This is a genomic window from Pectobacterium carotovorum, from assembly GCF_900129615.1.
Lineage (GTDB): Bacteria > Pseudomonadota > Gammaproteobacteria > Enterobacterales > Enterobacteriaceae > Pectobacterium > Pectobacterium carotovorum.
This window is the reverse complement of the sequence record NZ_FQWI01000007.1, coordinates 230,687-288,357: the sequence shown is the minus strand read 5'-3', so window position 1 is coordinate 288,357 and position 57,671 is coordinate 230,687. Positions and strand designations below refer to the sequence as shown.

The 57,671-nt window shown below is 51.6% G+C and carries 54 protein-coding genes (1 of these 54 cut by a window edge); 36 read left to right on the top strand and 18 right to left on the bottom strand.

Annotated elements, in window-relative coordinates; all coding sequences use genetic code 11:
* Positions 1-212: 212 nt before the first annotated feature.
* The 7 genes from rbsR to BUB06_RS15660 all read right to left on the bottom strand — a co-directional run bounded on the left by rbsR (position 213) and on the right by BUB06_RS15660 (position 6,631).
* Positions 213-1,208 (bottom strand): ribose operon transcriptional repressor RbsR, encoded by a 996-nt coding sequence (gene rbsR / locus BUB06_RS15690; RefSeq protein WP_039475180.1) that lies wholly within the window; start codon positions 1,206-1,208, stop codon positions 213-215.
* Between the two features lie 3 nt (positions 1,209-1,211).
* Entirely contained in the window at positions 1,212-2,138 is a 927-nt protein-coding gene (rbsK, locus tag BUB06_RS15685) for a ribokinase (protein ID WP_010300124.1), read from the bottom strand.
* A 71-nt stretch (positions 2,139-2,209) separates the two neighbouring features.
* On the bottom strand, positions 2,210-3,097 hold the full coding sequence (rbsB, locus tag BUB06_RS15680; protein ID WP_005976509.1) for a ribose ABC transporter substrate-binding protein RbsB: 888 nt from the start codon (positions 3,095-3,097) through the stop codon (positions 2,210-2,212).
* A gap of 25 nt (positions 3,098-3,122) precedes the next feature.
* Complete coding sequence (gene rbsC / locus BUB06_RS15675; RefSeq protein WP_010300121.1) at positions 3,123-4,091, bottom strand: ribose ABC transporter permease; 969 nt, start codon at positions 4,089-4,091, stop codon at positions 3,123-3,125.
* Positions 4,092-4,098: 7 nt separating this feature from the next.
* Entirely contained in the window at positions 4,099-5,604 is a 1,506-nt protein-coding gene (rbsA, locus tag BUB06_RS15670) for a ribose ABC transporter ATP-binding protein RbsA (protein WP_039475182.1), read from the bottom strand.
* Positions 5,605-5,611: 7 nt separating this feature from the next.
* The gene (gene rbsD, locus BUB06_RS15665) at positions 5,612-6,031 is read right to left on the bottom strand and encodes a D-ribose pyranase (protein ID WP_010300118.1); all 420 of its coding nucleotides are present in this window, start codon (positions 6,029-6,031) and stop codon (positions 5,612-5,614) included.
* A gap of 204 nt (positions 6,032-6,235) precedes the next feature.
* Positions 6,236-6,631 (bottom strand): YgiW/YdeI family stress tolerance OB fold protein, encoded by a 396-nt coding sequence (locus BUB06_RS15660; protein WP_039475183.1) that lies wholly within the window; start codon positions 6,629-6,631, stop codon positions 6,236-6,238.
* Positions 6,632-6,889: 258 nt separating this feature from the next.
* Between BUB06_RS15660 and qseB the strand changes: the two genes are divergently transcribed.
* Positions 6,890-7,552, top strand: coding sequence for a quorum sensing response regulator transcription factor QseB (gene qseB, locus BUB06_RS15655; RefSeq protein ID WP_039475185.1), 663 nt, complete (start codon positions 6,890-6,892; stop codon positions 7,550-7,552).
* On the top strand, positions 7,549-8,898 hold the full coding sequence (gene qseC, locus BUB06_RS15650; RefSeq protein ID WP_039475187.1) for a quorum sensing histidine kinase QseC: 1,350 nt from the start codon (positions 7,549-7,551) through the stop codon (positions 8,896-8,898). Before qseB ends, qseC begins: the two co-directional genes overlap by 4 nt.
* A gap of 151 nt (positions 8,899-9,049) precedes the next feature.
* Here qseC and kup read toward each other — a convergent pair whose 3' ends face one another.
* Entirely contained in the window at positions 9,050-10,918 is a 1,869-nt protein-coding gene (gene kup / locus BUB06_RS15645) for a low affinity potassium transporter Kup (RefSeq protein WP_039475189.1), read from the bottom strand.
* A gap of 463 nt (positions 10,919-11,381) precedes the next feature.
* On the opposite strand from kup, the gene ravA reads away from it, so the two are divergent.
* Positions 11,382-12,881, top strand: coding sequence for an ATPase RavA (gene ravA / locus BUB06_RS15640; protein ID WP_039475191.1), 1,500 nt, complete (start codon positions 11,382-11,384; stop codon positions 12,879-12,881).
* 5 nt (positions 12,882-12,886) lie between these two features.
* Positions 12,887-14,365, top strand: coding sequence for an ATPase RavA stimulator ViaA (gene viaA, locus BUB06_RS15635; RefSeq protein WP_010300107.1), 1,479 nt, complete (start codon positions 12,887-12,889; stop codon positions 14,363-14,365).
* Here the strand turns inward: viaA and asnA are convergent.
* Positions 14,362-15,354, bottom strand: a complete 993-nt coding sequence (gene asnA / locus BUB06_RS15630; RefSeq protein ID WP_010300105.1) for an aspartate--ammonia ligase — start codon at positions 15,352-15,354, stop codon at positions 14,362-14,364. The two genes, viaA and asnA, sit on opposite strands and share 4 nt — an antisense overlap.
* A 152-nt stretch (positions 15,355-15,506) precedes the next feature.
* Between asnA and asnC the strand changes: the two genes are divergently transcribed.
* The 13 genes from asnC (at position 15,507) to BUB06_RS15565 (ending at position 27,024) form a co-directional block, all read left to right on the top strand.
* On the top strand, positions 15,507-15,968 hold the full coding sequence (gene asnC / locus BUB06_RS15625) for a transcriptional regulator AsnC (RefSeq protein ID WP_010300103.1): 462 nt from the start codon (positions 15,507-15,509) through the stop codon (positions 15,966-15,968).
* 89 nt (positions 15,969-16,057) lie between these two features.
* A complete protein-coding gene (gene mioC, locus BUB06_RS15620; RefSeq protein ID WP_039475192.1) occupies positions 16,058-16,501 on the top strand; it encodes an FMN-binding protein MioC in 444 nt (147 codons plus the stop codon).
* A gap of 390 nt (positions 16,502-16,891) precedes the next feature.
* Positions 16,892-18,781 (top strand): tRNA uridine-5-carboxymethylaminomethyl(34) synthesis enzyme MnmG, encoded by a 1,890-nt coding sequence (gene mnmG, locus BUB06_RS15615; protein WP_010300098.1) that lies wholly within the window; start codon positions 16,892-16,894, stop codon positions 18,779-18,781.
* Positions 18,782-18,863: 82 nt separating this feature from the next.
* Entirely contained in the window at positions 18,864-19,484 is a 621-nt protein-coding gene (gene rsmG / locus BUB06_RS15610; protein WP_039475194.1) for a 16S rRNA (guanine(527)-N(7))-methyltransferase RsmG, read from the top strand.
* 623 nt (positions 19,485-20,107) lie between these two features.
* Positions 20,108-20,491: a F0F1 ATP synthase subunit I gene (gene atpI, locus BUB06_RS15605; protein ID WP_010300094.1), complete on the top strand. Its 384-nt coding sequence runs from the start codon at positions 20,108-20,110 to the stop codon at positions 20,489-20,491.
* 22 nt (positions 20,492-20,513) lie between these two features.
* On the top strand, positions 20,514-21,314 hold the full coding sequence (gene atpB / locus BUB06_RS15600; RefSeq protein ID WP_010300092.1) for a F0F1 ATP synthase subunit A: 801 nt from the start codon (positions 20,514-20,516) through the stop codon (positions 21,312-21,314).
* A gap of 49 nt (positions 21,315-21,363) precedes the next feature.
* Complete coding sequence (atpE, locus tag BUB06_RS15595) at positions 21,364-21,603, top strand: F0F1 ATP synthase subunit C (RefSeq protein ID WP_005976545.1); 240 nt, start codon at positions 21,364-21,366, stop codon at positions 21,601-21,603.
* 63 nt (positions 21,604-21,666) lie between these two features.
* Positions 21,667-22,137 (top strand): F0F1 ATP synthase subunit B, encoded by a 471-nt coding sequence (atpF, locus tag BUB06_RS15590; RefSeq protein ID WP_010681466.1) that lies wholly within the window; start codon positions 21,667-21,669, stop codon positions 22,135-22,137.
* Positions 22,138-22,151: 14 nt separating this feature from the next.
* The gene (atpH, locus tag BUB06_RS15585; RefSeq protein ID WP_039281270.1) at positions 22,152-22,685 is read left to right on the top strand and encodes a F0F1 ATP synthase subunit delta; all 534 of its coding nucleotides are present in this window, start codon (positions 22,152-22,154) and stop codon (positions 22,683-22,685) included.
* Positions 22,686-22,697: 12 nt separating this feature from the next.
* A complete protein-coding gene (gene atpA, locus BUB06_RS15580; RefSeq protein ID WP_005976551.1) occupies positions 22,698-24,239 on the top strand; it encodes a F0F1 ATP synthase subunit alpha in 1,542 nt (513 codons plus the stop codon).
* Between the two features lie 52 nt (positions 24,240-24,291).
* Complete coding sequence (gene atpG / locus BUB06_RS15575; RefSeq protein WP_005976554.1) at positions 24,292-25,155, top strand: F0F1 ATP synthase subunit gamma; 864 nt, start codon at positions 24,292-24,294, stop codon at positions 25,153-25,155.
* A gap of 47 nt (positions 25,156-25,202) precedes the next feature.
* Positions 25,203-26,585: a F0F1 ATP synthase subunit beta gene (atpD, locus tag BUB06_RS15570; protein WP_010300079.1), complete on the top strand. Its 1,383-nt coding sequence runs from the start codon at positions 25,203-25,205 to the stop codon at positions 26,583-26,585.
* Between the two features lie 19 nt (positions 26,586-26,604).
* A complete protein-coding gene (locus BUB06_RS15565) occupies positions 26,605-27,024 on the top strand; it encodes a F0F1 ATP synthase subunit epsilon (protein ID WP_010300077.1) in 420 nt (139 codons plus the stop codon).
* Between the two features lie 199 nt (positions 27,025-27,223).
* Here BUB06_RS15565 and pelX read toward each other — a convergent pair whose 3' ends face one another.
* Positions 27,224-29,458 (bottom strand): pectate disaccharide-lyase PelX, encoded by a 2,235-nt coding sequence (gene pelX, locus BUB06_RS15560; protein WP_039475196.1) that lies wholly within the window; start codon positions 29,456-29,458, stop codon positions 27,224-27,226.
* 324 nt (positions 29,459-29,782) lie between these two features.
* Here pelX and glmU point away from each other — a divergent pair, with 324 nt between their 5' ends.
* The 8 genes from glmU (at position 29,783) to phoU (ending at position 39,627) form a co-directional block, all read left to right on the top strand.
* Positions 29,783-31,153, top strand: coding sequence for a bifunctional UDP-N-acetylglucosamine diphosphorylase/glucosamine-1-phosphate N-acetyltransferase GlmU (glmU, locus tag BUB06_RS15555; RefSeq protein WP_039475197.1), 1,371 nt, complete (start codon positions 29,783-29,785; stop codon positions 31,151-31,153).
* A 184-nt stretch (positions 31,154-31,337) separates the two neighbouring features.
* The gene (gene glmS / locus BUB06_RS15550) at positions 31,338-33,170 is read left to right on the top strand and encodes a glutamine--fructose-6-phosphate transaminase (isomerizing) (protein ID WP_039475198.1); all 1,833 of its coding nucleotides are present in this window, start codon (positions 31,338-31,340) and stop codon (positions 33,168-33,170) included.
* A gap of 164 nt (positions 33,171-33,334) precedes the next feature.
* The gene (locus BUB06_RS15545; RefSeq protein WP_039475200.1) at positions 33,335-34,762 is read left to right on the top strand and encodes a DUF4026 domain-containing protein; all 1,428 of its coding nucleotides are present in this window, start codon (positions 33,335-33,337) and stop codon (positions 34,760-34,762) included.
* A gap of 212 nt (positions 34,763-34,974) precedes the next feature.
* Positions 34,975-36,015, top strand: a complete 1,041-nt coding sequence (gene pstS, locus BUB06_RS15540) for a phosphate ABC transporter substrate-binding protein PstS (protein ID WP_039475202.1) — start codon at positions 34,975-34,977, stop codon at positions 36,013-36,015.
* A gap of 163 nt (positions 36,016-36,178) precedes the next feature.
* The gene (gene pstC, locus BUB06_RS15535; RefSeq protein WP_010300064.1) at positions 36,179-37,138 is read left to right on the top strand and encodes a phosphate ABC transporter permease PstC; all 960 of its coding nucleotides are present in this window, start codon (positions 36,179-36,181) and stop codon (positions 37,136-37,138) included.
* On the top strand, positions 37,138-38,025 hold the full coding sequence (gene pstA / locus BUB06_RS15530; protein ID WP_039475203.1) for a phosphate ABC transporter permease PstA: 888 nt from the start codon (positions 37,138-37,140) through the stop codon (positions 38,023-38,025). The genes pstC and pstA overlap by 1 nt, the downstream gene beginning before the upstream one ends.
* Positions 38,026-38,111: 86 nt before the next feature.
* A complete protein-coding gene (pstB, locus tag BUB06_RS15525; protein ID WP_010681437.1) occupies positions 38,112-38,885 on the top strand; it encodes a phosphate ABC transporter ATP-binding protein PstB in 774 nt (257 codons plus the stop codon).
* A 13-nt stretch (positions 38,886-38,898) separates the two neighbouring features.
* The gene (phoU, locus tag BUB06_RS15520; protein WP_010681436.1) at positions 38,899-39,627 is read left to right on the top strand and encodes a phosphate signaling complex protein PhoU; all 729 of its coding nucleotides are present in this window, start codon (positions 38,899-38,901) and stop codon (positions 39,625-39,627) included.
* Between the two features lie 79 nt (positions 39,628-39,706).
* Here the strand turns inward: phoU and BUB06_RS15515 are convergent, their stop codons facing one another.
* Positions 39,707-40,273, bottom strand: a complete 567-nt coding sequence (locus BUB06_RS15515; RefSeq protein WP_039475205.1) for a helix-turn-helix domain-containing protein — start codon at positions 40,271-40,273, stop codon at positions 39,707-39,709.
* 91 nt (positions 40,274-40,364) lie between these two features.
* Here BUB06_RS15515 and BUB06_RS15510 point away from each other — a divergent pair, with 91 nt between their 5' ends.
* The 5 genes from BUB06_RS15510 (at position 40,365) to BUB06_RS15490 (ending at position 45,308) form a co-directional block, all read left to right on the top strand.
* The gene (locus tag BUB06_RS15510; protein WP_039475206.1) at positions 40,365-41,549 is read left to right on the top strand and encodes a benzoate/H(+) symporter BenE family transporter; all 1,185 of its coding nucleotides are present in this window, start codon (positions 40,365-40,367) and stop codon (positions 41,547-41,549) included.
* A gap of 234 nt (positions 41,550-41,783) precedes the next feature.
* Entirely contained in the window at positions 41,784-42,779 is a 996-nt protein-coding gene (locus tag BUB06_RS15505; RefSeq protein WP_039475335.1) for a VirK/YbjX family protein, read from the top strand.
* A 124-nt stretch (positions 42,780-42,903) separates the two neighbouring features.
* A complete protein-coding gene (locus BUB06_RS15500; protein ID WP_039475208.1) occupies positions 42,904-43,740 on the top strand; it encodes an ABC transporter substrate-binding protein in 837 nt (278 codons plus the stop codon).
* Positions 43,741-43,834: 94 nt separating this feature from the next.
* Positions 43,835-44,578 carry an amino acid ABC transporter permease gene (locus BUB06_RS15495; protein WP_039475209.1) on the top strand — a complete coding sequence of 248 codons (744 nt, stop codon included), beginning with the start codon at positions 43,835-43,837 and terminating at the stop codon, positions 44,576-44,578.
* Between the two features lies 1 nt (position 44,579).
* A complete protein-coding gene (locus tag BUB06_RS15490) occupies positions 44,580-45,308 on the top strand; it encodes an amino acid ABC transporter permease (RefSeq protein ID WP_039475211.1) in 729 nt (242 codons plus the stop codon).
* 181 nt (positions 45,309-45,489) lie between these two features.
* Here BUB06_RS15490 and yieH read toward each other — a convergent pair whose 3' ends face one another.
* The gene (gene yieH, locus BUB06_RS15485) at positions 45,490-46,158 is read right to left on the bottom strand and encodes a 6-phosphogluconate phosphatase (RefSeq protein ID WP_039475212.1); all 669 of its coding nucleotides are present in this window, start codon (positions 46,156-46,158) and stop codon (positions 45,490-45,492) included.
* A gap of 256 nt (positions 46,159-46,414) precedes the next feature.
* Here yieH and BUB06_RS15480 point away from each other — a divergent pair, with 256 nt between their 5' ends.
* On the top strand, positions 46,415-47,752 hold the full coding sequence (locus BUB06_RS15480; RefSeq protein ID WP_010302438.1) for an NCS2 family permease: 1,338 nt from the start codon (positions 46,415-46,417) through the stop codon (positions 47,750-47,752).
* Positions 47,753-47,807: 55 nt separating this feature from the next.
* On the opposite strand, the gene BUB06_RS15475 is transcribed toward BUB06_RS15480, so the two are convergent.
* The 3 genes from BUB06_RS15475 to aegA form a co-directional block, all read right to left on the bottom strand.
* Entirely contained in the window at positions 47,808-48,551 is a 744-nt protein-coding gene (locus BUB06_RS15475; protein ID WP_039475214.1) for a 4'-phosphopantetheinyl transferase family protein, read from the bottom strand.
* 189 nt (positions 48,552-48,740) lie between these two features.
* Positions 48,741-49,262, bottom strand: a complete 522-nt coding sequence (locus BUB06_RS15470; protein ID WP_010681425.1) for a 4Fe-4S dicluster domain-containing protein — start codon at positions 49,260-49,262, stop codon at positions 48,741-48,743.
* Positions 49,259-51,283: a formate-dependent uric acid utilization protein AegA gene (aegA, locus tag BUB06_RS15465; protein WP_039475215.1), complete on the bottom strand. Its 2,025-nt coding sequence runs from the start codon at positions 51,281-51,283 to the stop codon at positions 49,259-49,261. Before aegA ends, BUB06_RS15470 begins: the two co-directional genes overlap by 4 nt.
* A gap of 431 nt (positions 51,284-51,714) precedes the next feature.
* On the opposite strand from aegA, the gene BUB06_RS15460 reads away from it, so the two are divergent.
* Genes BUB06_RS15460 through BUB06_RS15450 form a run of 3 tightly spaced genes read left to right on the top strand, consistent with a single transcriptional unit; the run spans position 51,715 to position 53,420 of the window.
* Positions 51,715-52,386 (top strand): CsgG/HfaB family protein, encoded by a 672-nt coding sequence (locus BUB06_RS15460; RefSeq protein ID WP_010302426.1) that lies wholly within the window; start codon positions 51,715-51,717, stop codon positions 52,384-52,386.
* Between the two features lie 18 nt (positions 52,387-52,404).
* Positions 52,405-52,764: a DUF4810 domain-containing protein gene (locus tag BUB06_RS15455; RefSeq protein ID WP_010302423.1), complete on the top strand. Its 360-nt coding sequence runs from the start codon at positions 52,405-52,407 to the stop codon at positions 52,762-52,764.
* Positions 52,761-53,420, top strand: a complete 660-nt coding sequence (locus BUB06_RS15450) for a DUF799 domain-containing protein (RefSeq protein ID WP_039475217.1) — start codon at positions 52,761-52,763, stop codon at positions 53,418-53,420. Before BUB06_RS15455 ends, BUB06_RS15450 begins: the two co-directional genes overlap by 4 nt.
* Before the next feature lie 94 nt (positions 53,421-53,514).
* Here BUB06_RS15450 and BUB06_RS15445 read toward each other — a convergent pair whose 3' ends face one another.
* Positions 53,515-55,017: an MFS transporter gene (locus BUB06_RS15445; protein WP_039475218.1), complete on the bottom strand. Its 1,503-nt coding sequence runs from the start codon at positions 55,015-55,017 to the stop codon at positions 53,515-53,517.
* Between the two features lie 103 nt (positions 55,018-55,120).
* On the opposite strand from BUB06_RS15445, the gene BUB06_RS15440 reads away from it, so the two are divergent.
* A complete protein-coding gene (locus tag BUB06_RS15440) occupies positions 55,121-55,675 on the top strand; it encodes a TetR/AcrR family transcriptional regulator (RefSeq protein WP_039475220.1) in 555 nt (184 codons plus the stop codon).
* A gap of 49 nt (positions 55,676-55,724) precedes the next feature.
* Here the strand turns inward: BUB06_RS15440 and BUB06_RS15435 are convergent, their stop codons facing one another.
* Positions 55,725-56,135, bottom strand: coding sequence for a winged helix-turn-helix transcriptional regulator (locus BUB06_RS15435; RefSeq protein WP_117625006.1), 411 nt, complete (start codon positions 56,133-56,135; stop codon positions 55,725-55,727).
* A gap of 113 nt (positions 56,136-56,248) precedes the next feature.
* Here BUB06_RS15435 and BUB06_RS15430 point away from each other — a divergent pair, with 113 nt between their 5' ends.
* Positions 56,249-57,100 carry an SDR family oxidoreductase gene (locus BUB06_RS15430; RefSeq protein WP_039475225.1) on the top strand — a complete coding sequence of 284 codons (852 nt, stop codon included), beginning with the start codon at positions 56,249-56,251 and terminating at the stop codon, positions 57,098-57,100.
* Between the two features lie 56 nt (positions 57,101-57,156).
* Here BUB06_RS15430 and BUB06_RS15425 read toward each other — a convergent pair whose 3' ends face one another.
* Positions 57,157-57,671, bottom strand: the 3' portion of a protein-coding gene (locus tag BUB06_RS15425; RefSeq protein WP_051982118.1) for a DUF6933 domain-containing protein. It continues 49 nt past the right edge of the window; only the last 515 of its 564 coding nucleotides appear in the window; its start codon lies beyond the right edge, outside the window; the stop codon is at positions 57,157-57,159.

Here is a 57,671-nt window from a genome sequence, read left to right as displayed (position 1 = left end):
TCAAGTCATTACTGACCGCCTTCGTTGAATCTTTTTTCCTGTCACCACAACCGCGTGTCGCTGTTGCCGTGTCAGTGGAGGCGCATTATAGGGACTTCTCGGCCACTGACAAGCGCTAAATGCAAAAAAATTACCGAGTGGGGATTTTTTCAGCAAAGCGCATTAAAAGACGCCGTTATGCCGGATTTTTCGCCGCTAATTGAGAGAAAACCTCATCGGACAGACTGGCGTACCATTAATTCCGGCGTCAACACCAGCGCATTAGGTTCAGTATTGGGATGTTCCAGACGATACAAAAGTGTATCCACCGCTAATTCGCCGAGTTCATCTTTAGGTTGGTGAACCGTAGTTAGAGGTGGAGACATGTAGCGGGCCAGTTCAATGTCATCGTAACCAATAACAGCCATGTCTTGCGGAATAGAAAGCCCAGCCTGATAAAGCGCATGGTAAACGCCAACGGCCATCGCATCGTTACTGGTGAACACCGCTTCAGGTTTATCTTCCAGCGCTAACAACTGCTGCATAGCGCGATAGCCCGCTTCAAACTCAAAATCGCCGAAAATTTCATAGTCAGCAGGAATGAATAGCCCAGCGAGCTGCATCGCCTGTCGATAACCTTCTAATCGGTTATAGGCGGTCGTCTTATCTTTCGGACCCGCAATGCAGGCTATCTTTTTATAGCCACGAGAAATGAGATAATTGGTCGCGATCTCCCCACCGAGCAGAGAGTTATCTTTAATAACGTCCATGACGCCTTCAAAAGGTGCCCAATCCATCATAACCATAGGTATAGAAGGATAGCGGCTCATCATTTCAGGCAAAGGGCGATGGTTTTCAGTGCACATCAATAGTACGCCGTCGACCCGCTTTTGCAGCAGCGTTTCGAGACTATGGCTCATTCTGTCGCGATCGCCTTCGGTGTTGCACAGAATCAGGCTATAGCCTCGCTCATAACAGCAGCGCTCTACGCCACGAACCACTTCGGCATAAAACGGGTTATTACTGGCAGTGAGCAACATACCTATGGTGCGGGTCTGGTTTATTTTCAGACTTCTGGCCAGCGCAGACGGCGCATAGTTGAGATCCTCAACGGCCTTCATCACTTTTTCGCGAATGGTATCGCTGACAAAGCGATTGTTATTAATGACGTGAGATACGGTAGAAGTAGAAACGCCCGCAAGACGGGCGACATCTTTCATGGTGGCCAAAGATCACCCCTGGGTTTGCAAAAATGCGTCGATCTCTTCACGCCACGGGACAGAGGGCTGAGCACCTCGGCGAGTAACGGCTATCGCAGCTGCCGCATGGGCAAATTTTACTGCGGAGGACATGGGTTTATTTTCCAGCAATGCAGTCACTAACGCACCATTAAAGGTATCTCCAGCGGCGATAGTATCCACGGCTTTTACACGATATCCCGGAATTCGCTGCCCCTGACCGTTTTCACTTAACCATACGCCACGGCTACCCAATGTGATGAGAACCGTTTCAATGCCTTTATCGTGTAGAACCTGTGCTGCACGAGCCGCATCGTCTTCCGTCTCAACGGTAATTCCCGTCAGGAACTGTGCTTCGGTTTCATTCGGCGTGATCATATTGACCAGCGATAACAGTTCATCGGGCAGTTCACGAGCAGGGGCGGGGTTCAGAATCACTTTTGTTTGGTGTTCATGCGCGAGTTTAGCGGCCGCAATAACCGTTTCCAACGGCGACTCAAGCTGCATAAGCAACGCAGAAGCATCAATAATGTGTTGCTGATGACGATCAAGGTAATCAGGCGACACAGCAGCATTTGCGCCTGCGTTAATCGCAATCATGTTCTCAGCGTCGGCGTTAACAAAAATCAGCGCAACGCCGGTTGTTTCCCCGGAGATAGCCTCAACGGCGGAAACATCAATATTATCCTTGGATAGCTGCTGGCAAATGCGGGTACCGATATCGTCTTCTCCGACGCAGGCAATAAAAGCGATGTCTGCACCACTTCGACCAGCGGCAACGGCCTGATTGGCACCTTTCCCACCGAAAGCAACGCTATATTGCTCACCGATCACCGTTTCGCCCGGGCGGGGAAATTGCTCAAGATTGAGAATATGGTCAGCATTAATACTGCCCAGCACCACCAGCTTACCCGTTTTCATTATGTCGAATCCCGCTACGTTAATAATGCGCCACCACAAACGGGTGGCGCGAGCCCTGCTTTATTCTTTAATTATTTTGCTACCAGCTTAAGGTCAACCGGAATGATGGCCTGCGTTTTTTCACCTTTCAGTACTTTCGCAGCCGTTTCGATACCGATCACACCGATCTGATCAGGACGCTGAGCAACAGTTGCAGCCAGCTTGCCTGACTCAACGGCCTTCACGCCATCCTGAGTGCCGTCAAAGCCGACAACCAGCACATCTGTTTTGCCTGCGGTTTGCAGTGCACGCAGTGCACCCAACGCCATTTCATCGTTCTGAGCAAATACGGCCTGAACGTCAGGGTGCGCGGTCAGCAGGTTCTGCATCACGTTCAGCCCTTTAGTACGGTCGAAGTCAGCCGGTTGGCTGGCCAGCATAGCGAATTTATTTTTCTCAGCAGATTTCATGAAGCCTGCCCCACGCTCGCGCGCGGCAGACGTTCCAGCGATGCCTTCCAACTGAATCACTTTAGCGCCTTCACCCAATTTCTTGGCAATGAAGTCACCGGCAACTTTACCGCCGAAGGCGTTATCAGAAGCAACGTGGCTCACCACTTCACCACTGCTGGCAACGCGGTCCAGCGTAATAACAGGGATCTTGGCCTGATTGGCCATTTTAATCGCATTACCTACCGCATCAGAATCGGTCGGGTTGATCAGCAGAACTTTGGTTCCACGCACCGTCAAATCCTGAACGTTAGCCAGTTCTTTTGCTGGGTTATTCTGGGAGTCCAGTACAATCAGCTCGTAACCCAGCTTGTCGGCTTCTTTCTGTGCACCCTCTTTCATTGAAACAAAGAACGGGTTATTCAGCGTAGAAACCACCAGAGCAACCGTATCTTTGGCCAAAGCATTAGCACTGACAGTCGCGCTCAGCGCAACAGCGGAAACCAGAGTAGCCAGCTTTTTCATATTCATAACTCAATTCCTGTGTGAATGAAGGTTATTTACTGCTTTTGTTATCTACCAGAACCGCCAGCAAAATGACGACTGCTTTAACGATCATTTGGTAGTAAGAAGAAACACCTAATAAATTCAGTCCGTTGTTGAGGAAACCAAGGATAAGTGCGCCGATCAACGTACCAACGATACGCCCTTTTCCTCCAGCCAGACTGGTGCCGCCCAATACTACAGCCGCGATAGCATCCAGCTCATACCCTGTACCCGCCGTCGGCTGTGCAGAGGACAAACGTGCGACTTCGATAATTCCCGCCAGTGCAGACAACAGCCCACACAGGGAATAGACAATAATCTTGACTCTATCAACGCTGATGCCGGACAAACGGGTGGCAGACTCGTTGCCGCCCAGCGCATAGATATAGCGCCCCAGACGCGTATGGTGCAACATGTACCAGGCTGCCGCGAACACGATAGCCATGATCCAGATTGGCGTCGGAATCCCCAGTGGACGACCGATACCAAACCAACCAAATGCATCTGCCACGTCGGAAAAGCCGGTATTCACCGGGCTACCATTGGTATAGACCATCGTCACACCGCGAAGTAACAGCATCATGACCAACGTGGCAATAAACGCCTGCACTTTGCCTTTAGATACAATGACCCCTGTACCCGCACCAATCAGCGCACCCAGCGCCAGCGCGCCAAACACCGCCACCAGCGCATTGACTTCAAGCCCGACGATGGAAGCCGCTACGGCACCGGTCAATGCCAGCAGTGAACCCACCGACAAATCGATGCCCGAGGTCAGAATCACCAGCGTCATGCCAACTGCCATGATGGCGTTCACCGACGTCTGCTGAAGAATATTGAACAGGTTGTTCAGGGTAAAAAAGTTAGGGCTCATGGCGGACACAACCGCAATCAGGATCAGGAGCGCGATCAGCGATTTCTGCTCCAGTAACCACTCTTTGCTGAACCAGCGTTTTGCCGCGATAGATTGAGAACTCATGTCTGACTTACTCCTGCTTTGCGCCGTATTGCTTACCAACGGCCGCGGCCATCAGTGCTTCCTGGGTTGCTTGCTCAATAGGGAAATCACCGCTCAAGCGCCCTTCATGCATCACAATGATGCGATCGCTCATTCCCAAGACTTCGGGCATTTCGGATGACACCAATATGATGCTCAGCCCTTCTTCTTTGAATTGATTGATTAACTGGTAAATCTCTTTCTTCGCCCCGACATCGACGCCACGCGTCGGTTCATCGAGGATCAGGACATTTGGGCGCGTCATCAGGCCACGGGCAATCGCCACTTTCTGCTGATTACCGCCGGAAAGCAGGCCGATAGGCTGCTCCATCGAAGGCGTTTTCACGTTGAACAGCCGAATAAAATCGGCAACCGTCAGTTGCTCTTCGGCGTGTTTCAGGCGACCGCCCGCATGGCTGAAATAGCGCAGTGCGGTTAAGGACATGTTTTCTTTTACCGACATGCCCAGCACCAGACCATCGCGCTTGCGGTCTTCGGAAATGTAAACTATGCCGTTCGCCAAGCCATCCTGCGGTTTACGGGTCACTACGTCACGGCCATCCAGCGTCACATTGCCGCCAGTTCGCGGCAGCGCGCCGTAGAGAATCTTCATCAGTTCGGTACGGCCCGCGCCCATCAGCCCTGCAACGCCCAGAATTTCGCCTTTCCGAACCGTAAAGCTGACGTTGTCGACGCCCGGCCCTGACAGGTTCTGCACCTTAAGGCGAACCTCTCCCGGCACTTTATTCGAACGCGGGTACTGATCTTCCAGCTTACGGCCCACCATCATTTCAATCAGCGTATCTTCCTCTAAGTCACTGACCGGACGCTCGCCGATAAACTGACCATCGCGGAACACGGTAATGTCATCGCAGATTTCAAAGATTTCTTTCAGACGGTGGGAAATATAGACAATGCCGCATCCCTGAGATTGCAGCTCTTTGATCACGCTGAATAGCGAAGCGGTTTCGGTATCCGTCAGGGCATCGGTCGGTTCATCCATGATGATGACTTTCGATTCAAAGCTCAGCACCTTGGCAATTTCTACCATTTGCTGATCGCCAATCGATAAATCACCGACCATACGACGGCTGTCATAGCGCAGATTAAGGCGCTTCAGCAGCTTATCGGCTTCCGCATACATCTTGTTCCAGTCGATACGACCGAAGCGGTTGGTAAATTCACGACCAAGGAAGATATTCTCGGCAATCGTGAGTTGGGGAATCAGGTTAAGTTCCTGATGGATAATACCGATACCTGCTTCCTGGGACGCTTTCGGCCCGCTGAAATCTACCTCTTGCCCCAGAAAATGAATGCTGCCAGCATCTTTACGATAGATCCCGGTCAGGACTTTCATCATGGTGGACTTGCCCGCACCGTTTTCGCCCACCAGCGCCATCACTTTTCCCGGATAGACATTGAGTGCCGCACCGGAAAGCGCTTTAACGCCGGGAAAAGATTTCGTGATGCCTTGCAGTTGCAGTAAAGGTTGCATTGATGCCTCAGAACGTTACGCCAGCACAAAGGATGACATTGGCATACGGAGAACACTCTCCGCTGCGAATGATCGCCCGGCTTTTGCCGCTTTGGGTTTTAAATTCTTCATGGCTAACATAGTGCAATGCAATTGAGTTTCCCTGGTGTTGTTCAAGTTGCTTCAATTGATCGAGTAATGCGTCATGGACTGCGGGGTTCTTTTCAATAATCTCTTCCGCCAGAATAGCGGCCTCGACCTGCATTTCGCTGGTGACAACGCTAACGACCTGCAAGAACGTCGGCACGTTATGCGTCAACGCCAGATCGATACGGGTCGTCGTTTCAGGAATCGGTAAACCGGCATCACCAATAACAAGGCTATCGGTATGCCCCAGTCGAGAAATCACGGAAGAAATATCTGAATTCAATAATGCTGCTTTTTTCATCTTATCACCCCACCAGCGAAACGTTTCGCTAATAACATTCTAGAAAAAGAAGCAAGAAAGGCAATGAAGAGATAAAAAAAATGTGATCGCTATCGAAACGTTTCGCCAACAAAAAAATAAAGAGAACAAGAGGCCGTTATAGAAGGTTGATAAATAGAGAAATGGCGGGCAACGGCCCGCCACGAGGGAATTGAGGATAACGATTTAGAGTTTGCGAATCTGCTTCACATCCAGCTCGACGGAATTGAAGTCTTTATCCAGTTCACCCTGAATTTCCACTTTGTCGGTGGGCGAAACCATCTGACCATTCCAGCGTTTGTGATCAATTTCGACTTCCATCGTGCCTGTCGCGTCGCGGAACAGGTAGTTTTCATCACCGATCCGTTTTTCAATATTACCGCTCAGCGTCACCCAACTGTCATCACGCAAATCTTTAGCTTTATCTACCGTGGTGAGGGAACTCTGTTGATCAATGAATCCCCCTTTATGTGTGCCAACCGCAGGCGTTTCTGGGTTGACGAAACCGCCGCCGCTTTGTGCGGCAAATACGGGCGCAGAAACCAGAGCGGTAATGGCAAGTAACGCAGCTGCTTTTTTCATGTTTACCTTCCTTATTTTTTCTGTTGCTTCACAGTCAACGGTTTCGCAGTCAGCCTGCGGGAGTAATCGGTCTTCGGGAAGGATTAAAGCAAACCGTTCTTAACAGAATCTTAAGGAGTCAGCGTTTACTTTCTTATTTTTTTATATTGCCGAAATCGCCCGATTTCAGCGATTTGTCCTGTACACACCGCCTCTCTATTTCGTATAAAACCGGAAAAGACATAAGCGCAACAGCAGCGCATTCCCTGCGAGGCCCCCATGAGAATATTGTTAATCGAAGACGATCGCTTGATTGGTGACGGCCTGAAAGCTGGGTTAAACAAACTGGGCTTTAATATTGACTGGTTTATGGAAGGTAAAGCGGGTGCCGCTGCATTGAAGGCTGCCCCCTATGATGCGGTGGTGCTCGATCTCAGCCTGCCGGGCATGGACGGGATGGATATTCTGCGTCAGTGGCGTCAGGCGGGACATGACGAACCGGTGCTAATTTTGACAGCCCGCGATGCGTTGGAACAGCGCGTAGAAGGGCTACAGCAAGGTGCTGATGATTATTTATGTAAGCCCTTTGCGCTGACAGAAGTGGCCGCTCGCCTTCAGGCGCTGATTCGCCGTCGTCACGGCCAACTTCAACCGACATTAACGCACGGTGCGGTTTCCCTTGAGCCGGGATCGCGAAGCGTCACACTTAACAATGAACCGCTGATACTAAAGTCTCGCGAACTGGCATTACTGGAACTATTTTTGCTCAATCCAAACCGCGTACTCACACGCGCGCAGTTGGAAGAAAAGCTCTATGGGTGGGACGATGATGTCTCCAGCAATGCGGTAGAAGTGCATATCCACCACCTGCGCAAAAAGCTGGGTGGTGGGTTTATCCGTACCGTGCATGGCGTTGGCTACATTCTGGGAGATGCACCATGAACCGACTCAGCCTGCGTTTACGCCTGATTGCGGGTTTTACGCTGCTGACGCTGATTTGCTGGGGCGTTGCCAGTCTGCTTTCGTGGTATCAAACGCGTCATAACATCAATGAGCTATTTGATACCCAGCAAATGCTGTTTGCCAAACGTCTTGCCACCATGAACCCCGATGAATTGCGAATTCAGTCGACTTCTCTGCCCAAAACCAAAAGTCTGGTACATAAGGATCGAGGCAAGCAAGACGACGATGCTCTAGCCTTCGCCATTTTTACTCGCGACGGGAAGATGTTGTTGAATGATGGTGAGAACGGCAAAGATTTTATTTTTGACTACCAGCGAAACGGCTTTACCGACGGCAGGTTACGCGATGACAGTGACGCATGGCGCATCGTCTGGTTAACGACAGCAGATAATCGTTACGTGATCGCTGTCGGGCAAGAGTGGGAATACCGTCAGGACATGACGCTGGATATTGTAAAAACCAACCTGATGCCCTGGCTGTTCGCCCTGCCGATCATGCTGGCGCTGCTGTTCTGGCTGGTAACGCGTGAGCTCTCGCCGCTAAAACGCATTACCGCCGAGCTTCAACAGCGTTCACCGGACGAAAGTACACCGCTGGCGACGCAGCATATCCCGCAGGAAGTTCGCCCGTTGGTCAACGCGCTGAACCATCTGTTTTCCCGCATCAGCGACATGCTGGTTCGTGAACGCCGTTTTACCTCCGATGCCGCTCACGAATTGCGTAGCCCGCTGGCAGCGTTGAAAGTCCAAACCGAAGTCGCACAGCTGGCGCATGATGATGAAGCCATGCGCCACCATGCGCTGGTCAATCTGGATAAAGGCATCGATCGGGCTACACGGCTGGTGGATCAGCTCCTGACGCTGTCGCGGTTGGATGCCGAATCGTCCCCCGAAGGGATGCAGCCCGTCCAGTTCAATGAACTACTGCAACAGGCGGTGATCGCGCACTACCACACGGCGCAAACCGCAGGTATCGAACTGACGCTGGATTTACCGGACACCCCGGTTATCCGGCAGGGCCACCCGCTGCTGCTGACTCTGCTGGTACGCAATCTGCTGGATAACGCTATCCGCTACAGCTATGAAGGGGGAACGGTAAGCCTGACGCTGACAGAGCGCGGCTTTCAGGTTGCCGATAACGGACCGGGCATTAGCGAGGAGGCGCTGGCAAGAATTGGCGAACGCTTTTATCGCCCGCCGGGGCAAGAGAAATCCGGCAGCGGTCTTGGGATTTCCATCGTCAACAACATCGCTAAATTGCACCACATGCGGGTCACGTTCACCAATCAGCCCGGAGGCGGGCTGATTGTATCGGTGAATTGGTAAAGGTTGTTAGACGTTACGTTGGGGTAAGATCGAGATACACGGTCGACCACGGGGCGAGGTATCCCTGCGGGAACCTCATCCCCGTGTTTCCCTAATAACAAACAACGAGTCGCTGTCAGTGTGTTAACGATAGATAATTTAGTGGGAACGCTTAAATCTCGACCTGTATCCCCAGCTCAATCAGCCTGTTCGGCGGTATTTCAAACTGATCCGCCGCCCGCAGCGCATTGCGGCTGAGCATCATGAATAGCTTACCGCGCAAGCGCAGATACCACGGGCGCTCACCGATAATCAGCGACTCATTAGACATAAAGAAAGATGTTTCCATCATTTGGCAGGTTAACCCATCCTGCCAGCAGCGCTGAAAGACCTCTTCCACATCCGGTGTCTCACGCCAGCCATAGTTGGCAATCACGCGCCAAAACGTCGGCGAAAGCTGTTCAACCGTCACTCGACGCGCGTTCAGCACATAGGGCGCATCCTCCGTTCTCATGGTCAACAGCACCACGCGCTCATGCAGGATCTTGTTATGTTTGAGGTTATGTAACAGCGCGAACGGGATCACGCGCGTCGCACGCGAGAAATACACGGCGGTCCCTGGCACACGCGTCGGCGGCGTTTTCTCCAGTGACGCAATCATGGCATCCAGCGAGTTACCATGCTCATGCAACCGGCGCAGCAGCCTGAAACGCTCGCTTTTCCATGTGGTCATGATGATAAACATCACCATACCCAGCGCCAGCGGCAGCCAGCCGCCAGAGAGGATCTTGACTACGTTTGCCAAAAACATAGGCACGTCAATAATCAGCAGGCCCGCCAGCAAAACCCACGCCAGATAGCGATTCCAGAGCCAGTTCTTCACTGCCACCGTACAGAACAGAATGCTGGTAATTACCATCGTGCCCGTTACTGCAATCCCGTAAGCCGCCGCCAGATTGCTCGAATGCTCAAAGCTGACAATCACGATGACAACGGCGATATACAGCATCCAGTTAATGGCAGGGATATAAATCTGACCGGACTCCATATCTGACGTGTGGACGATACGCATCGGCGGTAAATAGCCTAGCCGCACCGCCTGACGGGTCAGGGAGAAAACACCGGAAATGACTGCCTGCGAGGCAATGATTGTCGCCAATGTGGCCAATATCATCAGTGGAATCAGCGCCCAATCTGGCGCCAGCAGGAAGAACGGGTTTTTGATGGCTTCCGGGTCTTTTAACAGCAACGCACCCTGCCCGAAGTAATTTAACACCAGCGACGGCAACACCACCGTAAACCAGGCCAGACGAATCGGGAATTTACCGAAGTGCCCCATATCGGCATACAGCGCCTCGACCCCGGTAATCGCCAGCACCACCGCCCCCAGTGCGAAGAACGACACCGCTTTATACTCGACAAAGAAGCGCACGGCGTACATCGGGTTCAACGCCTGCAAGACTTCGGGGTTAGCGATAATGCTGCGCGCACCCAGCACGCCAAGCGTTAAAAACCAAATCAGCATCACGGGTGCAAACAGCTTGCCGACGCTACCCGTACCGTGTTTTTGAATGATAAACAGTAACGTCAGGACGACAATCGAGAGCGGAACGATATAGCTGTCCATCGACGGCGCGGCGATTTCCAGCCCTTCCATCGCCGACATCACCGAGATAGCAGGCGTGATGACGACTTCCCCATAAAAGAAGCTGCCACCGATCAACCCCATGATAACCAGCACGGACGTCATGCGATCGGAGGTATTGCGCCCGGCTAGCGACATTAATGTCAGAATCCCACCTTCGCCTGCGTTATCGGCACGCATCACATAGGTCAGATATTTCAGCGAAACAACAAGAACCAACAGCCAAAAGATCAGTGAAAGAAAACCAAAGACCGAGTCAGGTTCGACCCCAAAACCAAACTGCCCTGATAAACATTCCCTTAACGTATAAAGAGGGCTGGTTCCTATATCTCCATAAACCACCCCGATGGCCGCCAGCGTGACAGCCGGAAGCGAACGTTTATGTTCTGAGCTCATAACCCTATCTTCTGTTGTTAATCAGTCCGCGAAGCGCGTCATTCACAGCAACTAGTCCAAAAGCGCACAGTATGCACAAATCAGGGTAAAAACCCATTTTTATTGTGCGGGCCATCTTCTTACACCTTAAATAATTCGGGTTGCAGGAAGGCGGCAAGCGAGGGAAGCCCGATGAGCTTACTCAAGTAAGTGATTCGGGTGAGTAAGCGCAGCCAACACACCTGCAGCTTGAAGTATGACAGGTGTATACGAAACATCCTGTAAAGGGTGGTTTATTGCTTACTTACCCCGTTAGGGTGAATAATCCGTAAAAGTATTCTAATAAAAATCTGTGATCTGCCGTTTATTATTACTATTGTCTTTCTGAAAGTAGGGTTTTTCTGAGACACCGCTTTCAGTAGAGCAACCAGATAAAAAAATAAACGATTTCGGTGCATCACATCATGGGACTAACGGATTAATTATGCGTCAAACCGCGGCATTGGCTGAAAGAATTTCTCGTCTCAGTCATGCGCTAGAACATGGGCTCTACGAAAGACAGCACGCCATTCGTCTCTGCCTGCTCGCAGCGCTAAGTGGGGAAAGTGTTTTCCTGCTGGGGCCGCCAGGTATAGCCAAAAGTATGATCGCCCGGCGTCTTAAATTCGCTTTTCGTCATGCGAACGCGTTCGAGTACCTGATGACTCGCTTTTCCACCCCGGAAGAGGTATTCGGCCCCCTTTCCATTCAGGCGTTAAAAGACGAAGGGCGCTATCAGCGCCTCACCGCCGGTTATCTGCCGGAAGCCGAAATCGTATTTTTGGATGAAATCTGGAAAGCGGGTCCCGCCATTTTGAACACCCTGCTGACGGCCATTAACGAGCGGCGTTTCCGTAATGGCAACAGCGAAGACACCATCCCCATGCGCCTGCTGGTCGCGGCCTCGAATGAACTGCCGGAGGCGGATGGCGGTCTGGAAGCGCTCTACGACCGAATGCTCATCCGTCTGTGGCTCGATCGCGTGCAGGAAAAACAGAATTTCCGTGCGCTGCTTGTGAATAACAGCAGCGAACGCGATAACCCCGTTCCGCCCGCCCTTAGCGTCAGTGATGAAGAGTACCAACAGTGGCAGAAGGATATTGAGCATATCGCATTGCCGGAGTTCGGTTTTGAGCTGATTTACACGCTGCGTCAGCAGCTCGATGCGCTGGACCAAGCACCATATATTTCCGATCGACGCTGGAAAAAAGCCCTGCGCCTGCTTCAGGCCAGCGCGTTTTTCTGCGGACGGGACGCCATTACGCCAGTTGATATCATTCTGCTGAAAGACTGTCTCTGGCATGACCAAAGCACCTTGACGCTCATCGAACACCAGCTTGAATTACTGATTACCGAGCACGCCTACCAGCAGAAAAGCCTGCTGTTCCGCTTGCAACAGGTGAACACCAGACGTCAGCAATATCAGCGTGAACAAAGTGAATTACAGGCATTTTCGGTGGAGAAACAGGGGCACTTCCTTGGCCGGAAATTCCATTACACGTTGCCTGACACGATCGTCGCTGAAACGCTGGATCTGGTGCTGCAAAGACCGCTGATCCTGCACGATATTGAAGTCAATCACCTGCTCATTGAAAAGCATGCTTTGCAAGGCTGGCTGCAAAAAGGGGGAGAAATCCGGGGCAAGCTCAACGGCATCGGCTTTACTCAACGCCTCGATCTGCTGGTGGACGATCGCCAGCATCTGACGGTTCGCGATATCAGCCTGCAATCCTCCATTCTTTCTCTGCCGGAAAAGCGCGACTGTGCGCTGCCTGCCGACATTACCGATGAATATGAAAAGCTGAACATGCAGTTGCGCGAACAGCGCCGCTTATTCAGCCAGCATCAACCTTGTCTGTTCGTCCCCGCTGAGTGGCTAGCGAAAATAGAAGCCAGCCTGCAGCAGGTTGCCGAACAGATCCAGCAATCAGAGCAACAGGACTAACGCCGATGATCACGCTGGAATCACTGGAAATGCTGCTGTCTATCGATGAAAACGAACTGCTGGACGATCTTGTCGTCACGCTGTTGGCAACGCCGCAGCTCGCTTTCTTCTTTGAAAAGTATCCCAGCCTGAAGTCCGCGTTACTCAACGATCTTCCTCACTGGAAAGAAACCTTAAAGCAGCGCCTGCGCACCACGCAGGTACCGCCAGAGCTGGAAAAAGAATTTAGCTGCTACCAACGTTCACAATCGATCGACAATCAGGCTTTTCAGACACGCCTGCCTGCGATTATGGATATGCTGAACAACGTAGAATCCCCCTTTCTGGCACAGGCCTCACAGCTCATTACCTCTCCAGAGAGAACCTTAGGGCAGAAGATCACCAGTGGGCTCCACGCGCTCTTTCTTCAGCGCTGGCGGCTAAGCCTCACTCTGCAAACCGTTTCACTGCATCAGCAGTTGATGGATCAGGAGCGGGAAATCCTGCTGGATGAACTGCAACAACGCCTGACTCTCAGCGGCAAACTCGAACCTATTCTGGCCGAAAACGAAAACGCGGCCGGACGGCTCTGGGATCTCAGCGCAGCGCAGCGTATTCAAACCGATCCCCGCCCGTTACTGGATTTCGGTGCTTTCCTGCAACGCCAGCCCGCATTACAAAAGCTGGCGGAACGCTTAGGCCGCAGCCGAGAAACCAAATCCATCCTCACGCAAGAAGCACCACAAGAAGCCTTCCGGGTAAGGGTACGAGAACCCGCCACCGTGCCTGAGCAGGTGAGCGGCGTGCATCAGAGCGATGACATTTTGCGTTTGATGCCGACAGAGCTGGCCACGTTGGGCATTAGCGAATTGGAATATGAATTCTATCGTCGCCTGCTAGAGCATCGTCTGCTGACCTATCGCTTACAAGGGGAGAGCTGGCGCGAGAAAATCACCGAGCGCCCCGTTGTCCATCAGCAAAATGAACAGCAGCCGCGTGGCCCGTTTATCGTCTGCGTTGATACGTCAGGCTCGATGGGCGGCTTTAATGAACGCTGTGCCAAAGCCTTCTGTCTGGCGCTGATGCGCATCGCGCTCGCCGACAACCGCCGTTGCTACATCATGCTGTTTTCTACCGGCGTGGTGAAATATGAGCTCACGTCTGCGGACGGATTAGAGCAGGCGATACGTTTTCTCAGCCAGTCCTTCCGCGGCGGCACAGATATGAGCGCCTGTCTGTCAGCACTGTTGGATAAGATGGACGACGCACTCTGGCATGATGCCGACGCGGTGGTGATTTCGGATTTTATCGCCCAGCGGTTGCCGGATGAGGTGGTAAATAAGGTGAAAAGCCGTCAGAAGCAGCTACAGCATCGTTTCCATGCTGTAGCGATGTCCGATCACGGCAAACCCGGCATCATGCACATCTTTGACCATATCTGGCGCTTTGATACCGGGTTAAAAAGCCGCTTAATGCGCCGTTGGCAGCACGGCAAGGCTTATTAAAGCAGGCCGGAAACCGACTCACGCAGCGGCTGTGGCCAAACGCCGCACTGAACCTGACCAATGTGTGGCAATTGCAGCAGCAGCATGACCAGGCGAGACTGACCGATTCCCCCGCCGATCGTTTGCGGCATCTCACCGCGCAGCAGCGCCTGATGCCATTCCAGTTTCAGACGTTCTTCATCCTGCGTCAGCGCCAGTTGGCGTGTTAAGGTTTCCGCATCAACACGGATGCCCATTGATGAAATCTCAAACGCATCGTTCAGGACCGGGTTCCACACGACGATATCGCCGTTCAGACCTGCCAGTTCCTGCTCGCCTGGCGTCGTCCAATCATCATAATCCGGCGCACGCACATCGTGAGAGTGTCCGCTGGACAGCTTACCGCCAATCCCAATCAGGAAGACCGCACCCAGTTCTTTAGCGATAGCTCGCTCACGCCCTTTGGCATCCAGATCGGGATAGCGCTGTAGCAGCGTTTCGGTATGCACAAAATGAATCTGTTCTGGCAGGAAAGGCTGAATGCCAAACGCCTGATGTACCGCCGCTTCCGTCGCTTTAATGCCCTGATAAATACGTGTCACCGTCGATTTCAGATACTCGGCATTGCGCTCGCCATCCCCCATCACGCGCTCCCAGTCCCACTGATCGACATAAACCGAGTGGATCGGGCTCAGACGATCTTCGTCCGGGCGCAGTGCCTTCATATGGGTATAGATACCTTCGCCGAAGCTAAAGTCATACGCTCCCAGCGTTTTACGTTTCCATTTTGCAAGTGAGTGCACCACTTCAAATGTGGCATCCGGCAGGGCTTTAACCTTAACCTGTACCGCTTTTTCCGTACCGGACAAGTTGTCCTGCGTACCATCGCCGATACGGCTGAGAATCGGTGCCTGGACTTCAATCAATCCCAGAAGCTGCTCCAACTGGCTGGAGAAGAAAGACTTAACGAAGCTGATTTGCTGTTGTTTTTCGATGTACTGCTTTTTCATTGCCGCGTCTCTTATTCATCGTATTTAGTTATTCATTAAGCAATAAAAACTGCTAGTCATTCAATAATCTTATGGATAAATTGCACTTGTGCTTTTAATCCGTCATTTTATAGCGGTATAAAATCATTATTCGTTAAAATAGGAGGCTCAAAGTGGCAGAAATTTATCAGATCGATAATCTCGATCGCGGCATCCTTTCCGCCTTAATGGAAAATGCGCGCACGCCTTATGCCGAACTGGCAAAACAGTTTTCCGTCAGTCCAGGCACGATCCACGTTCGGGTAGAAAAAATGAAGCAGGCGGGCATTATTGTCGGCACGCGTCTGGATGTGAATCCAAAGCAGCTAGGCTATGACGTATGCTGTTTTATCGGCATCATTCTGAAAAGCGCCAAAGATTATCCCTCTGCGCTAGAGAAGCTGAACAATCTGGAAGAAGTGGTCGAGGCCTACTACACCACCGGGCATTACAGTATCTTTATTAAGGTCATGTGCCGCTCGATCGAGGCACTGCAACATGTGCTTATCAACAAGATCCAAACAATTGATGAAATTCAGTCCACTGAAACGCTAATCTCCCTGCAAAACCCCATCATGCGGACGATCGCGCCGTAATGCTTTTTTCCTATACCCATATTATCCACAGGTAGATCCCAGCCAGATCACAGCGTACAATGTCCCGTCTTTTATCGGATGGGATCGCTATGGCAGACATTACTTTGATCAGTGGCAGTACCCTTGGCAGCGCCGAATATGTTGCAGAACATTTGGCCGAACTGCTGGAGAAGGATGATTTTTCCACTGAAATTCTGCATGGCCCTACGCTTGATGCACTGCCTGAAAGCGGTATATGGCTGGTGGTGACCTCTACACACGGTGCAGGGGAATTCCCTGACAACCTGAAAGCACTGTTTGGACAGATGGAGCAGCAAAAGCCCGATCTTTCTCAGGTGAGTTTCGGTGCGGTGGGGATCGGGAGTAAAGAGTACGACACGTTCTGTGGCGCGATCCAAACAGCGGATCGTGTACTGGCTCAATTAGGGGCCAAAAGGATCGGTGAAATCCTCGAGATCGACATCACTCAGCATCAGATTCCAGAAGATCCAGCAGAAGAATGGTTAGGATCGTGGGTTAATTTACTCAAATAAGATGAAATATTCAGCAGTTGAATGTGGATAACTATGCTTAATTCAGGTGTAAAAGCCGTAGTTATCCCAATAACAACCCAAGTATGTTTTTTGTCCTGTGCATAAACCCGCATTAAGATCCCAGCTTATACTGTCCAGGATCACCGATCATTCACAGGTAAGGATCAACGCCATTCTCTTGATCTTTAATATGAATAACCACTTATCCACACAACATGACGATCCTAATAAGAGATCTAATAAAGAGATCTTTAAATAAAAAGATCTTTCTTTAATTAACGAGGATCCAACGGACTTGGTCGTTGGCTCAAAGTTGAGTAGAATCCCCAGCCCAGGGCAAATAACGATCGTTCGCCACTCATCATTCGCGATAATGCGAGGAGCAGTACCATGTTTTATCCAGATCCATTTGACGTCATCGTGATCGGTGGCGGTCATGCCGGAACAGAAGCTGCGATGGCTTCTGCCCGAATGGGCCAACAGACGCTTTTACTGACACACAATATTGATACGCTGGGACAAATGTCTTGTAACCCGGCGATTGGCGGTATTGGAAAAGGCCATCTGGTTAAAGAGATCGATGCCATGGGAGGGTTGATGGCGCGTGCCGTCGATCAGGCAGGTATACAGTTTAGAATACTAAACAGCAGTAAAGGCCCAGCGGTCAGAGCAACACGTGCACAAGCGGATCGCGTGCTCTATCGTCAGGCTGTTCGCACCGCGCTGGAGAATCAGCCAAACCTGATGATCTTCCAGCAGGCTGTTGACGATCTGATTGTGGAAAACGATCGTGTCGTTGGTGCCGTTACCCAGATGGGACTCAAATTCCGTGCAAAAGCCGTGGTGTTGACGGTAGGCACTTTCCTTGACGGCAAAATTCACATTGGGCTGGATAACTACAGCGGTGGACGTGCAGGCGATCCGCCTTCCATTCCACTGGCGCGCCGCTTACGTGAACTGCCTCTGCGCGTCAATCGCCTGAAAACCGGTACTCCGCCGCGTATTGACGCCAGAACTATCGATTTTAGCGTGCTGGCTCAACAGCACGGTGACAACCCGATGCCGGTTTTCTCATTCCTGGGTAATGCGAGCCAGCATCCGGCGCAAATGCCGTGCTACATCACGCATACCAATGAGAAGACCCATGATGTGATCCGTAACAATCTGGATCGTAGCCCGATGTATGCCGGGATCATCGAAGGGATCGGCCCACGCTATTGCCCGTCGATCGAAGATAAAGTCATGCGCTTTGCCGATCGAAATACGCATCAGATCTTTCTTGAACCGGAAGGACTGACCAGCAACGAAATTTATCCTAACGGGATCTCAACCAGTTTGCCGTTTGACGTCCAGTGGCAGATTGTTCGCTCAATGGCAGGGATGGAGAATGCACGCATTGTTCGTCCTGGCTATGCGATTGAGTACGATTTCTTCGATCCTCGCGATCTGAAACCTACGCTGGAAAACAAATTTATTCATGGCCTGTTCTTCGCCGGACAGATCAACGGGACAACAGGTTATGAAGAAGCGGCCGCACAGGGCATGCTGGCAGGGCTGAATGCGGCTCGACTGGCTGCCGATAAGGAAGGCTGGTCGCCACGTCGCGATCAAGCTTATCTCGGCGTGCTGGTTGACGATCTCTGTACGCTAGGTACGAAAGAACCCTACCGTATGTTTACATCACGCGCTGAATATCGCCTGATGCTGCGTGAAGATAACGCCGATCTGCGTTTGACTGAAATGGGTCGTGAGCTGGGTATGGTCGACGATCACCGCTGGGCGCGTTTCAATGAGAAGCTTGAGAACATTGAGAAAGAACGTCAGCGCCTGCGCGACATCCACGTTCACCCGCAATCTGAGCAGTTAGATCAAATCAACTCACTGCTGAAGACGCCGTTGTCCCGTGAAGCGAACGGTGAAGAACTGCTGCGTCGCCCGGAAGTGGATTACGTTCAGCTTACTGCGCTACCGCTGTTTGCCCCGGGATTAACCGACGAGCAGGCTGCAGAACAGGTTGAAATTCAGGTCAAATACGAAGGGTATATTGCTCGCCAGCAGGATGAAATCGAGAAACAGCAGCGTAATGAAAATGCACTGCTGCCTGCCGATCTGGATTACAAACAGGTGAGTGGATTGTCCAATGAGGTGATTGCCAAGCTGAACGATCACAAACCTTCGTCTATCGGTCAGGCTTCACGCATTTCTGGCATTACGCCTGCGGCGATCTCCATTCTGCTGATCTGGCTTAAAAAACAGGGTCTGCTGCGCCGCAGCGCCTGATTTACGGTAAACTTATCCCCTAAATAGCCGGTTATCCGGCTATTTTTATTATTAACCTCATATTTTTCATCGGGATCTTATTGTGCGCAACACACTCGATAATCTGCTAAACGCGGCTGGCATTGTGATTTCGGATAAGCAAAAAAATCTTCTGATACAGTATGTTGACATGCTGAATAAGTGGAACAAAGCTTATAACCTGACGTCGGTACGCGATCCGCAGCAAATGCTTGTCCGCCACATCATGGACAGTATCGTGGTTGAGCCACATTTACACGGGCAACGTTTTATCGATGTGGGAACGGGGCCTGGATTGCCTGGGATTCCATTGGCGATTGTTCGCCCTGAGTCGCATTTCACTTTGCTGGATAGCCTGGGTAAGCGCGTGCGCTTCCTGCGTCAGGTACAGCATGAACTACAGCTTGAAAATATTACGCCAGTGCAGAGCCGCGTTGAGGAATTTCCGGCAGAACCGCCTTTTGATGGCGTAATCAGCCGGGCATTTGCTTCTTTGCAGGACATGATTAGCTGGTGTAGTCATCTTCCAGCCAGACCAGCAGGGCGGTTTTATGCTCTAAAAGGCGTACTTCCAGAGGATGAATTGTCATCCTTGCCACAAGGTGTCCTATTAGATCGGGTCGTTCGCTTATCCGTTCCCGAGCTGGAAGGTGAGCGCCATTTGATCGTGCTTAAACCAAACTAATTTTGTTTTTTATCAAAAAAATTATAACTAAATATTGCGTGTCACGATGCCACCTCGTCTATCGGTGGCATGGTTCCAGAACGCATCGCGATCACTGAAATTTTACATCTTCGTTTTTTCAGCGTTGTTCTTTTGCTTTCGCACTGAATAATAACGAGCGAAAATAAATCATCGGCATCAAAATTTAGTTATTTTTGTGTTAATTGAGTAAAAAAACGATATCAATGATGTCAATAGGTGGTTGAAACGTTGTTTATTGCGCTTTTTGAATAGGTTTTTTATTAAGTTATTGAAATTAAATAAAATAAATACGTTTTATTGCTAAGGACAAAAAAAGATACATCCTGTTGTAAATATTCGTAAGCCCTTTTATGTGAGTCATATCACAGATTAGAGGCCTTTAGAAATTAATGACACCAGACATGATCAGGGATGATTGTTAGTAAAAACGGGGCTTCAGAAAGAAATTTAAATAATTGTTCACCTTTTCGCTACTTATCGATTGAATTCGCAGGTATGACCCGTATAATTTGCTCGTTTTTTGCTGCTTGACTCAGTGGTGTAAAGGCAGTTTTATACGTCATTCGGTATACCTCTGAAAAGGTACGGAGAGAGCAAACGTCATGCCTGTATCCCTTTACAGCGGAAAAGTAGCCTTAAGGCTGCTGTTGTTACAGTTAGTGACTTTTGCTTTGTTGAGTGCTGCTTTCAGCCTCAATAGCGTCAACGCTGCTGCTTCTGCATTAGGCGGAGGATTGGCAGCTTGGTTACCGAATGTGTTGTTTGTGCTGTTTGCCTTACGTCACCAGTCACACAAGCCTGCTGATGGGCGTGTGGCTTGGTCATTCGCAATTGGCGAGGCGCTTAAGGTATTTATCACCATTGCACTGTTAGTGGTGGCGTTAGGCGTGTTTAAAGCGGCATTCTTTCCGCTTGGCCTAACTTATTTATCGGTGCTGGTTATGCAGATCGTGGCACCGGCCGTAATTAATCGTTGCCGTAATTAACAACAAAAGGGTAAGAGACATCATGGCTGCTGGAGAAATCTCTACTCCGCAAGAGTATATCGGTCACCACTTGCAGCATTTGCAGGTCGGGACGGGTTTTTGGTCGATCAACGTCGATTCGATGTTTTTCTCCATCGCTCTTGGGATCCTCTTTCTGGTTATCTTTCGCCGCGTAGCTAAACATGCGACCAGCGGTGTGCCAGGTAAGCTGCAAACGGCTGTCGAACTGATTATCGGTTTCGTTGATGGCACCGTACGCGATATGTTCCATGGCAAAAGCAAACTGATTGCTCCTCTGGCGCTGACCATTTTCGTCTGGGTTTTCCTGATGAACCTGATGGACCTGCTGCCTATCGATCTGTTGCCGCAAGCCTGGGCGGGTATCTATAGCCTGCTGGGATACGATCCGGCGCATGCTTATCTGCGTGCCGTGCCGACGGCTGACGTGAACATCACGCTGTCGATGGCGCTTGGGGTATTTATCCTGGTTCTGTTCTACAGCATCAAAATGAAGGGTCTCGGTGGTTTTGTTAAAGAACTGACCATGCAGCCGTTCAACCATCCAGTATTTATTCCTATCAACCTGATTCTTGAAGGTGTCAGCCTGCTGTCCAAACCTATTTCCTTAGGCTTGCGACTGTTTGGCAATATGTATGCGGGTGAGTTGATCTTCATCCTGATTGCCGGTCTGTTGCCGTGGTGGTCACAATGGCTGTTAAATGTGCCTTGGGCTATTTTCCACATTTTGATTATTACGCTTCAGGCTTTTATTTTCATGGTTCTGACGGTTGTTTATCTCTCGATGGCATCTGAAGAGCATTGATTTTCTTTCAACAAATAACGTTTTTAACTGAAACAAACTGGAGACTGTCATGGAAAACCTGAGTGTGGATCTGCTGTACATGGCTGCCGCGTTAATGATGGGTTTGGCGGCAATCGGTGCTGCGATCGGTATCGGCATTCTGGGTGGTAAATTCTTGGAAGGTGCTGCTCGTCAGCCTGACCTGATTCCTTTACTGCGTACACAGTTCTTTATCGTCATGGGTCTGGTTGACGCCATCCCGATGATCGCTGTTGGTCTGGGGCTGTATGTGATGTTTGCGGTGGCCTAAGCAGAATGTTTTCTGCTGAGGTTAAAACATCAACTTATTTAACTTTGAAAGAGGCATTGTGCTGTGAATATTAATGCAACAATCCTCGGCCAGGCCATTGCGTTCGTCCTGTTTGTCTGGTTCTGCATGAAGTATGTATGGCCGCCGATGATGGCAGCCATCGAGAAACGTCAGAAAGAAATTGCTGACGGTCTGGCTTCTGCTGAACGTGCCAAAAAAGATTTGAACTTGGCTCAGGCCAATGCGACAGATCAACTGAAGAAAGCCAAAGCGGATGCTCAGGTTATCATCGAGCAGGCGAACAAACGCCGTGCTCAGATCCTGGATGAGGCGAAAGCTGAAGCGGAAGCTGAACGTAACAAGATTGTGGCGCAGGCGCAGGCTGAAATCGAAGCCGAACGTAAACGTGCTCGTGAAGAGCTGCGTAAGCAAGTTGCCGTATTGGCGATTGCCGGTGCCGAGAAAATTATTGAACGTTCCGTGGATGAAGCTGCTAACAGCGACATCGTTGATAAACTGGTCGCTGAACTGTAAGGAGGGAGGGGCTGATGTCTGAATTTGTCACGGTAGCTCGCCCCTACGCCAAAGCAGCTTTTGACTTTGCGGTTGAGAATCAGGCCTTGGATCGCTGGCAGAACATGCTGGCGTTTTCGGCCGAAGTGGCGCGCAATGAGCAGATTGCCGAGTTGCTTTCTGGTGCAGTTGCACCGATTGAGCTGGCGAAAACATTTATTGCCGTTTGTGGTGATCAACTTGATGAAGCCGGTCAGAACCTGATTAGGGTGATGGCCGAGAACGGACGTTTACCAGTGCTTCCTGAAGTACTGGAACAATTTATTCAACTGCGGGCAACTCTGGAATCGACGGTTGACGTCGATGTGATTTCTGCCAGCACGTTGAGTGAGCAGCAGCAATCAAAGATCGCTGCCGCTATGGAAAAACGTCTGTCACGCAAAGTGAAGCTGAATTGCAAAATTGATAAGTCTGTCATGGCCGGCGTGGTTATTCGCGCGGGCGATATGGTGATAGATGGCAGCATTCGCGGTCGTCTGGAACGTCTGGCAGACGTCTTGCAGTCTTAAGGGGACTGGAGCATGCAACTGAATTCCACCGAAATCAGCGAACTGATCAAGCAGCGCATTGCTCAGTTCAATGTGGTGAGCGAAGCTCACAATGAAGGTACTATTGTTTCCGTCAGCGACGGAATCATCCGTGTCCACGGTCTGGCAGACGTGATGCAGGGAGAGATGATCTCTCTGCCGGGTAACCGTTATGCGATCGCACTGAACCTGGAGCGCGACTCCGTTGGTGCGGTAGTTATGGGTCCGTATGCGGATCTGGCTGAAGGCATGAAAGTAAAATGCACCGGCCGTATTCTTGAAGTTCCAGTTGGCCGCGGCCTGTTGGGTCGCGTGGTCAACACGTTGGGCGCACCGATTGACGGTAAAGGCGCACTGGATCACGACGGTTTCTCTGCGGTTGAAGCGATTGCGCCTGGCGTTATCGAACGTCAGTCCGTTGATGAGCCGGTACAAACGGGCTATAAGTCCGTTGACGCCATGATTCCAATCGGTCGTGGTCAGCGTGAGCTGATTATCGGTGACCGTCAGACGGGTAAAACCGCACTGGCCATCGATGCCATCATCAACCAGCGTGATTCCGGCATCAAATGTGTGTACGTCGCTATCGGCCAGAAAGCCTCCACGATTTCTAACGTGGTACGTAAACTGGAAGAGCACGGTGCACTGGAAAACACCATTGTTGTTGTTGCTACCGCGTCTGAATCTGCTGCTCTGCAATATCTGGCACCGTATGCCGGTTGTGCGATGGGCGAGTACTTCCGCGATCGTGGTGAAGATGCGCTGATTATTTATGATGACCTGTCTAAACAGGCCGTTGCTTATCGTCAGATTTCTCTGCTGCTCCGTCGTCCGCCAGGTCGTGAAGCTTATCCTGGTGACGTTTTCTATCTCCACTCCCGTTTGCTGGAGCGTGCATCGCGCGTTAACGCCGATTACGTTGAAGCATTCACCAAGGGTGAAGTGAAAGGGAAAACCGGTTCGTTGACCGCTCTGCCGATCATCGAAACGCAAGCGGGTGACGTTTCTGCGTTCGTTCCGACCAACGTAATTTCTATTACCGATGGTCAGATCTTCCTGGAATCCAACCTGTTTAACGCCGGTATTCGTCCTGCGGTTAACCCAGGGATCTCCGTATCCCGTGTGGGTGGTGCAGCACAGACCAAGATCATGAAAAAACTGTCCGGTGGTATTCGTACCGCGCTGGCACAGTACCGTGAACTGGCAGCGTTCTCTCAGTTCGCTTCCGATCTTGATGATGCAACCCGTAAGCAGTTGAGCCACGGTCAGAAAGTGACCGAGCTGTTGAAGCAGAAACAGTATGCGCCGATGTCTGTCGCACAGCAGTCTCTGGTTCTGTTTGCGGCGGAACGTGGTTATCTGGAAGATGTTGAGCTGTCGAAAGTCGGTAGCTTTGAAGCGGCACTGTTGGCTTATGCTGACCGTGAGCATGGCGAACTTCTGCAACAAATCGACCAGACTGGCGCTTATAACGATGAGATCGAGGGCAAGTTTAAAGGCATCCTCGATACTTTTAAGGCAACCCAGTCCTGGTAACGCCCGGTGGCCTGCTGTAAAGCAGGCCGCAAGGCTTTGAGGAGAAGCAAAGATGGCCGGCGCAAAAGAGATACGTAGTAAGATCGCAAGCGTCCAAAATACGCAGAAGATCACCAAAGCAATGGAAATGGTCGCCGCTTCCAAAATGCGTAAATCGCAGGATCGTATGGCGGCCAGCCGTCCTTATGCGGAAACCATACGCAATGTGATTGGTCACCTTGCGTTAGGAAATCTGGAATATAAACACCCGTACCTGGAAGAACGCGATGTTAAGCGCGTTGGGTATTTGGTGGTGTCTACTGACCGTGGTCTGTGCGGTGGTTTGAACATTAACCTGTTCAAGAAACTGCTGGCTGATATGAAATCCTGGAGCGACAAAGGCGTTGAAACTGATTTAGCGCTGATTGGTTCCAAAGCGGTTTCTTTCTTCGGTTCGGTAGGCGGAAACATTGTTGCTCAGGTTACCGGTATGGGGGACAACCCTTCCGTATCAGAATTGATCGGCCCGGTTAAAGTTATGCTGCAAGCCTATGACGAAGGTCGTCTGGACAAGCTGTATATCGTCAGCAACAAGTTTATTAATACCATGTCTCAGGAACCGCTTGTTGTTCAAGTGTTACCGTTACCGCCTTCGGATGACGGTGAGTTGAAGAAGAAAGCCTGGGATTACCTGTATGAACCCGATCCTAAGTCGCTGCTGGATACCCTGCTGCGCCGTTATGTAGAATCTCAGGTTTATCAGGGCGTCGTAGAAAATCTGGCTAGTGAGCAGGCCGCGCGAATGGTTGCGATGAAAGCCGCGACCGATAACGGCGGTAGCCTGATCAAAGAGCTGCAGTTGGTATACAACAAAGCTCGTCAGGCCAGCATTACCCAGGAACTCACCGAAATCGTCGGGGGAGCCTCCGCGGTTTAAAGCAGGTTTACGAATTACGTATTGTCGAATTACGTAGAGGATTCAAGATGGCTACTGGAAAGATTATCCAGGTAATCGGCGCCGTGGTGGACGTCGAGTTCCCGCAAGATGCCGTACCGAAGGTGTACGATGCGCTTGAGGTAGAGAACGGCGCTGAAAAACTGGTGCTGGAAGTGCAGCAGCAGTTGGGCGGCGGCATTGTTCGTTGTATCGCAATGGGTTCTTCTGACGGCCTGCGTCGCGGGTTGAACGTGAATAACCTGAACCACCCGATCGAAGTGCCGGTAGGTAAAGCAACGCTGGGTCGTATCATGAACGTATTGGGCGATCCAATCGACATGAAAGGCGACATCGGCGAAGAAGAGCGTTGGGCTATTCACCGTTCAGCTCCTAGCTATGAAGAGCTGTCAAACTCACAGGAACTGTTGGAAACCGGCATCAAGGTTATCGACCTGATGTGTCCGTTTGCCAAGGGCGGTAAAGTGGGTCTGTTCGGTGGTGCGGGCGTAGGTAAAACCGTAAACATGATGGAGCTGATCCGTAACATCGCGATCGAGCACTCCGGTTACTCCGTGTTTGCAGGTGTTGGTGAGCGTACCCGTGAAGGTAACGACTTCTACCACGAAATGACCGACTCCAACGTAATCGATAAAGTATCACTGGTGTATGGCCAGATGAACGAGCCGCCGGGTAACCGTCTGCGCGTAGCATTGACCGGTCTGACCATGGCGGAAAAATTCCGTGATGAAGGCCGTGACGTACTGCTGTTCGTCGATAACATCTACCGTTATACCCTGGCCGGTACGGAAGTATCTGCACTGCTGGGCCGTATGCCTTCTGCGGTAGGTTATCAGCCGACGCTGGCGGAAGAGATGGGCGTTCTGCAAGAACGTATCACCTCAACCAAAACCGGTTCTATTACCTCTGTTCAGGCCGTTTACGTTCCTGCGGATGACTTGACTGACCCGTCACCAGCCACCACCTTTGCTCACTTGGATGCAACCGTGGTACTGAGCCGTCAGATCGCTTCTCTGGGTATCTACCCGGCCGTTGACCCGCTGGATTCCACCAGCCGTCAGTTGGATCCGCTGGTTGTTGGTCAGGAACACTATGATGTTGCCCGTGGCGTGCAGTCTATTCTGCAACGTTATCAGGAACTGAAAGACATCATCGCGATTCTGGGTATGGACGAGCTGTCTGAAGAAGACAAGCTGGTGGTATCCCGTGCGCGTAAGATTCAGCGCTTCCTGTCTCAGCCGTTCTTCGTAGCGGAAGTATTTACCGGTTCTCCGGGCAAATACGTTTCCCTGAAAGACACTATCCGTGGCTTTAAAGGGATTATGGAAGGCGAATACGACCACCTGCCAGAGCAGGCGTTCTACATGGTTGGTTCCATTGAAGAAGTCGTGGAAAAAGCCAAGAAACTGTAACGCCTTGTAGGAGGGTGACATGGCTATGACTTACCATCTGGATGTCGTGAGTGCAGAACAGCAAATGTTCTCCGGTCTGGTGCAGAAGATCCAGGTAACGGGGAGCGAAGGCGAACTGGGTATTTATCCGGGACATGCCCCTCTGCTCACTGCCATTAAGCCGGGTATGATTCGTATCGTTAAGCAGCACGGTGAGGAAGAGTATATTTATCTTTCTGGTGGCGTCCTTGAGGTGCAGCCGAATATTGTCACCGTACTGTCTGATACCGCTATCCGTGGGCAGGATCTGGATGAAGCACGTGCGCTGGAAGCGAAACGCAAAGCCGAAGATCATATCCGCAATTCGCATGGCGATGTGGATTATGCTCAGGCTTCCGCAGAGCTGACTAAAGCGATTGCGAAGCTGCGTGTTATCGAGCTGACCAGAAAAGCGATGTAACAGATAAGCTTGCAATAATTGAAGGCCAGTCAGTTCACACTGACTGGCCTTTTTGTATTTAAGGTGATGTTATACGGCGAGATAAAAAATGCCTGCGAGGGCAGCAGGCATTCAGATTGTTGACGAACCTATTAACTACTGTGCTCGACGCGTTTTATTAGCAACCCCACCTTCTTAGGCGGGGTTTATTTGAAGTGACTTATTTTTTCTTCAGGAAGTCGCCAAGTACCAGATTGCCTTTGGCATCACGCGTAAACGTCTCCGGAACGGTAACGGATACGAAGTTATTTACGGTGATTTCCTTGCCTTGCGCGTTAACCGAACGGTCTTCTTTGATGAAATAGTTGGTGTTATCGATATTGCCGACAACCGCATCATCATATTTACCCGCTTTGGTTTTCAGCGAAATGTTGTTCTTGAAGACGCCTTGTTTTTCCGGGCCAGAGTAAGGGCTTGGGCGGAAAATAAAGTTAAAACGTTCGTTATCCAACGCGATGTTGTCTTCAACGATCAATGCGCCAGGGTTGAAGTTGTCAGTGAAGCCATCAAGTTTGTTGCCCACAGCAATGCTGTGTTTAACCTGATGCGCCACTGGCTGGCCTTCGCCACCCATTTTGAAGCCGTTGCTGGTGTTGTTCATGGCAATTGAATTCTCGATCACCACAACGCCGTTGGCGCCGTCTTCAATTTTGTTAAACAGGTCGAAGCCGTCATCAATGTTGTTGTGCGAGAACGCGCCGCGGATCACGTTGCCTTCACCCACACGCATTTTCACCGCGAAACCGTCAGCGTTAATTTTGCCTGGGTCCTGATTGCTGTGAGATTCTGAATTCAGAATCAGGTTATGGCTGGCCCACAGTGGTCTGCCTACATCGGCCGTCGAGGTCACCTGAATACCCGTATCGTCAGCGTGGTGCGCCAGAACGCGTTCGATGGTGTTATAGCTCCCTTCGATACGGAATGGTTTCTCTGTGATCTCAATCCCTTTGACATGCCAATGGCTCGCTTTCAGCTGCAGGCCATGAATGACGGCTTTATTGCCGACAGCAAACAGGTTCTTGACGGTTTTTTGCTGGCCGCTGGCGCTGACAGGGATTTCAGCCGCGCTGTAATCACCATCGTTGAGCCAGATTGTGCCACCAGCTGGCAGAGCAGCGACGGCGCTTGCTAAATCGATCGGTGCATTTTTACTGCCGTCATTGCTGGCTGAACCTTGTGGCGAAACATACAGATTTTTAGCGTCTGCATAGGCCACTCTTTCAACCTTGAACGTGCTCTCTTTTACTGCTTTATCATCGCCTTCTGTAGGCTGGTAGGCAATCTTGAACTCAGCGCCGTTACCGGCAATTTTCGCTGGCAGAGATAAGGTTTCTCCCGCTTTTACCTGCTTCGCTTCACCCAGAGACTGACCGTTTTGTGACACCGCGATCGTGCCATCGTAATTGGCTCTGGCCTGAACCACATAGTGTTCGCTGGTGGTTTTAGGCGATGACATCACCTGAAGCAAAGGATCATAATCCTTGGCTTTAAACTCCGGTGAGGCCTTGGTTTGCGCTGGCGTCGTGGTCAACTGTGCATTGCTGACGGTGATTTTGGCGTTACGGGAAGCAAAGAAACCGACGTAGTAGTGGTCTTTATCCAGCTTGGTGACGACGTCCGCGCCTTTGACTTCTTTTGATACCCAGTTGTCCGTGCCTTTCGGCGCATAAGAGGTAATGAAGCCGTCGTTGGTGCGTTCCAGTTTCAGACGGAACGTCGGCGTTTGCTCCAGATTTACATTTTCCTGATAGCTGGTTTTGGTAATTTTCGCGCCCGCGTTGCCCCACGGTTGCGTGACGCCATTACGCAAAATCGCCTGCAGCTTGATTTCGGTATGAGACTTCTTATCCTGCGTCATGATGGCGTTCATCACCATGTTGGATGCCGCAGGGAATTCCTCATACCCTTCTTTCAGCGGTTCTTGACGCGGCACGCCGATAATATCGCGCACCAGAATCCCCGCGCCTTCCTGAGCCGCCGGCTTGGCGCCGTTTTCTGGCCCAAACTGTTCCACGGTAATATCAGACTGAAGCGTAAAATTCACATTCGCAGGCAGCTGTGTATAGAAGAACGTCAGCCCGTCATGGGTGTTGGCAATCTTTCCGCCACGACTTTCGATCGTGATAGGTGCGGATAAATCAGCATTATCCCCCGGCGCTAATTTCTTTCCGTTAATCGTGACGTCGTTAACACCAATTTTTTCCGGCAGGACATTCGATGAGAAGTTTACGTCTGTTGATTGGCCAAAGGCGATGCCGTGCCAGACAGGGGTTGATTCTGTCGCGGCGTGTGTACTAAAGCTAAAGAGTAATGCATTCGTCAACGCGACGGCTGCGAGGCGTGAAGAACGGTGTTTCCGTAATGAATCACATTTTTGTGAAGAACAACGTTTCATTGTATCTCCTTCGTTATTGAATTATTTGCCCGCGTATATTGCTATAAATGAAACGCTGTTTCTTTTGTGTGTGTCACAAATGGAAATACTTAAAAACAAAGTCTGTTTTTTATGAAACTCTGTGTCATTTCTGTTTAGGTTGAGAGTATGGTGCTTGTATCTTCTTCTCGTGAACATTCGTCGTTTTGAGCGAGATTTTCAGAAAAAACTCACCAAAAAGTATCCGCGTTACGCAGTAGTTTCGGTAAACTCTGGTTATTCATGCCGTAACAGGCTGGCCATTTTATTCTTGCGGAGCTGTGGTTCCGTACTGTCAGGATACTTATGTCAAATAGTGCGATGAGTGTGGTGATCCTTGCTGCGGGTAAAGGAACCCGTATGTATTCCGACCTTCCCAAGGTGCTGCATAAACTGGCGGGTAAGCCGATGGTTCAGCACGTTATTGATGCTGCCATGACGACAGGCGCACAGCATGTTCATCTGGTATACGGCCACGGCGGCGATTTGCTAAAACGTGAATTGGCCGATCCAGCGTTGAACTGGGTATTGCAGGCGGAACAGCTGGGAACCGGGCATGCGATGCAGCAAGCCGCGCCTCATTTTGCTGATGATGAAGACATCTTGATGTTGTATGGCGATGTGCCGCTGATTTCATCGCAAACGCTGGGGCGTTTACGCGAGGCTAAGCCGCAGGGCGGTATCGGCCTGTTGACGGTGAAGCTGGACGATCCAACGGGTTATGGACGAATTGTGCGTGAAAAGGGTGCCGTAGTCGGCATTGTCGAGCACAAAGATGCCAGCGAAGAACAGCGCCAGATTAGCGAGATCAATACCGGCATTCTGATCGCGAACGGCAAGGATCTGAAGCGTTGGTTAAGCCAGTTGAATAACAACAACGCACAGGGCGAGTTTTACATCACCGATATTATTGCGATGGCAGCGGAAGAAGGTCAGCGTGTTGAGGCGGTCCATCCCGAGCGACTGAGTGAGGTTGAGGGCGTCAATAACCGTCTGCAATTGTCGGCGCTGGAGCGTGTTTATCAGCGTGAACAGGCGGATAAACTGCTGCTGGCCGGTGTGATGCTGCTCGATCCGGCACGATTTGATCTGCGTGGCGAACTGGCTCATGGTCGCGATGTAGTGATTGATGTCAATGTGGTCGTGGAAGGCAATGTTAAGCTGGGCAACCGGGTGAAAATCGGTGCTGGCTGCGTAATCAAAAATTGCATCCTTGGCGATGACACAGAGATCAGCCCTTATTCCGTGTTGGAAGACGCGGTGTTAGAAGCTGAGTGTACCGTTGGCCCGTTTGCTCGCTTGCGTCCTGGCTCGGAATTAGCTGAGGGCGCGCATGTTGGCAACTTTGTCGAACTGAAAAAAGCGCGGCTGGGTAAAGGATCAAAAGCGGGCCACCTTAGCTATTTGGGTGATGCGGATATCGGTTCCGGTGTTAATATTGGCGCAGGAACGATCACCTGTAATTATGACGGCGCGAATAAACATAAAACGGTTATTGGTGACGATGTATTTGTTGGTTCGGATAGTCAGCTGGTAGCGCCCGTTAGCATAGCCAGCGGTGCGACGATCGGTGCAGGAACGACGGTTACGCATGATGTGGCAGAGAATGAGCTGGTGGTCGGTCGCGTGAAGCAACGGCATATTTCCGGCTGGCAACGTCCGGTGAAAAAGAAATAATATTTAATGCCTCCGCACGCGGCGGAGGCGGTTTTGCCCTGTGCTTTGGCCGATCCCTGAGCACAGAACAAAACATAATAATCCCCAACTCTCTACAAGGCTCGGGGAACCCGGAAAAACCGGAACAATCAGGTCTAAGACATCCCTGGTGACACAATATGTCACTTTTATAGGAATACCATCGATGTGTGGAATTGTAGGCGCTGTTGCGCAACGTGATGTTGCTGAAATTTTGTTGGAAGGTTTACGCCGTCTTGAGTACCGCGGCTATGACTCTGCGGGCCTGGCGGTTGTTGACAGCGAAGGACATGTCGCTCGTTTGCGTCGTCTGGGGAAAGTGCAGGTGCTGTCTCAGGCAGCCGAAGAGCATGAACTGCACGGCGGTACGGGTATTGCCCATACTCGCTGGGCAACGCACGGTGAACCTTCTGAAGAGAACGCACACCCGCATGTTTCTGAACATATCACTATCGTCCATAACGGCATTATCGAAAACCATGAACCGCTGCGCGAACTGCTGATCGGTCGCGGCTATCGTTTCGTTTCTGAAACCGATACCGAAGTGGTTGCTCATCTGGTTCATTTCGAGCAGCAGCAGAACGGCGGAACGCTGGTTGAAATCGTTAAGCGTGTGATCCCACAGCTGCGCGGTGCGTATGGCATGGTGGTGTTGGATAACCGCGACCCAAGCGTACTGGTTGCTGCGCGTTCTGGTAGCCCGCTGGTGATTGGTCGTGGTGTGGGTGAAAACTTCATTGCCTCCGATCAGCTGGCGCTGCTGCCTGTGACTCGCCGCTTTATGTTCCTGGAAGAAGGCGATATTGCGGAAATCACCCGCCGTGATGTGCGCGTGTTTGATAAATCCGGCCAGCTTGCCGCGCGCGAAGAAATTGAATCAAAAGTGAATTACGATGCCGGTGACAAAGGTGCGTATCGTCACTACATGCAGAAAGAGATCTACGAACAGCCAATGGCGATCAAGAACACCCTTGAAGGGCGTTTCAGCCACGGCGAGATCAATCTGTCTGAGTTAGGCCCGAAAGCGGATGAGCTGCTGGCGAAGGTTGAGCACGTTCAGATTATTGCCTGCGGTACGTCCTACAACTCCGGTATGGTTTCCCGTTACTGGTTTGAAGCGCTGGCGGGGATTCCGTGCGACGTGGAAATTGCTTCCGAATTCCGCTATCGCAAACCTGCCGTGCGTAAGAACAGCCTGATGATTACCCTATCTCAGTCTGGTGAAACCGCAGATACGCTGGCGGCACTGCGTTTGTCCAAAGAGCTGGGCTACCTGGGTTCGCTGGCCATTTGTAACGTTGCGGGTTCCTCGCTGGTGCGTGAATCCGATCTGGCGCTGATGACCAAAGCGGGCGTAGAGATTGGCGTGGCCTCGACCAAAGCCTTTACTACCCAGCTTACCGTTCTGCTGATGCTGGTGGCGCGTGTTGGCCGCCTGCGCGGTATGGATGCGAAAATTGAGCATGAGATCGTTCACGGTTTGCAGGCGCTGCCAGCACGTATTGAGCAAATGCTGTCTCAGGACAAGCTCATCGAATCTCTGGCAGAAGGTTTCTCTGACAAGCACCATGCGCTGTTCTTAGGCCGTGGCGATCAGTATCCGATCGCAATGGAAGGGGCGCTGAAGCTGAAAGAGATTTCTTACATCCACGCGGAAGCCTATGCGGCAGGCGAGCTGAAACACGGCCCTCTGGCGCTGATTGATGCGGATATGCCAGTTGTCGTCGTGGCACCGAACAACGAGCTGTTGGAAAAATTGAAATCCAACATCGAAGAAGTTCGGGCGCGCGGCGGTGAGCTGTATGTCTTCGCTGACGAAGATGCCGGTTTCACCAGCAGCGAAAATATGAAGATTATTCCACTGCCGCATATCGAAGAAGTGATTGCGCCAATCTTCTATACGGTGCCGTTGCAGTTACTGTCTTATCACGTCGCGCTGATTAAAGGCACTGATGTCGATCAGCCACGTAACCTGGCGAAATCTGTTACGGTAGAGTAATTTTTTAAAAACGGAGGTAAATAGCGATTGTGTTATTTACCTCTGCTTATTTTTATAGTTCATCTCATTTTTTATCCCCCTTATTTTAAGTCCACCGCACTCTCCTTATCAAAATTTATTGGGTATATTGGTTTACCCATATTGAATATTGATTAGTTCTTAATATGAATAACAAACAACAATATCTGGATATCGCTGAAGGGAAGGGTGAAAAAGCGCCTTCAACGATGGTGGCTTTCTCCTCACGAGAGATGAACTATCCACTGTTGGAGAGCTTGTTAGAGGCGCAGTCATTTTTCACCGAGGGTGAAATAAGCTATACCGAGCAGGAACAGGGCGGATTCTTTTATACCTGTCGTCATCACGATCGCGAGCTGACCTTTTATCTTGAGGTATCGGAGCGCGATCCCGAGAATAACATCACGCCGATACATTCAACCGATGAGATTTCGCCGGAGCTGCTGGCGCAGGCTAATGCGGCAACGCAGGAAGTGATGGTTGAGTGTATTTTTGGCCCCAATCCGCTGGAAGATTACGTTCATCAGCTCCGCTTATTAAGCGCCGTGGTGCCGGATTTTCTCCTGGGTATCGATATTTCCGCGGCCGGTAACGTGTTTACCCGTGAATGGCTGAGTTTTCAGCTGGAAGATGATGTCCTGCCGGAAATTGAATCGCTGTATACCATTCATGCCGTGTATGACACCGAGAACGATCCGCCAACGACATTCTGGTTTCACTCGCATGGTCTGGCGCGATGCGGCCTGACGGAGGCTGAATTAGTTATTCCTGAGACGCTGAGTTCGTATTATGGCATCCCGGATTTATTCCGAAGCTTTGTTAATAATGCTATTCAAAATCAGCAGATTACCTTTAATGAGCCGATTCTGTGCGGGCAAACGGGCAGCGGCTATGAATATCTGGTGGCGTTGCCGTTTGAAGAAGGGCTACGGCATGTGAATCAATCCACACCGATTGATCAACTGCGGCCTCTGGAAGAGATGCACTACGATCTGGAAGGGACGCCGGAAGGCGTGTTTCTGGGCGATCGCGCCGATCGGGATGATGTGCATCAGGAGCCTTCCTGTATGCTGTTTCGTACCAACGAAGAAAACCCTGTACTGCAAACGTTCTTCAAAGGGTTTGATGAGCAGAACGCCATCATGTTCTGGCGCACGAACGCGGAAACGGCAGAAATGTCACGTAAGGCACTGCTGCGCTGGCGTTATTTCGTCAACATGTTTAAAAACTACCACGTGAGTGACGAACCGGCTAAGCCGGGATTTTTAGCTAAGCTATTAAAAAAAGCACCTAAACCTGTCGAAAGTGAATGGCGCTTTATGGTGAAGTTTGGCATTCCTCATGGCGAAGAGGGAGAAGAACGTGAACACATGTGGTTTGTGCCCGAAAAAATCGACGACGCGGTCGTCACGGGGACATTAATCAATCATCCGTTCTACGTTGAGGATATGCAGGAAGGCGGTGTGTATTCTATTGATATATCGTGGGTAACCGACTGGGCGATTTATTATCAGGGCGATAGCTATAAGCCTGATACGATTTACAAATTGCTTAGCCATAGCCAGACTCACTGACCGATCTCCTCCACCAGTCAGAACGCGTGTTCTGGCTGGTGATGCCTGAATTATCCCGCATCCCGCGTCATTGTCATAAAACTGTCATATTGCGTACATTTTACTGTCACCAAACTGTCCTATTTTTCCTCCTGCGAACTACACTCTGATTTGATAACTCTGATAGATAACGACGTTACGTCGACACGTTTGAGTATCCCACAGGAGGGATTATGAAACTGATGCGTACCACTCTTGCCAGTGTTGTTGCGGCAACCTTTTCTCTGACGGCATTTTCTGCTTTAGCTGCTGCTAACCTCACCGGTGCCGGTGCGACATTCCCTGCGCCTGTTTATGCCAAATGGGCTGACTCCTATCAAAAAGAAACCGGTAATAAAGTTAACTATCAAGGCATCGGTTCTTCTGGTGGTGTAAAACAGATTATCGCTAAAACAGTCGATTTCGGTGCTTCTGACGCGCCTCTGGCTGACGACAAATTAGCACAGGATGGTTTATTCCAGTTCCCAACCGTTATCGGTGGTGTGGTGCTGGCAGTGAACGTTCCTGGTATCAAATCTGGCGAATTAACGCTGGATGGTAAAACACTGGGTGATATCTACCTGGGCAACATCAAAAAATGGAACGACCCAGCAATCACTAAACTGAACCCGAATGCCAAGCTGCCGGATCAGGACATCGCAGTGGTTCGTCGTGCTGACGGTTCTGGTACGTCTTTCGTGTTCACCAGCTACCTGGCAAAAGTGAACCCAGAGTGGAAAGAGAAGATTGGTGCAGGTTCTACTGTGAACTGGCCAACCGGTCTGGGCGGTAAAGGTAACGATGGTATCGCGGCGTTCGTACAGCGTCTGCCTGGTTCTATCGGTTACGTAGAATACGCGTATGCCAAGCAAAACAACCTGGCTTACACCAAACTGATTTCTGCCGATGGCAAAGCGGTTAGCCCGACTGGTGCAAGCTTCAGCAACGCGGCTAAAGAAATCGACTGGAGCAAGTCTTTCGCTCAGGATCTGACTAACCAGAAAGGCGCTGATGCATGGCCGATCACCTCAACCACGTTCATCCTGGTTCAGACCAAACAGGATAAACCTGAGCAGGGCGCTGAAGTGTTGAAATTCTTCGACTGGGCGTTCAAGAAAGGTGGCGAGCAAGCTGAAGCGCTGGATTACGCAACACTGCCAAAAGAAGTGGTTGAGCAAATCCGTGCTGCCTGGAAAACCCAGGTAAAAGACAGCAGCGGTAAAGCTCTGTACTAATTATTGTATCGACACCATCGTGTTGATAACCAGAGCGTGATGAGGTTGTCAGGTTCTGGGAAAGATGTAGTGGAATAACAAGTCGTATCGGGGCGGAGAGGTGATAGCAACCTCTCTGCCTTCAATAGCTTATCAAATGTAGTTAAAACGAGAAGAGAGACGTATGGCGGAGTACAAGCCAACTATCAAAGCCCCGGGAAAATATGGCGATATCCTCTTCAGCACGCTGGTAAAACTGGCGGCGCTGGTCACGCTACTGCTCTTGGGTGGCATTATTGTTTCCCTGATTGTGGCGTCCTGGCCTAGCATCGAGAAGTTCGGTTTTGCCTTCTTGTGGACGAAAGAGTGGGATGCGCCCGCAGAGCAGTTTGGTGCACTGGTTCCGATTTACGGCACCATCGTTACCTCACTGATTGCACTGATTATTGCGATTCCGATTAGCTTCGGGATTGCGCTATTTCTGACAGAACTGGCACCAGCCTGGTTGAAGCGTCCGCTTGGCGTGGCAATTGAATTGCTGGCGGCCATACCGAGTATTGTCTACGGCATGTGGGGGCTGTTCATTTTCGCTCCGCTTTTTGCCAAATACTTTCAACAGCCGGTAGGCAACGTCCTGTCCGGCATTCCTATTGTTGGCTCGCTGTTCTCCGGTCCGGCATTCGGGATCGGTATTCTGGCAGCTGGCGTCATTCTGGCCATCATGATTATCCCGTACATTGCGGCGGTGATGCGTGACGTGTTTGAGCAAACGCCGGTGATGATGAAAGAGTCTGCCTACGGTATTGGCTGTACGACGTGGGAAGTCATCTGGCGCATTGTGCTGCCTTACACCAAAAACGGCGTGATCGGCGGGGTGATGTTGGGATTGGGGCGCGCGTTGGGGGAAACCATGGCGGTGACCTTTATCATCGGTAACACCTACCAGCTCGACAGCGCGTCGCTGTATATGCCAGGCAACAGTATTACCTCTGCGCTGGCGAACGAATTCGCCGAAGCGGAATCCGGCCTGCACACGGCGGCACTGATGGAGCTGGGACTGATTCTGTTTGTGATTACCTTTATTGTTCTGGCATGTTCAAAGCTGATGGTGATGCGTCTGGCTAAAAATGAGGGGGCGCGCTAATGGCTGCATTAGGCATAGAGCAAGACGCTGCTCTGGAGCGTTCGCGGCGTAAAATGCAGGCCTGGCGTCGCCAGAAAAACCGCATTGCGCTGTTCTTATCGATGTCCACGATGGTGTTTGGCCTGTTCTGGCTGGTGTGGATTCTGTTTTCGACCGTGACCCGAGGCGTGGATGGCATGTCTCTGGCGTTGTTTACCGAAATGACGCCGCCGCCTAATACGGCGGGTGGTGGATTGGCGAATGCCATCGTCGGGAGCGGATTGTTGATCCTGTGGGCGACGCTGCTGGGTACGCCACTGGGGATTATGGCGGGCATTTATCTGGCGGAATACGGTCGTAAATCCTGGATCGCCGAAGTGATTCGTTTCATCAACGACATTCTGCTTTCAGCACCGTCGATTGTGGTGGGTCTGTTTGTCTACACGCTGGTGGTGGCAAAAATGCAGCACTTCTCCGGCTGGGCGGGCGTGATTGCGCTGGCGCTGTTGCAGGTGCCGATTGTGATTCGTACCACCGAGAACATGCTTAAACTGGTACCGGATAGCCTGCGTGAAGCGGCTTATGCGCTGGGTACGCCGAAATGGAAAATGATTTCTGCGATTACGCTGAAGGCATCGGTATCGGGCATCATCACCGGGGTATTACTGGCCATTGCGCGTATCGCCGGGGAAACCGCGCCGCTGCTGTTTACGTCGCTGTCGAATCAGTTCTGGAGCACGGATATGATGCATCCGATTGCTAACCTGCCGGTCACCATATTTAAGTTTGCCATGAGCCCGTTTGTGGAGTGGCAACAGCTGGCCTGGGCGGGTGTACTGCTGATTACGCTGTGTGTGCTGCTGCTGAATATTCTGGCGCGCGTTATTTTCTCTGCCAAGAAGCACTAATTCGCTAAGAAATAGTTGTTTTCTGAGAAACATTAAATAAATTCAAGGCGCTGCCAGGCAGCGCCAGGAAAAAGAGAGAAGTCTTGATGAGTATGGCTACTGAGACATCCAACAAAATCCAGGTACGCGATCTGAATTTCTATTACGGAAAATTCCATGCGTTGAAAAACATTACGCTGGATATTGCCGCGAATCAGGTTACCGCGTTTATCGGCCCGTCCGGCTGTGGTAAATCCACGCTGCTGCGTACGCTGAATAAAATGTATCAGCTCTACCCTGAGCAGCGTGCCGAAGGCGACATCCTGCTGGATGGCAATAACATCCTGACGGATAAGCAAGATATCGCGCTGCTGCGCGCCAAGGTCGGCATGGTGTTCCAGAAGCCGACGCCGTTCCCGATGTCGATTTACGACAACATCGCGTTTGGTGTGCGTCTGTTTGAAAAACTGTCTCGTGCCGATATGGATGAACGCGTTCAGTGGGCGCTGACCAAAGCCGCGCTGTGGCAAGAGACGAAAGATAAGCTGCACCAGAGTGGCTATAGCCTGTCCGGTGGTCAACAGCAGCGTTTATGTATTGCGCGTGGTATCGCGATTCGCCCAGATGTCTTGCTGCTGGATGAACCCTGTTCTGCGCTTGACCCGATTTCTACCGGCCGCATTGAAGAACTGATCTCCGAGCTGAAAAAAGACTACACCGTGGTTATCGTGACGCACAATATGCAGCAGGCAGCGCGTTGTTCAGATCATACGGCGTTTATGTATTTGGGTGAGCTGATTGAGTTCAGCGATACTGATACCCTGTTTACTGCTCCACGGCAGAAACAGACTGAAGATTACATCACCGGCCGTTACGGTTGATTAGGAAAGCATCATGGATAATCTGAATCTGAACAAACACATTTCCGGTCAGTTTAACGCCGAACTGGAACACATCCGCACGCAGGTCCTGACCATGGGCGGGCTGGTGGAGCAACAGCTGAGTGACGCGATTACCGCGATGCATAATCAGGATGCAGAGCTGGCTCAGCAGGTTATTGAAGGCGACGCCAAAGTTAACCTGATGGAAGTGGCGATTGATGAGGCCTGCGTACGTATTATTGCGAAGCGTCAGCCTACCGCCAGCGATCTGCGTCTGGTGATGGCGATCATCAAAACTATCTCCGAACTGGAACGTATCGGTGACGTTGCGGATAAAATCTGTCGCACCGCGCTGGAGAAATTCTCCCATCAGCATCAGCCGTTGCTGGTGAGTCTGGAGTCATTAGGGCGCCACACCGTGCAGATGCTGCATGACGTGCTGGATGCGTTTGCCCGTATGGATCTGGATGAAGCGATTCGTATTTATCGCGAAGACAAAAAAGTGGATAAAGAGTACGAAGGGATTGTGCGTCAACTGATGACCCACATGATGGAAGATCCTCGCACCATCCCAAGCGTACTGACGGCGTTGTTCTGCGCCCGTTCCATCGAGCGCATCGGTGACCGTTGCCAGAATATCTGCGAATTTATCTTCTATTTCGTCAAAGGTCAGGATTTCCGTCACTTGGGTGGCGATGCGCTGGAAAAGCTGCTGGCGCAGAAAGATAAAGCGGAAGAGTGATCCCGTCCTTGTGATTATCGTGATAATGCCCTGCTTGCAGGGCATTGTTTTTTATATCGATTTGGTTTTTTATCTCGATTTAGTTTTTATCAGGATAGTGAATCAGATCGTGGAAGCGCGCTGTGGTATCGGCAGGGTTGTGGTAGCGGTGTTCCCTGTCGGCGGCAAAGCGCAAGGCGTCACCAGCGGACAACACATGCATCTGCCCATCAACGGTAATCTCCAGCTGTCCCTCCAGCACAATAATATGTTCGATCACCCCGCTTTCATGCGCCGATGAGGTGCTGCTGGCACCCGCCGCCAGCTCAATAACCAACATATCAAAACGTAGCTTTTCGTCGAAAGGGAAGAGCGGTGCAACGTGCATTCCCGCTTCGTTTTCCCTGAATGACGATCCCGCCCCTGAGCGATAGGTCACGTCTTCATCCGCGAGCGTCGGTTCAATAAAGGTAGAAAATGCGACATTCATGCCGGTCGCAATTTTCCACAGCGTGGCAACCGTCGGGCTGGATTCACCCCGCTCGATCTGTCCCAACATCGCTTTGCTCACACCCGTCTCTTCTGCCGCGCGCGTGAGGCTCCAGCCTTTCTCTTGTCTTAACGTTTTCAACGTATTGCCAATACGGCGGGTTAGCTCATCAGACATCAATATTGGCTCCTGCTTGTGCGTTATAGCGCACACTGCTATGTTAACGCTTTCTGTGCGTTATAACGCACGATAAGAGTGAAGGTATACCATGCCTGCGTCATTTGCGCTAAAAGATGTCACCTTTTCGACCCTCATCGCTGGCTTTGTTGCGGTGCTGGTGGGCTATACCAGCTCGGCCGCCATCATTTTTCAGGCAGCGGAAGCGGCGGGTGCCAGCGCGGTGCAGATCGGCGGCTGGTTAAGCATGCTGGGGATTGCCCAGGGGCTGGCGTCTATTAGCCTGTCGCTGTATTACCGTGCGCCGATACTGGCGGCCTGGTCAACGCCGGGGGCGGCGCTGCTAGTCACCAGCCTGCCGGGCACCTCGATCAATGAGGCGATCGGCGTGTTTCTTTTTGCCTCCGCGCTTATTTTTATCTGTGGGATCACCGGCCTCTTTGCCCGCCTGATGAATGTTATTCCGCAGGCTATTTCTGCTGCGATGCTGGCGGGGATTTTGCTGCGCTTTGGCGCGGATGCCTTTCTTTCCCTGCAACAGGGTTTCTGGCTGGCTTTTGCGATGTGCGTAACCTATTTGCTCAGCCGTCGGCTGTTGCCGCGCTTTGCCATTGTGCTGACGCTGCTTGCTGGCCTGCTGCTAGCCTTATTTCGCGGACAAATTGTGGTTTCTGATTCGCCGCTGGTGTTCGCCGTACCGGAATTTATTACGCCGCATTTTTCATGGGCGTCTCTGCTGGGTGTCGGTATTCCATTTTTCATTGTCACCATGGCATCGCAGAACGCACCGGGCGTTGCCACGTTGAAAGCGGCAGGCTATCAGGTTCCCATATCACCGCTGATTACCATTACCGCATTAATCGCGCTGGTTTTGACGCCGTTCGGTGGCTTTTCCGTCTGTATCGCCGCGATTACCGCCGCGATCTGTATGGGGCCGGATGTACATCCCGATCCGAAGAAACGCTATCTTGCTGCCGTTGCTGCCGGTGGATTTTATCTGCTGGCGGGCGCTTTTGGCGGATCGATCGGGCAGCTTTTCACGGCATTACCGCAGCCGCTGATTCACGCTATCGCCGGTTTGGCGCTGCTCAGCACCATTTCAGGCAGCCTGTACCGCGCTTTACTGGATGAAAAACAGCGCGATGCCGCGGTGGTCACTTTTCTGATTACCGCCTCTGGGCTGACGCTGTGGGGAATCGGTGCGGCGTTTTGGGGATTGATTGGGGGGATGATGACCTGGCTGGTGCTGTCTGGGGGAAAAGCCGCGTTACGCTGAGTGAATAAGGCAAAATAGGCAAGCGCCTAATACTCGTCACTTAAGCCCGTTGTTAGGGGAAACACAGGGAGGCCTCACCCCTGTGGTCGCCCCGTGTGTCTCGATCCTTAAACGAGCGCCTATCCTAAATTAATCCTCAACAAATAAGATAATGCCGCGTTTTGAGTAGCGTGATTTTAGTTTCATTGATAAATGCCCCGCTACGATTTCGTCATCTTCATCATGGTGACGTTCATGAACATTACATCTACACAATTACTTGGCAGTAATAAAACCCAGTTTCGGACAGCATTTTCCCTGTTGTTGGCATTAGCAACGGGCAAACATCAGCCGGATCGGCGCTGGGCGAGTGTTCAATGGCGTATAAAATATACTTCCCGGGTGATGCTTCACCCGCTGCTGACAATGAAGTGGCTCAGCTTTATCGCTAATTATCCTGCACAGGATATTTTTCGACGTAGCGGAAATCAGCTTTACTCTAAGCTACAGCGCCCCTACCTGATGGCTTCGTTACCCGCGCAACAAACCTGTTCGGCCTTAATGGATCATTACCGCTTTATTCAATCTCTGCCGCTACATCGCCAGCGTTTGTTATATGGTCAAAATGAGAGTGGCAACATGCTGACCTGTTTTCAGGGGAAAAGCGGTGAAAGTTACACGCTTCGCCTGATTTGTAACGATCAGATGTGTAAGGAAGGAGAGCTTTCCCTGCAACTTGAGAACAGTGAGCACGTGCTGGCGCAAATGACGTTCTCGATCCTGCGTATTGAGGGGGAAATGAGTCTGTTTGTCGGTGGGATCCAGGGGGCTGACCCGCAAACGCCTCACAGCGTCATTCAGGGCGCGACACGTGATTGCTATAGCCTGTTTCCCAAACGCCTTCTTCTGGAAGGCCTGCTTAACCTGACAAGTGGTCTTAATCTGGCGCAGGTTGTCTCGGTCAGTAACGAAACGCACATCTACAAACACTGGCGCTATCGCAGTAAGAAGCGGCATGTTTTTCTCGCCGATTACAATGCTTTCCTTTTTGCCCACGGCGGTCAACAGCGGCCTGATGGCAACATTGCACTGCCATTATCCCTTCCGAGAAAGGCTGAGCAGGATATTCCCAGCCGCAAACGGGCAGAATACCGCCGCCGCTATGCGCTCTTTGATGAGATAGCCTGTCAGATTAATGATGTACTTACAGGGAGTCTGCCGCTTGTCATCAATCCAGCAGAGCGCACCTGAATCAGGATAATCTGCCAGAATACCGAAGTAACATAAGGTTATATTATAGCTATTTATGTTATTTCCCGCGTTTTCGCCCTGCTGATAGCCTGCTGTTAATACACCAATAATTAAGGGGCAGGGAATGAAAAAGCAGATTTTGACAGTGACTTTATTGGCCGGGTTGGCTTCCGTTTCTGGTGCTGCACAGGCAGATAAATTAGATGACATTCAGAAGGCGGGTGTGGTGAAATTTGCCGTCTTCGACAGTAATCCGCCGTTTGGCTATGTCGATCCGCAGAGCAAAAAGCTGGTGGGTTATGACGTGGATATCGCTGAGGCAATTGGTAAGGCGCTGGGCGTAAAGGTTGAGCTGCGCGCAACTAATCCGGCTAACCGTATTCCGCTGTTAAGCTCGCAGAAGGTCGATCTGATCGCCGCGAACTTCACCATTACCGATGAGCGTGCCAAGCAGGTTAACTTTAGTATTCCTTATTTCGCTACCGGACAAAAATTCATCGCCCGTAAAGGCGTGCTGAAAACGCCGGAAGACATCAAAACGCTGCGCATCGGCGCGGATAAAGGCACCGTGCAGGAGATTACCCTGCGCGAGCATTACCCGACAGCCAAAGTGATTTCCTACGACGATACGCCGCTGGCCTTCGCCGCGCTGCGTAACGGCAACGTTCAGGCCATCACGCAGGATGATGCCAAACTGGTCGGCCTGCTGGCCAACGTGCCTGATGCACAGAAGGCTGAGTTTGAAATCTCTCCGTTCAGCATTACCAAAGAGTATCAGGGCGTCGGGATTCCGAAGGGCGAAGAGCGTCTGACGGCGAAAATTAACGACACGCTGATTAACCTGGAAAAACAGGGTGAAGCGAAGACGATTTACGATCGCTGGTTCGGGCCGAGCACAAAATCATCCCAGCCGCGCGGCGACTTCACCTTTGCCCCGCTGGATCAACAACCTAAATCCTGATAGCTGACGCCTTCAGTGCTATGATCTCAGCCCTCTGCATGCAGAGGGCATTTCTATTTGTACCTCGTAATAATGACAAAGAGAGATAAAACGCATGGATACGGCGCTGCAATCGCTTGAGTCGTGGCTGTTGGCTCCTCAATACCTCATCTGGCTGTGGCGCGGTTTCCTGATCACGCTGGGTCTTTCCCTGAGTACGATCGTTCTGTCTACGGTGTTGGGTTTTCTGCTGGCGGCAGCCAGAGACAGTCAGATTCGGGTGCTGAGCGGAGTGGTTGTGGCTTACAGTTCGCTGTTTCGTAATACGCCGCTGCTGGTGCAGCTATTTTTCTGGTATTTCGGTGCCGGGCAGCTTTTTCCCTCAGAGATGATGCAATGGCTGAACACCCCGCATACGCTTTCTCTCTTCGGTACGACGTTAGCGTGGCCTTCTTTTGAGTTTCTGGCGGGCTTGGCAGGGTTGACGCTCTACTCCAGCGCGTTTATTGCGGAGGAGATCCGCTCCGGTATTCGTGGCGTAGCGCGCGGGCAGAAGTATGCCGCGCATGCTTTGGGGTTAACTGGTTTCCAATCCATGCGTTATGTGGTGTTGCCACAGGCGCTAAAAATCGCCCTGCCGCCGCTGCTTGGGCAGTACATGAATATCGTTAAGAACTCGTCGTTGACGATGGCGATTGGCGTTGCTGAATTGTCCTACGCGTCGCGTCAGGTAGAGACGGAAACCCTGCGTACGTTTCAGGCGTTTGGTGTGGCGACGGTGTTGTACATCGTGATTATTGCGGTGATGGAAGGCTGGGGCATGTGGCGTCAGCAGCGCAGTCTGGCGGAGAGACACTAAGATGGATTTTACCGTTATCACCGATAACATCGACTATTTGATGTGGGGAACGTTCCCGGATGGCCCGCTGGGTGGCGCGGCGCTGACGCTGGTGATGAGCCTGCTGGCGGGCATAGCGTCTGCCATATTGGGTACGATTTTAGGCGTGGCGCTAGCGATGTCCCGAGGCTGGTGGAGTGCACTTTTGGCGATGGTGCTGGGGTTCTTCCGGGCAATTCCCGTCATCATGCTGATTTTCTGGACCTACTTCCTGCTGCCGATCGTTTTTGGCGTCGATATCCCTGAAATTACTACCGTAGTTTGTGCGCTGGCGCTGATCGCCTCGGCGTATCTGGCGCATGGTGTGAAGGCCGGCATTGTCGCCATCGGGCGCGGCCAGTGGCAGGCTGGACTCTCGCTGGGGCTAAGCCGCTGGCAGGTGTTATGGCAGATAGTGCTGCCGCAGGCGCTGCGGATGATGGTGCCTTCCTTCATCAACCAATGGATTTCTCTGATTAAGGATACCTCACTGGCCTACATTGTCGGGGTCGGCGAGCTGACGTTTCTTGCTACGCAGGTCAATAACCGCAGCATGGTCTACCCGATGGAGGTTTTCCTGTTTGTCGCGCTGGTCTACTTTGTGTTTTGTCTGTCGCTGGAGCTGCTGGCGAACGGGGTTAACGCCCGTTTTAACCAGCAGGAAAAGCAGCCGAAACGCCGTCTGCTGTGGTGGCGGAATAAGCCAGCCTGAGGATGAAGATTACGTGCGTCGTGCGGTGGTAATGGATAGATCGTAAAGACGCTGTGAATACGTCCGTGTACGCTCGGCTTGCGCCATCCATGGCGCAAACGCTTTACTCTTCTATTCCATTACCACCGTTTTCGTCCCATAAATAGATTTGCCGACGGTCTGACATAAGTCCGAATTGCTGCTACTGCGCAGTGATGTTCCAGCCTTTTTCGCGCCAGATTTGCGGCAATTCGCGCATATCGTCGAACATCGTGACCAGCGGGTGATGGATCGGTTGGTTATGGGGATCGGCGCAGTAATAGAACACCGGAATGCCCGCAGCAATGCCTGCCTGTACACCAGCAGCGGAATCTTCAACCAGAATGCAGTGTTCGATGGGAAGCTGTAACTGCTCGGCAGCGTGATACAGCACCGCCGGGTCGGGTTTCCATTTTTTCAGATCGTAGCCGCTGTAGAGATGGTCGCCAAACAGATCGAGCATGTGCGTCAGGCCGAGCGAATGGTGCATCTTGCTGACCGGACCGTTGGACACCACGGCCATTGGGACAGTAATCGACTGCACTAACTCACGCGCGCCCTCGATAGGTTGCAGGAATTCATCGAATAGACGTTTCACTTCTTGTCGGAAATGACGCTCCGCATCGTCTACCGACACGGTCAAGCCATGCTGCTGGCTGATGCGGGCAATAATCTCGTACAGCTTCACGCCTTTGTAGGTTTTTATCACCTCCTCCAGCGATAAGTTCACCCCATACGGGATGAAGATATTCACATAAGCCTGGCAACACAGCACTTCGCTATCAACCAGCGTGCCATCACAGTCGAAGAAGACGCATTCAATACGGGGCATGACCAATCCTTATCGATGAAATAAAAGATGAAGCTCCTACTTTAACCAATTGACCCGATATTGCGACCTACAAAGCCATTTTCAGAGCGATCTTGCATAAAATTAAGGGGTTTAAATTGAGGGATGGCGGCGCAATAGCCATGACGTTAATAGGTTCTTCTTATTCGATGAAAAAAAACGTGGGATCAACGTAAAAACGCAGCGTTTTGTTATAGGATACCCGACGATAGTTATTCCCTTCTTTGGATTGTTACTAATGAATAAATCACAACCCGGTCTTGCTACCGAGCAAGGCCTGCTGGAGCGCGTGTTTAAACTTAAACAACACGGCACGACAGCACGTACGGAAACGATTGCCGGTTTCACGACGTTTTTGACGATGGTCTACATCGTTTTTGTTAACCCGCAGATTCTGGGCGTGGCGGGGATGGATACCAAAGCGGTCTTTGTGACCACCTGTCTGATTGCGGCATTCGGCAGCATTTTGATGGGGCTGCTGGCTAACCTGCCTGTGGCGCTGGCTCCGGCAATGGGGCTGAATGCATTTTTCGCTTTTGTCGTCGTTGGCGCGATGGGTCTCCCATGGCAGGTTGCGATGGGTGCTATTTTCTGGGGCGCAATCGGTTTCCTGTTGCTGACTATCTTCCAGATTCGCTATTGGATGATCGCCAATATCCCGCTCAGCCTGCGTTTGGGTATCGCCAGCGGTATCGGCCTGTTCATTGCCATGATGGGCCTGAAAAACGCCGGCATTATCGTTCCTAACCCTGAAACGCTGGTGACGATTGGTAACCTGACGTCACACAGCGTGCTGCTGGGTGCTCTGGGCTTTTTCATTATTGTGGCGCTGGCCTCACGTAATATTCACGCCGCGGTACTGATCTCCATCGTGGTGACCACCTCAATTGGCCTGCTGCTGGGCGATGTGACGTATTCTGGCGTTTTCTCCATGCCGCCTAGCGTCATGTCGGTGGTGGGTCAGGTTGATCTGGCTGGGGCACTGAACCTCGGGATGTCCGGCATTATTTTCTCCTTCATGCTGGTTAACCTGTTTGACTCCTCCGGTACGTTGATTGGCGTGACGGATAAAGCTGGTCTGGTTGATGCTCGCGGTAAGTTCCCTCGCATGAAGCAGGCACTGTATGTCGATAGCGTTAGCTCTGTGGCCGGTTCATTTATCGGGACATCCTCCGTTACCGCGTATATTGAAAGCTCTTCTGGCGTATCTGTGGGTGGACGTACCGGCCTGACGGCTGTGGTTGTAGGCCTGCTGTTCCTGCTGGTGATCTTCCTGTCGCCGCTGGCGGGGATGGTGCCTGCCTATGCGGCCGCGGGCGCACTGATTTACGTGGGCGTATTGATGACGTCCAGCCTGGCGCGCGTGAAGTGGGATGACTTGACGGAAGCCGTACCGGCCTTTATTACCGCGGTGATGATGCCGTTCAGCTTCTCTATTACTGAAGGGATCGCACTGGGCTTCATTTCTTACTGTGTGATGAAGTTGGCGACGGGTCGCTGGCGTGAAATCAGCCCTTGCGTGGTCGTGGTTGCGCTGCTGTTCCTGCTGAAAATTGTGTTTATCGACGGGCATTAATGTGTTCGTGGCTCCGGGGCTTTCCCGGAGCCTCAGCCTGCGACAAGGCGGCTGGCTACTGTGAGGCGGTAGAGGTGGCTTTTTCTATCGTATGGCTGGTTAATTTCATATAGCGTAAAGACTGGCGCTGCTGCTGTAGAATTTCCCCCGACTTTCTCATGCCCGTTGCCGACGTATATTTCCACATGATCAATCGGTTAAGCGTGGGGATATGGGCGCAGGCCCAGGCAAGGTAATCATCAACATCGCTCATCACTTCTACGGCGGGGGTGCAGGTTGAACGCAGCCTGCCAGAGGCGGGGTGGAGTTTCAGATTATTGGGAGGGTGGCTGTTCACGCCAGGGATCTTCATCAATGACTGGCGGATGGTGCATAGCTGCGTTGCTGCCTCCAGCGGATCGCGCTGCGCGTCGATCCACGCCTGTTCGGCCTGTGTCTGCGCCTGCATCTGTGGGACAACCTGATTTGTTGGCCTGACATGAACGATTTCGATATCCATACCGACGCTGCCTTCTTCGCTCAGGAGGATGGCGATAGTATTGCCTGCATAGCCGATGCTGAAGTCGGGCATATTGGGATCGGCAAAATAAGGGCGTCCTTCAGGGGACACCAGCAGCGTGGGCAACAGCGGATAGCCGAAAAAATAGAACATCATCTCAGCCAGCAGCACTCGACTTTTCAGATAACGCTCGCGGCGTTTGGCTGAAAAACCTTGTGTTGATGAGATGAGCCTATCGGGCAGTCTTTGTAAGTCAGGAAGCGCTTCCGTGCTTGTCCACCTGACAAAATGGCAGGTCATTGTTCACTCCGTGATCGTGATAAAAGATGGGAACCTATCAGGCATTACCAATGCATATTATCAGACTAATATGTGATCTAAAGAAAAATCGATGGATAAATCGGCGATAATTATTAATTAGGCACACCGAATTTCCTGCGTAGTGTGTTTTGTGGCGATCTTTCCCTGTTCGCCACCTTCCAGTCTGTTTTAATGGCTTGGCCACCCCAGTGCGGAACGCCGCTGTTTTTCCAACGTCTGCTTGCGCAACTCATCCGCTGTCACTAATCGCAGCGCCGATGTCGGACACACGCTGACGCAGGAAGGGCTCTGGGCGACATCCACGCATAAATCACATTTGTGGACCTCGCTTTGCGTGAGGTGCGCTTCCCCCTCGTCATTCGACGCTTTTGTCACCACATTGATGGCCCCGAAAGGACAGGCGACGACGCAGCTTTTGCAGCCGATGCAGCGGGACTGAATAACCTGAATGCTGTCCCGATCGCGCACCAGCGCATCATTCGGGCACACGCTGGCACAGGGCGCATTCTCACACTGGCGGCATAGAACCGGCACGCTGACGCTGGCGCTTTTCACGACCTTCAGTCGGGGAAAGAAATGCGAAGGCCGCAACTGCGCACTTTGGCCACCGCTATGGGCTACCGCGCAGGCGATCTCACAGGTCCGGCAGCCGATACATTTTTCTGCTTCGGCAATAACAAACTGATTCATGAGCGGAGCTCCTCGCGGGTTGCGTTCATTTCAGGGCGATGCGGGTGTGCGGGAATGGCACCTGTGATGGCGGTCAGCCCCATCGTCGCAATCATTCCCAATGCGGCTTTGCGCCCGTCGGCAATGGCGGTAACCACCAGATCAGCACCGCGTACGGCATCACCACCGGCAAAAATACGCGGATGATTAGTCTGGCAGGGTATCTGGCTATCAAGCGGGGCGGTGATGTATCCCCAATTATCCAGACTGACGTCGGCGTCTTCCAGCCACGGCATGTTGTGTGACTGAAAACCAAATGCGGTTATCACGGCTTCCGCGGGCTGCACGAATTCTGAACCAGGAATAGGGCGCGGGCGACGACGGCCGCTGGCGTCAGGCTCGCCCAGTTCGGTGCGAACCAGACTAATGCCGCATACTTCGCCCTGTTCATTGAGGCAGATTTTTTGTGGCTGAACGTTAAACAGGAATTCCACGCCTTCTTCGCGGGAGTTTTTCACCTCTTTTTTCGAGCCGGGCATATTGGCTTCATCGCGGCGATACGCGCAGGTTACGGATACCGCACCCTGCCGAACGGACGTGCGCAGGCAGTCCATCGCGGTATCCCCACCGCCGAGTACCACGACGCGTTTGCCCGCCATCGAGATATAAGGCTCATCCTCTAATTCAGGTAGCCCCATGACGTGTTTGGTATTGGCGATCAGGAAAGGCAGCGCATCGAAGACGCCGGGAGCCTCTTCATTCTCAATGTTGGCCTTCATGGAGCGGTAGGTGCCTACGCCGAGAAACACGGTGTCATAGTCGTCCAGCAACTGAGCCAGAGAAATATCTTTCCCCACTTCGGTATTCAGTCGGAACTCGATTCCCATGGCGCTGAACACTTCACGCCGATGAACCAGAACGTCTTTATCCAGCTTGAACGACGGAATCCCGAACGTGAGCAGCCCCCCAATTTCCGGGTGACGATCGAATACCACGGCCTGCACACCGTTGCGTGCTAGCACATCGGCACATGCCAGCCCAGCAGGACCCGCACCGACAATCGCCGCGCGTTTGCCGCTTGGAACAACATGCGTCATATCGGGTGACCAGCCCATTTCTATCGCAGTGTCGGTAATGTAGCGTTCAACGTTACCGATGGTAATCGCACCGTACTCCTTGCCCAGCGTACAGGCGCCTTCGCATAACCGATCCTGCGGGCACACTCGGCCACAGATTTCCGGCAGGCTGCTGGTTTGGTGCGATAGTTCTACGGCTTCAAGAATCCGCCCTTGCTTCGCCAGACTCAGCAATTCGGGAATATTGTTATGCAGCGGGCAGGTCCACTCGCAGATCGCGCGTTTGCCGCAAGAAAGGCAGCGGTCAGCCTGATCTTCCGTCTGCTGCACGGAGAAGCCATGATAGATTTCATCAAACGTGGAGGTTCTCTGGATCAGCGGTTTTTTCTCGGCATCCCGGCGCGGCCAGTTTTTTCTTTTGCTGAGCGGATGGGTTGTCTGCGCTTTCAGCACGGGCGTTTCACGCTGCCAGTGAGCGGAGGAGCGCAACGCCATCACCTGTTGTTTCTCCTGACGGCGGGCCGCTAACGTTTGCTCGCTGACGAGCTGTAAGGCCTGAGTCGGACAGGCTTCTACACACGCTTGTCCTTCTGGACGATCGGCGCAGAGATCGCATTTATGGGCGATGGCGCTGTTGTCCACTGGGCTTGTCACCATGGACATCGCGCCGAACGGGCAAGCCAGTACACAGCTTTTGCAGCCGATGCACTTTTCCTGAACGAGCTGAATGCTATTGTCTTTTCTGATCAAGGCCTGCGTTGGGCATACGCTGGCGCAGGGGGCATCTTCACAGTGACGGCAGGTTACGGCAGCCCGCAGCGTTGGCGTATTGAATGCCTTGATTCTGGGCTGAAACACCGCGGCACTATCTGGATAGCGCTCGTCATTGTGTGAAATGACACAGGCGATTTCGCATGCATGGCACCCCATACAGTCTTGAGTACTGGCAATAACAAATCGGTTCATTACCTTTTCCCACTCTGGATCCCTCGATCGTGGCCTTTATCCTAATAGCTGGATAACACCCTGACCTTGATATAGAGCAGGTAAAAAGTCGGTTAATGTTAAATCTGACATGGGTTACTAATAAAATTATTGAATCGTTTCAGTGAGTTGTAATGTTATGTGAAAGTAATGGTCTGGTTGTATATAACCTTGTTTTTTGTCTGGTTTACAGTGGTTTATCTCGGGTGAAAATTCTGGTTTTCATTATTTTTGATGAAATAACTCGTTACTTTTACTTACTCGCCTCATAATGTTTGGCGCTATTTACATGCAACAAAATACTGTTGCATCAAAACAGTGTTGCAGCTAAATAACGTGTTTACGGCATTTTCATTATGAATCAATAACAGGGCGTTGCTCAGGTTAATGGATTGTCACTAAGGGATAGTGTTATGAATAAAAAAGTCGTTCTTTGTTCTGTATTCATGTCGGCTGCGTTATTGAGCGGATGTGCCACAGAGTCTTCCCGTACCGTAGAAGCACAAAAAGTGACTTCTTACAGTACGCCTTATCAGGGTGTTCGCAGCCCGATTTCCATCGGAAAATTTGAAAACCGCTCTAACTACATGAACGGTATTTTTTCTGATGGCGTTGACCGTTTAGGTAATCAATCCAAAACCATTCTTGTTAGCCATCTTCAGCAGAGCGGCCGCTTTAATGTGTTGGATCGTACCAACATGGAAGAGCTGAAAGCGGAAGCGGGTATTAAAGGACAAACGCAGACGCTGAAAGGCGCTAGCTATGTTATTACCGGCGATGTGACCGAGTTTGGCCGCAAAGAAGTGGGTGACCATCAGCTGTGGGGCATCCTGGGTCGCGGTAAAACACAGGTCGCTTACGCAAAAACCACGTTAAACGTGGTGAACGTACAAACGTCTGAAGTGGTGTATTCCGTACAGGGGGCGGGCGAGTACACCTTATCCAACCGTGAAATTATCGGTTTTGGCGGTACGGCCAGCTATGACTCTACGCTGAACGGCAAAGTGTTGGATTTGGCTATTCGTGAAGCCGTCAACAATCTGGTTGCAGGAATTGAAAGTGGTGCCTGGCGCCCAGCGAACTAATGGAATAGGAATATAACCATGTTATCTCATAAGAAAATTGTCCTGCTACTGGCAGCGGCAGTATTAGCAGGCTGTGCGTCTGCGCCAAAAACGATTTACAGCTGGGATAAATATCAGCCTGCGCTTTACGATTATTATCAACAGGATAAAGTCGGCCCAGAGCAGCAGATTCTTGCTTTGAATGAATCGATCGAAAAAGCCAAAGCCGCCAATAAACCTGTCCCGCCGGGACTCTATGCTCAACTCGGGTTGCTGTACGCCAATACTGGCCGTGATAGTGAAGCTCGCCAACAGTTTGAAACTGAAAAAGCGAAATTCCCTGAATCAGCACCTTTTATGGACTTCCTGTTGAGTAAAAATAAAGGGAGCATTAAATGAATCGTTTCTTAGGATTATGTGGTCTGGTTTTTGCGCTGGTGTTGACCGGCTGTGCTAAACCCGTTCCTTATGATTACACGGCATTTAAGCAGAGCAAGCCTAAGTCCATTCTGGTATTGCCGCCTGTTAACCATTCCCCGGATGTGAAAGCGAGCTATAGCCTGCTTTCTCAGGTCACGTATCCGCTGGCGGAGTCGGGTTATTACGTCTTGCCTGTCGCTGTAGTGGACGAAACGTTCAAACAGAATGGTCTGTCGACCGCGGCGGATATTCATGCGCTGAGTACGGCGAAGCTGCATCAAATCTTTGGTGCTGATGCTGCGCTGTATTTGGACGTAAAAGAGTACGGCACGTCATACATCGTGATTAATAGCGAAACCCGCGTTTCTGCGGATGCGCGTCTGGTTGATCTGCGTACCGGAAAACTGCTGTGGAGCGGAAGCGCAACGGCGTCCAGCAACGAACAGCAGTCAAATTCTAACGGCGGCATCATCGGTATTCTGGTACAGGCTGCGGTGAATCAAATCGCAGACACGATCTCCGATAAAGGCCACGATGTTGCTGGCGTGACCAGCGCGCGCCTGCTGGCGGCGGGTAATCCACGCGGTATGCTGTACGGGCCTCGTTCACTGCAATACGGTAAAGAAACCTACTAAATTTCTAGGTAGTACATCGTTACATGGTAGTACACCGCTACATCATCAACGCCGTTCATTATTGAACGGCGTTTTTTATCGTCTTAACCGAGTGCTATACATCAGCAGCCTGATGACGATGCTGTTTATTATGGCGGGTTGTCCAGACGAAGGCCGCGGTCAGCAGCAGGATCAGCGTGGCTGCGGCCAGCACAATGGAAAAACCCGAATCAAAGGCAGAATGGGCCTGTGTGGTAAGCACCTGTCGCATATTTTCCGGTAAGGATTCGGCAAAGATTAATGCCTCGTCCAGGCTGTCATACGCGGTGTCCGGTGCGGCAAACCCAGCGGGTAGCATAAACGTTGCGGAATAAGCGAAAGACAGCAAACTGCCCATCAGCGTCACGCCCGTCGCGCCCCCTAATTCATACGACACTTCTTCGATTGACGCCGCCATACCCGCTTTTGACGCTGGCGCAACCTGCATAATGGTGCTCGATGCAGCCGTCATGGTGGAGCCCACGCCTGCGCCAATAACGGTTAGGCTGATGATTTGTATAATGGTGGGCGCATTGTGCAGCAGCAGGTAGCTTCCCATTCCCAGCCCCGAAATCAACAGGCCAGCGGCTAGCATTGTTCCGCTATTCACACGCGGCAGTATCTTTCCGGTTAACGGGCCAGAGATAAAAGACGCCAGCGACAGCGGTAAAATGAATAATCCCGCCTGTAGCGGAGACAGTCCGACGACGAGCTGCAATCGCTGGGTGAAAGCCAGCTCCATGCCGATCAAGGCGGCTGCAGCCACGATAGCGGCGGCCACGGCCGCGCTGAAAGGCCGCAGGCGGAAGAGAGAGAAATCGACCAGAGGATGCTTGCTGTTACGCTGACGCCGAACGAACAGGGTAATGAACGCCACGCCGATGAGCAGAGCGATGAGCGCATCTTCATAAGACGGAACCCGCTTGCCCAGCTCTTTGATGGCATAGGTGATACCAATCAAACCTACCATGATTAATAGAGAACCGATGAAATCCCAGCGGTGGGAGGCATTGCCCGGCCGGTGTGGAATCACGGTGATTCCCATGATGAGCGCAAGCAAAACGACTGGTACGTTAATGAGGAAAACCGATCCCCACCAGAAGTACTCAAGCAGTATTCCGCCCATCACGGGACCAAACGCTGCGCCGCCGGAGGCCACCGCAGCCCAGATACCGATCGCCAGTGCGCGTTCCCGTTCATCAGTAAATGTCAGACGAATAATCGACAGTGTGGCGGGCATCATCATCGCCGCACCTACTGCCAGTAGCGCGCGAGCAGCGATAAGCAGACTGGGTGTGGGCGAATAAGCGGCAAACAAGGACGCCGCACCAAAGACCACCAGCCCGGAAATAAATAGAGGTTTATGGCCCAGCTTATCGCCCAATGTGCCCGTACCCAGCAGTAAACCGGAGGCAACCAGCGCATAGATATTAACGATCCACAGCTTTTCCGATGCAGTCGCGTGCAGGTCGTGAGTCAGTGTCGGGAGTGCGGTGTACAGCACCGTCATGTCGATAACAATCAGGAACAGTGCGCTGGAAACAATGGCCAGGATCAGCCACTTCTTTGGTGATTGCATAGCAGGATCTCTACCTTGAACTTCTATTTTTCATCTGTTGGATAGCGTTCCGATGATATAGAATTGCCTTTTAAATACAAACGTATTTTAAATTGGGGAAGATATGGGGCGTCATAAGAGCATTAATCGTGCATGCGTGTTGGATGCGGCGGAGCAGATTGTCCGCACGCAGGGAACGGCTGCGCTGACGATCGATGCAGTCGCTAAAGCTGCGGGCGTGACAAAAGGCGGTATTCAGTCGAGCTTCGGGACGAAAGATGAGCTAATTAACGCGATGTATCAGCGTTGGGAAGACGAGTTTGATGAGATGGCTGCCGTGTGCATCGGTACGGATGATAGCCGGGAAGCCAGGGTGCGTGCACACGTTGATATCACTTATCGGACGGATGCTGCAGAAGGCGATCGGGCGGCGGGCATGATGGCCTCGCTGTTGAATATGCCTGAACACCTTGCTAGATCGCAGGCGTGGTATGACAGCCAGTTGGCAGGGCTTGATCTGAATTCGCAGGAAGGGCGAGATGCTCGGCTGGCGTTTCTGGCATCCGAAGGGGCATTCCTGCTGCGCTATTTTGGCTTTATGGCGGTCGATGACGAGACCTGGAAAGCCATTTTCTCTGATATTTCCCGCCTGCTACCTGAGCGTACGGCTTCTTCCTGAGTAAGCTCCTCTGTCCATGACGCGCATTGTTTTATCGATGATCGTTTGATTATGGTTTGATGGATTGTTGCTCGCTGGACTGCTGCGCTGCCAGAATGTCGTCCAGATTCCCTTCGACCCATACCGCCAACTCTTTTACCCGCTCGCCAACCTCTTTGCCTAACGGTGTCAGGCTGTACTCAACATGCGGCGGAACAACCGGATAGGCTGTTCGCAGGACAAAACCATCACTTTCCAGCCATTGTAGGGTTTGCGCCAACATGCGCTCGCTCACGCCGCCAATCCGTCGACGCAACTGGCTGAAGCGATGCGTATCATCAAGTAATGCGATCAAAATCAGTACACCCCAGCGACTGGTAACGTGGTTAAGTATCTGGCGAGACGGACATTTCTCAGCAAAGACATCACCAGCTGGCAGAATGGGTAGCAATAAATCTGCTGGTGTTTTGGATTGATTCACTATACTTACCTTTATGTATGTACTTACTTAAAATTAGCTTTGCCGATATTATGCCAGCCAGTTCTTGTTAACAAAAGACGGTTAATAAAAGACAGTCAATAAAGGAGCTTGAGATGATTGCTATTACTGGTGCATCCGGCCAACTGGGCCGTTTGGTTATCAAACAACTGTTAGAGAAGGTTCCGGCGAACGATATCGTGGCGCTGGTGCGTGATGTGAATAAAGTTGCCGATCTGTCGGCAAAAGGCGTGCAGGTGAAAGCCGCGGATTACAATCAGCCAGAAGCGCTGGCTTCCGCGCTGCAAGGTGTGGATAAGGTGCTGCTGATCTCTTCGAGCGAAGTGGGTCAGCGTGCGGTACAACACCGCAATGTCATCGATGCGGCGGTGAAAGCTGGTGTGAAGCTGGTCGCATACACCAGCCTGTTACACGCGGATAAATCGCCTCTGGCGCTGGCAGCAGAGCATCAGCAGACAGAAGCGCTTCTGAAAGCGTCTGGCTTACCGCATGTCTTGCTGCGCAACGGCTGGTATACCGAAAACTACGCGGCCAGCATCCCTGCTGCGCTGGAACACGGTGTATTTATCGGTAGCGCAGGTGAGGGGAAAATTACCTCAGCAACGCGCGAAGATTTCGCTGCCGCTGCGGTCGCGGTGCTGACGCAGGAAGGACAGGCTGGCAAGGTTTACGAACTGGCTGGTGATGAGCCTTACACGCTGGCAGAGCTGGCGGCGGAAGTCAGCAAACAGTCTGGTAAAAATATCGGTTATCAAAACCTGTCTGAAGCGGAGTTTGCCGCCGCGCTGGTTTCAGCCGGGCTACCCGATGTCTTTGCGCAGATTATTGCGGATTCAGACACTGGCGCATCCAAAGGTGGTCTGTTTGATGACGGTAAGCAACTGAGTCGCCTGATTGGTCGCCCAACAACGCCGCTGTCTGCGGTAGTGAAAGCGACGCTGAAATAACGCCTAAAAAGTAACGCTTAAAAATCGGCTCGGGGATAGTTCTGGGCCGATTACTATTACACAACCGCTAACCTAGACAGTAATGACAGCATTTCTTTCTGTGGCCAAAGATATCCGCGATCTTTAACTGAACAGGGTCTATCAGCTAGTGATTGACCGAGGGAGTAACCCGCCAATTCAGCAATGTTGAGGTTATCAAATCGCACAATGTGCTCAATATCCCCTTTCATCTGATTCAATGTGCCCTGCACAGAACGGCTGCACTGCGTATCCACCTGAAGTGGGCGTAAATAATGTTGTGCTGCGTTGAGTTGATCTTCATCTGCACCACACTTGAGTAGGGTATTGATGAAGCTATCCGTGAAGTGGTCGTTTAGCTCTGCGAAATCCTTCTTTATCAACGCCGGAAGTACCAAAGGAAATCGGGTGGCGTCCTGAACTAGCAGTACGCAATTCCGGCTCTGTAAGGTGATTAGATTTCCGTGCCAACTGCTCAGTGGGTTGATATCTACGGTGGGTTGCGTAAATAACCACTGGCTGCGTGGTGTAACAGCAAGTTGACTGCTGTCAT

What these genes read in the sequence shown, in the direction of transcription:
- mioC (WP_039475192.1), top strand. Translation starts at nt 16,058, where the DNA reads ATGGCAGACATTACTTTGATCAGTGGCAGTACCCTTGGCAGCGCCGAA.
- ravA (WP_039475191.1), top strand. Translation starts at nt 11,382, where the DNA reads ATGCGTCAAACCGCGGCATTGGCTGAAAGAATTTCTCGTCTCAGTCAT.
- BUB06_RS15495 (WP_039475209.1), top strand. Translation starts at nt 43,835, where the DNA reads ATGGATACGGCGCTGCAATCGCTTGAGTCGTGGCTGTTGGCTCCTCAA.
- atpG (WP_005976554.1), top strand. Translation starts at nt 24,292, where the DNA reads ATGGCCGGCGCAAAAGAGATACGTAGTAAGATCGCAAGCGTCCAAAAT.
- BUB06_RS15515 (WP_039475205.1), bottom strand. Translation starts at nt 40,273, where the DNA reads ATGTCTGATGAGCTAACCCGCCGTATTGGCAATACGTTGAAAACGTTA.
- BUB06_RS15455 (WP_010302423.1), top strand. Translation starts at nt 52,405, where the DNA reads ATGTTATCTCATAAGAAAATTGTCCTGCTACTGGCAGCGGCAGTATTA.
- qseB (WP_039475185.1), top strand. Translation starts at nt 6,890, where the DNA reads ATGAGAATATTGTTAATCGAAGACGATCGCTTGATTGGTGACGGCCTG.
- BUB06_RS15660 (WP_039475183.1), bottom strand. Translation starts at nt 6,631, where the DNA reads ATGAAAAAAGCAGCTGCGTTACTTGCCATTACCGCTCTGGTTTCTGCG.
- rbsA (WP_039475182.1), bottom strand. Translation starts at nt 5,604, where the DNA reads ATGCAACCTTTACTGCAACTGCAAGGCATCACGAAATCTTTTCCCGGC.
- BUB06_RS15545 (WP_039475200.1), top strand. Translation starts at nt 33,335, where the DNA reads ATGAATAACAAACAACAATATCTGGATATCGCTGAAGGGAAGGGTGAA.
- pstB (WP_010681437.1), top strand. Translation starts at nt 38,112, where the DNA reads ATGAGTATGGCTACTGAGACATCCAACAAAATCCAGGTACGCGATCTG.
- phoU (WP_010681436.1), top strand. Translation starts at nt 38,899, where the DNA reads ATGGATAATCTGAATCTGAACAAACACATTTCCGGTCAGTTTAACGCC.
- rbsC (WP_010300121.1), bottom strand. Translation starts at nt 4,091, where the DNA reads ATGAGTTCTCAATCTATCGCGGCAAAACGCTGGTTCAGCAAAGAGTGG.
- glmU (WP_039475197.1), top strand. Translation starts at nt 29,783, where the DNA reads ATGTCAAATAGTGCGATGAGTGTGGTGATCCTTGCTGCGGGTAAAGGA.
- rbsB (WP_005976509.1), bottom strand. Translation starts at nt 3,097, where the DNA reads ATGAATATGAAAAAGCTGGCTACTCTGGTTTCCGCTGTTGCGCTGAGC.
- BUB06_RS15490 (WP_039475211.1), top strand. Translation starts at nt 44,580, where the DNA reads ATGGATTTTACCGTTATCACCGATAACATCGACTATTTGATGTGGGGA.
- kup (WP_039475189.1), bottom strand. Translation starts at nt 10,918, where the DNA reads ATGAGCTCAGAACATAAACGTTCGCTTCCGGCTGTCACGCTGGCGGCC.
- viaA (WP_010300107.1), top strand. Translation starts at nt 12,887, where the DNA reads ATGATCACGCTGGAATCACTGGAAATGCTGCTGTCTATCGATGAAAAC.
- BUB06_RS15475 (WP_039475214.1), bottom strand. Translation starts at nt 48,551, where the DNA reads ATGACCTGCCATTTTGTCAGGTGGACAAGCACGGAAGCGCTTCCTGAC.
- rbsD (WP_010300118.1), bottom strand. Translation starts at nt 6,031, where the DNA reads ATGAAAAAAGCAGCATTATTGAATTCAGATATTTCTTCCGTGATTTCT.
- yieH (WP_039475212.1), bottom strand. Translation starts at nt 46,158, where the DNA reads ATGCCCCGTATTGAATGCGTCTTCTTCGACTGTGATGGCACGCTGGTT.
- BUB06_RS15505 (WP_039475335.1), top strand. Translation starts at nt 41,784, where the DNA reads ATGAACATTACATCTACACAATTACTTGGCAGTAATAAAACCCAGTTT.
- atpI (WP_010300094.1), top strand. Translation starts at nt 20,108, where the DNA reads ATGCCTGTATCCCTTTACAGCGGAAAAGTAGCCTTAAGGCTGCTGTTG.
- BUB06_RS15470 (WP_010681425.1), bottom strand. Translation starts at nt 49,262, where the DNA reads ATGAATCAGTTTGTTATTGCCGAAGCAGAAAAATGTATCGGCTGCCGG.
- BUB06_RS15510 (WP_039475206.1), top strand. Translation starts at nt 40,365, where the DNA reads ATGCCTGCGTCATTTGCGCTAAAAGATGTCACCTTTTCGACCCTCATC.
- glmS (WP_039475198.1), top strand. Translation starts at nt 31,338, where the DNA reads ATGTGTGGAATTGTAGGCGCTGTTGCGCAACGTGATGTTGCTGAAATT.
- pstC (WP_010300064.1), top strand. Translation starts at nt 36,179, where the DNA reads ATGGCGGAGTACAAGCCAACTATCAAAGCCCCGGGAAAATATGGCGAT.
- pstS (WP_039475202.1), top strand. Translation starts at nt 34,975, where the DNA reads ATGAAACTGATGCGTACCACTCTTGCCAGTGTTGTTGCGGCAACCTTT.
- mnmG (WP_010300098.1), top strand. Translation starts at nt 16,892, where the DNA reads ATGTTTTATCCAGATCCATTTGACGTCATCGTGATCGGTGGCGGTCAT.
- aegA (WP_039475215.1), bottom strand. Translation starts at nt 51,283, where the DNA reads ATGAACCGATTTGTTATTGCCAGTACTCAAGACTGTATGGGGTGCCAT.
- atpH (WP_039281270.1), top strand. Translation starts at nt 22,152, where the DNA reads ATGTCTGAATTTGTCACGGTAGCTCGCCCCTACGCCAAAGCAGCTTTT.
- atpB (WP_010300092.1), top strand. Translation starts at nt 20,514, where the DNA reads ATGGCTGCTGGAGAAATCTCTACTCCGCAAGAGTATATCGGTCACCAC.
- BUB06_RS15445 (WP_039475218.1), bottom strand. Translation starts at nt 55,017, where the DNA reads ATGCAATCACCAAAGAAGTGGCTGATCCTGGCCATTGTTTCCAGCGCA.
- BUB06_RS15430 (WP_039475225.1), top strand. Translation starts at nt 56,249, where the DNA reads ATGATTGCTATTACTGGTGCATCCGGCCAACTGGGCCGTTTGGTTATC.
- atpE (WP_005976545.1), top strand. Translation starts at nt 21,364, where the DNA reads ATGGAAAACCTGAGTGTGGATCTGCTGTACATGGCTGCCGCGTTAATG.
- asnA (WP_010300105.1), bottom strand. Translation starts at nt 15,354, where the DNA reads ATGAAAAAGCAGTACATCGAAAAACAACAGCAAATCAGCTTCGTTAAG.
- pelX (WP_039475196.1), bottom strand. Translation starts at nt 29,458, where the DNA reads ATGAAACGTTGTTCTTCACAAAAATGTGATTCATTACGGAAACACCGT.
- BUB06_RS15460 (WP_010302426.1), top strand. Translation starts at nt 51,715, where the DNA reads ATGAATAAAAAAGTCGTTCTTTGTTCTGTATTCATGTCGGCTGCGTTA.
- qseC (WP_039475187.1), top strand. Translation starts at nt 7,549, where the DNA reads ATGAACCGACTCAGCCTGCGTTTACGCCTGATTGCGGGTTTTACGCTG.
- BUB06_RS15450 (WP_039475217.1), top strand. Translation starts at nt 52,761, where the DNA reads ATGAATCGTTTCTTAGGATTATGTGGTCTGGTTTTTGCGCTGGTGTTG.
- BUB06_RS15500 (WP_039475208.1), top strand. Translation starts at nt 42,904, where the DNA reads ATGAAAAAGCAGATTTTGACAGTGACTTTATTGGCCGGGTTGGCTTCC.
- pstA (WP_039475203.1), top strand. Translation starts at nt 37,138, where the DNA reads ATGGCTGCATTAGGCATAGAGCAAGACGCTGCTCTGGAGCGTTCGCGG.
- atpD (WP_010300079.1), top strand. Translation starts at nt 25,203, where the DNA reads ATGGCTACTGGAAAGATTATCCAGGTAATCGGCGCCGTGGTGGACGTC.
- BUB06_RS15480 (WP_010302438.1), top strand. Translation starts at nt 46,415, where the DNA reads ATGAATAAATCACAACCCGGTCTTGCTACCGAGCAAGGCCTGCTGGAG.
- BUB06_RS15440 (WP_039475220.1), top strand. Translation starts at nt 55,121, where the DNA reads ATGGGGCGTCATAAGAGCATTAATCGTGCATGCGTGTTGGATGCGGCG.
- rbsK (WP_010300124.1), bottom strand. Translation starts at nt 2,138, where the DNA reads ATGAAAACGGGTAAGCTGGTGGTGCTGGGCAGTATTAATGCTGACCAT.
- atpA (WP_005976551.1), top strand. Translation starts at nt 22,698, where the DNA reads ATGCAACTGAATTCCACCGAAATCAGCGAACTGATCAAGCAGCGCATT.
- BUB06_RS15565 (WP_010300077.1), top strand. Translation starts at nt 26,605, where the DNA reads ATGGCTATGACTTACCATCTGGATGTCGTGAGTGCAGAACAGCAAATG.